The 42,399-nt window shown below is 71.1% G+C and carries 43 protein-coding genes; 24 read left to right on the top strand and 19 right to left on the bottom strand.

Annotated elements, in window-relative coordinates; genetic code table 11:
- A partial coding sequence (locus Q0C12_RS06780) for an FtsX-like permease family protein (RefSeq protein ID WP_290887995.1) occupies positions 1 to 622 on the top strand: 622 nt, incomplete at its 5' end.
- A 119-nt stretch (positions 623 to 741) separates the two neighbouring features.
- On the opposite strand, the gene Q0C12_RS06775 is transcribed toward Q0C12_RS06780, so the two are convergent.
- Positions 742 to 1,929, bottom strand: a complete 1,188-nt coding sequence (locus Q0C12_RS06775) for a S8 family peptidase (protein WP_290887992.1) — start codon at positions 1,927 to 1,929, stop codon at positions 742 to 744.
- A gap of 390 nt (positions 1,930 to 2,319) precedes the next feature.
- Here Q0C12_RS06775 and Q0C12_RS06770 point away from each other — a divergent pair, with 390 nt between their 5' ends.
- The gene (locus Q0C12_RS06770; protein ID WP_290887990.1) at positions 2,320 to 3,312 is read left to right on the top strand and encodes an isoaspartyl peptidase/L-asparaginase; all 993 of its coding nucleotides are present in this window, start codon (positions 2,320 to 2,322) and stop codon (positions 3,310 to 3,312) included.
- On the top strand, positions 3,309 to 5,366 hold the full coding sequence (locus tag Q0C12_RS06765) for a TonB-dependent receptor (RefSeq protein WP_290887988.1): 2,058 nt from the start codon (positions 3,309 to 3,311) through the stop codon (positions 5,364 to 5,366). The genes Q0C12_RS06770 and Q0C12_RS06765 overlap by 4 nt, the downstream gene beginning before the upstream one ends.
- 58 nt (positions 5,367 to 5,424) lie before the next feature.
- Here Q0C12_RS06765 and Q0C12_RS06760 read toward each other — a convergent pair whose 3' ends face one another.
- Both Q0C12_RS06760 and Q0C12_RS06755 read right to left on the bottom strand, forming a co-directional pair.
- The gene (locus Q0C12_RS06760) at positions 5,425 to 6,450 is read right to left on the bottom strand and encodes a TIGR00266 family protein (protein WP_290887986.1); all 1,026 of its coding nucleotides are present in this window, start codon (positions 6,448 to 6,450) and stop codon (positions 5,425 to 5,427) included.
- A 50-nt stretch (positions 6,451 to 6,500) separates the two neighbouring features.
- The gene (locus Q0C12_RS06755) at positions 6,501 to 7,178 is read right to left on the bottom strand and encodes a DUF533 domain-containing protein (protein ID WP_290887985.1); all 678 of its coding nucleotides are present in this window, start codon (positions 7,176 to 7,178) and stop codon (positions 6,501 to 6,503) included.
- A gap of 130 nt (positions 7,179 to 7,308) precedes the next feature.
- Here Q0C12_RS06755 and Q0C12_RS06750 point away from each other — a divergent pair, with 130 nt between their 5' ends.
- From Q0C12_RS06750 to Q0C12_RS06730, 5 genes are read left to right on the top strand one after another with little or no spacing between them, the layout of a single operon-like run.
- Positions 7,309 to 7,692, top strand: a complete 384-nt coding sequence (locus tag Q0C12_RS06750) for a diacylglycerol kinase (RefSeq protein ID WP_290887983.1) — start codon at positions 7,309 to 7,311, stop codon at positions 7,690 to 7,692.
- Between the two features lie 13 nt (positions 7,693 to 7,705).
- A complete protein-coding gene (locus Q0C12_RS06745; protein ID WP_290887981.1) occupies positions 7,706 to 8,428 on the top strand; it encodes a TerC family protein in 723 nt (240 codons plus the stop codon).
- Between the two features lie 27 nt (positions 8,429 to 8,455).
- Positions 8,456 to 9,346 (top strand): prolipoprotein diacylglyceryl transferase, encoded by an 891-nt coding sequence (lgt, locus tag Q0C12_RS06740; RefSeq protein ID WP_290887979.1) that lies wholly within the window; start codon positions 8,456 to 8,458, stop codon positions 9,344 to 9,346.
- Positions 9,346 to 10,140, top strand: a complete 795-nt coding sequence (locus Q0C12_RS06735) for a thymidylate synthase (RefSeq protein WP_290887977.1) — start codon at positions 9,346 to 9,348, stop codon at positions 10,138 to 10,140. The genes lgt and Q0C12_RS06735 overlap by 1 nt, the downstream gene beginning before the upstream one ends.
- A gap of 5 nt (positions 10,141 to 10,145) precedes the next feature.
- Positions 10,146 to 10,625 (top strand): dihydrofolate reductase, encoded by a 480-nt coding sequence (locus tag Q0C12_RS06730; protein WP_290888008.1) that lies wholly within the window; start codon positions 10,146 to 10,148, stop codon positions 10,623 to 10,625.
- 18 nt (positions 10,626 to 10,643) lie between these two features.
- Here the strand turns inward: Q0C12_RS06730 and Q0C12_RS06725 are convergent, their stop codons facing one another.
- The 7 genes from Q0C12_RS06725 to lptD all read right to left on the bottom strand — a co-directional run bounded on the left by Q0C12_RS06725 (position 10,644) and on the right by lptD (position 17,790).
- The gene (locus Q0C12_RS06725; protein ID WP_290887974.1) at positions 10,644 to 11,114 is read right to left on the bottom strand and encodes a hypothetical protein; all 471 of its coding nucleotides are present in this window, start codon (positions 11,112 to 11,114) and stop codon (positions 10,644 to 10,646) included.
- 83 nt (positions 11,115 to 11,197) lie between these two features.
- Positions 11,198 to 12,043, bottom strand: coding sequence for a symmetrical bis(5'-nucleosyl)-tetraphosphatase (locus Q0C12_RS06720; protein WP_290887971.1), 846 nt, complete (start codon positions 12,041 to 12,043; stop codon positions 11,198 to 11,200).
- Position 12,044: 1 nt separating this feature from the next.
- Complete coding sequence (gene apaG / locus Q0C12_RS06715; protein ID WP_290887968.1) at positions 12,045 to 12,425, bottom strand: Co2+/Mg2+ efflux protein ApaG; 381 nt, start codon at positions 12,423 to 12,425, stop codon at positions 12,045 to 12,047.
- Positions 12,426 to 12,434: 9 nt separating this feature from the next.
- Complete coding sequence (gene rsmA / locus Q0C12_RS06710) at positions 12,435 to 13,247, bottom strand: 16S rRNA (adenine(1518)-N(6)/adenine(1519)-N(6))-dimethyltransferase RsmA (RefSeq protein ID WP_290887965.1); 813 nt, start codon at positions 13,245 to 13,247, stop codon at positions 12,435 to 12,437.
- The gene (pdxA, locus tag Q0C12_RS06705; protein WP_290887963.1) at positions 13,244 to 14,215 is read right to left on the bottom strand and encodes a 4-hydroxythreonine-4-phosphate dehydrogenase PdxA; all 972 of its coding nucleotides are present in this window, start codon (positions 14,213 to 14,215) and stop codon (positions 13,244 to 13,246) included. Before pdxA ends, rsmA begins: the two co-directional genes overlap by 4 nt.
- Before the next feature lie 5 nt (positions 14,216 to 14,220).
- Entirely contained in the window at positions 14,221 to 15,525 is a 1,305-nt protein-coding gene (locus Q0C12_RS06700; RefSeq protein ID WP_290887961.1) for a peptidylprolyl isomerase, read from the bottom strand.
- Between the two features lie 39 nt (positions 15,526 to 15,564).
- The gene (gene lptD, locus Q0C12_RS06695; RefSeq protein ID WP_290887958.1) at positions 15,565 to 17,790 is read right to left on the bottom strand and encodes an LPS assembly protein LptD; all 2,226 of its coding nucleotides are present in this window, start codon (positions 17,788 to 17,790) and stop codon (positions 15,565 to 15,567) included.
- Between the two features lie 70 nt (positions 17,791 to 17,860).
- Here lptD and msrB point away from each other — a divergent pair, with 70 nt between their 5' ends.
- Entirely contained in the window at positions 17,861 to 18,256 is a 396-nt protein-coding gene (gene msrB, locus Q0C12_RS06690; protein WP_290887955.1) for a peptide-methionine (R)-S-oxide reductase MsrB, read from the top strand.
- Here the strand turns inward: msrB and Q0C12_RS06685 are convergent.
- Genes Q0C12_RS06685 through Q0C12_RS06675 form a run of 3 tightly spaced genes read right to left on the bottom strand, consistent with a single transcriptional unit; the run spans position 18,243 to position 20,309 of the window.
- Positions 18,243 to 19,166, bottom strand: coding sequence for a histone deacetylase family protein (locus Q0C12_RS06685; protein WP_290887952.1), 924 nt, complete (start codon positions 19,164 to 19,166; stop codon positions 18,243 to 18,245). The genes msrB and Q0C12_RS06685 overlap by 14 nt on opposite strands.
- A 2-nt stretch (positions 19,167 to 19,168) precedes the next feature.
- Positions 19,169 to 19,723, bottom strand: coding sequence for a cob(I)yrinic acid a,c-diamide adenosyltransferase (locus tag Q0C12_RS06680; protein WP_290887949.1), 555 nt, complete (start codon positions 19,721 to 19,723; stop codon positions 19,169 to 19,171).
- Positions 19,724 to 19,730: 7 nt separating this feature from the next.
- Positions 19,731 to 20,309, bottom strand: coding sequence for a hypothetical protein (locus Q0C12_RS06675; RefSeq protein ID WP_290888004.1), 579 nt, complete (start codon positions 20,307 to 20,309; stop codon positions 19,731 to 19,733).
- Positions 20,310 to 20,415: 106 nt separating this feature from the next.
- On the opposite strand from Q0C12_RS06675, the gene ubiH reads away from it, so the two are divergent.
- Positions 20,416 to 21,627 (top strand): 2-octaprenyl-6-methoxyphenyl hydroxylase, encoded by a 1,212-nt coding sequence (ubiH, locus tag Q0C12_RS06670; RefSeq protein WP_290887946.1) that lies wholly within the window; start codon positions 20,416 to 20,418, stop codon positions 21,625 to 21,627.
- The gene (locus Q0C12_RS06665; RefSeq protein WP_290887943.1) at positions 21,624 to 22,805 is read left to right on the top strand and encodes an FAD-dependent oxidoreductase; all 1,182 of its coding nucleotides are present in this window, start codon (positions 21,624 to 21,626) and stop codon (positions 22,803 to 22,805) included. The genes ubiH and Q0C12_RS06665 overlap by 4 nt, the downstream gene beginning before the upstream one ends.
- A 143-nt stretch (positions 22,806 to 22,948) precedes the next feature.
- On the opposite strand, the gene Q0C12_RS06660 is transcribed toward Q0C12_RS06665, so the two are convergent.
- Positions 22,949 to 24,451, bottom strand: coding sequence for an aminotransferase class III-fold pyridoxal phosphate-dependent enzyme (locus tag Q0C12_RS06660; protein WP_290887940.1), 1,503 nt, complete (start codon positions 24,449 to 24,451; stop codon positions 22,949 to 22,951).
- A 234-nt stretch (positions 24,452 to 24,685) separates the two neighbouring features.
- Between Q0C12_RS06660 and Q0C12_RS06655 the strand changes: the two genes are divergently transcribed.
- The 9 genes from Q0C12_RS06655 (at position 24,686) to secF (ending at position 33,783) form a co-directional block, all read left to right on the top strand.
- A complete protein-coding gene (locus Q0C12_RS06655) occupies positions 24,686 to 25,618 on the top strand; it encodes an ABC transporter ATP-binding protein (RefSeq protein WP_290887937.1) in 933 nt (310 codons plus the stop codon).
- Complete coding sequence (locus Q0C12_RS06650) at positions 25,615 to 26,388, top strand: ABC transporter permease (protein ID WP_290887935.1); 774 nt, start codon at positions 25,615 to 25,617, stop codon at positions 26,386 to 26,388. Before Q0C12_RS06655 ends, Q0C12_RS06650 begins: the two co-directional genes overlap by 4 nt.
- A gap of 40 nt (positions 26,389 to 26,428) precedes the next feature.
- On the top strand, positions 26,429 to 27,550 hold the full coding sequence (locus tag Q0C12_RS06645) for a sensor histidine kinase (protein WP_290887932.1): 1,122 nt from the start codon (positions 26,429 to 26,431) through the stop codon (positions 27,548 to 27,550).
- Positions 27,547 to 28,149, top strand: a complete 603-nt coding sequence (locus Q0C12_RS06640) for a response regulator transcription factor (protein WP_290887930.1) — start codon at positions 27,547 to 27,549, stop codon at positions 28,147 to 28,149. The genes Q0C12_RS06645 and Q0C12_RS06640 overlap by 4 nt, the downstream gene beginning before the upstream one ends.
- Before the next feature lie 141 nt (positions 28,150 to 28,290).
- Complete coding sequence (gene queA, locus Q0C12_RS06635) at positions 28,291 to 29,325, top strand: tRNA preQ1(34) S-adenosylmethionine ribosyltransferase-isomerase QueA (protein ID WP_290887927.1); 1,035 nt, start codon at positions 28,291 to 28,293, stop codon at positions 29,323 to 29,325.
- Positions 29,322 to 30,437 (top strand): tRNA guanosine(34) transglycosylase Tgt, encoded by a 1,116-nt coding sequence (gene tgt, locus Q0C12_RS06630; RefSeq protein WP_290887924.1) that lies wholly within the window; start codon positions 29,322 to 29,324, stop codon positions 30,435 to 30,437. The genes queA and tgt overlap by 4 nt, the downstream gene beginning before the upstream one ends.
- Positions 30,438 to 30,532: 95 nt before the next feature.
- Complete coding sequence (gene yajC, locus Q0C12_RS06625) at positions 30,533 to 30,877, top strand: preprotein translocase subunit YajC (RefSeq protein WP_290887921.1); 345 nt, start codon at positions 30,533 to 30,535, stop codon at positions 30,875 to 30,877.
- A gap of 56 nt (positions 30,878 to 30,933) precedes the next feature.
- Entirely contained in the window at positions 30,934 to 32,811 is a 1,878-nt protein-coding gene (secD, locus tag Q0C12_RS06620; RefSeq protein WP_290887918.1) for a protein translocase subunit SecD, read from the top strand.
- Positions 32,812 to 32,865: 54 nt separating this feature from the next.
- A complete protein-coding gene (secF, locus tag Q0C12_RS06615; RefSeq protein ID WP_290888001.1) occupies positions 32,866 to 33,783 on the top strand; it encodes a protein translocase subunit SecF in 918 nt (305 codons plus the stop codon).
- Between the two features lie 235 nt (positions 33,784 to 34,018).
- Here secF and Q0C12_RS06610 read toward each other — a convergent pair whose 3' ends face one another.
- Positions 34,019 to 34,825, bottom strand: a complete 807-nt coding sequence (locus Q0C12_RS06610; RefSeq protein WP_290887915.1) for an inositol monophosphatase family protein — start codon at positions 34,823 to 34,825, stop codon at positions 34,019 to 34,021.
- A gap of 103 nt (positions 34,826 to 34,928) precedes the next feature.
- Between Q0C12_RS06610 and Q0C12_RS06605 the strand changes: the two genes are divergently transcribed.
- The 3 genes from Q0C12_RS06605 (at position 34,929) to Q0C12_RS06595 (ending at position 38,806) form a co-directional block, all read left to right on the top strand.
- Positions 34,929 to 35,699, top strand: coding sequence for an RNA methyltransferase (locus tag Q0C12_RS06605; protein WP_290887912.1), 771 nt, complete (start codon positions 34,929 to 34,931; stop codon positions 35,697 to 35,699).
- Positions 35,700 to 35,801: 102 nt separating this feature from the next.
- Positions 35,802 to 36,689, top strand: coding sequence for a phosphate/phosphite/phosphonate ABC transporter substrate-binding protein (locus tag Q0C12_RS06600; RefSeq protein ID WP_290887998.1), 888 nt, complete (start codon positions 35,802 to 35,804; stop codon positions 36,687 to 36,689).
- Positions 36,686 to 38,806, top strand: a complete 2,121-nt coding sequence (locus Q0C12_RS06595) for an EAL domain-containing protein (RefSeq protein ID WP_290887909.1) — start codon at positions 36,686 to 36,688, stop codon at positions 38,804 to 38,806. The genes Q0C12_RS06600 and Q0C12_RS06595 overlap by 4 nt, the downstream gene beginning before the upstream one ends.
- Here the strand turns inward: Q0C12_RS06595 and Q0C12_RS06590 are convergent, their stop codons facing one another.
- The 3 genes from Q0C12_RS06590 to Q0C12_RS06580 form a co-directional block, all read right to left on the bottom strand.
- On the bottom strand, positions 38,807 to 39,409 hold the full coding sequence (locus Q0C12_RS06590) for an exopolysaccharide biosynthesis protein (protein ID WP_290887906.1): 603 nt from the start codon (positions 39,407 to 39,409) through the stop codon (positions 38,807 to 38,809).
- A gap of 36 nt (positions 39,410 to 39,445) precedes the next feature.
- Entirely contained in the window at positions 39,446 to 40,816 is a 1,371-nt protein-coding gene (locus Q0C12_RS06585; protein ID WP_290887903.1) for a hemolysin family protein, read from the bottom strand.
- Positions 40,817 to 41,061: 245 nt separating this feature from the next.
- The gene (locus Q0C12_RS06580) at positions 41,062 to 41,469 is read right to left on the bottom strand and encodes a hypothetical protein (protein ID WP_034215446.1); all 408 of its coding nucleotides are present in this window, start codon (positions 41,467 to 41,469) and stop codon (positions 41,062 to 41,064) included.
- Positions 41,470 to 41,509: 40 nt separating this feature from the next.
- On the opposite strand from Q0C12_RS06580, the gene Q0C12_RS06575 reads away from it, so the two are divergent.
- The gene (locus tag Q0C12_RS06575) at positions 41,510 to 41,878 is read left to right on the top strand and encodes an MGMT family protein (protein ID WP_290887899.1); all 369 of its coding nucleotides are present in this window, start codon (positions 41,510 to 41,512) and stop codon (positions 41,876 to 41,878) included.
- Positions 41,879 to 41,935: 57 nt separating this feature from the next.
- Here the strand turns inward: Q0C12_RS06575 and Q0C12_RS06570 are convergent.
- On the bottom strand, positions 41,936 to 42,399 hold a 464-nt coding region (locus Q0C12_RS06570), incomplete at its 5' end, for a 2OG-Fe(II) oxygenase (protein WP_290887896.1).

Raw genomic sequence — 42,399 nt, 5'->3', positions numbered from 1 at the left:
CACGCCGGCCACCGCCGCGCCCGCCGCCGGCGCCGCCGCGGCGGTGCCGCGCCAGGCCAGCACGGTGCAGCAGATCTCGGTGATGGTCGGGCGGGCCGAGGACCTGGCCTACGTCGAGGAAGAGTTGAATTCCCTGCTGCGCCAGCGCCATCGGATCGCGCCCGGCGCCGAGGATGACTTCGCCGTGCGCAACATCGCCGAGATCGTCAGCACCCGCACCCAGACCACGCGGCTGATGTCGCTGCTGCTGGGCGCGGTGGCCAGCATCTCGCTGATCGTCGGCGGCATCGGCATCATGAACATCATGCTGGTGTCGGTGACCGAGCGCATCCGCGAAATCGGCCTGCGCATGGCGGTCGGCGCGGGCCCGAAGGAAATCCAGGCGCAGTTCCTGGCCGAGGCCATGCTGATCTCGCTGGGCGGTGGCTTCATCGGCATCGCGCTGGGCGTGGGCGGCGCGCTGCTCGCGAGCAAGTTCGGCGCGCTGCCGGTGATGCTCGATGCCAAGGTGGTGCTGATGGCCACCGGGTTCTCGGTCGCCACCGGTCTGTTCTTCGGGTTCTACCCGGCGCGCAAGGCGGCCCGGCTCGACCCCATCGAGGCCCTGCGCCACCAGGGCTGAAGCACCAACCCCTGTGGGAGGGACTTCAGTCCCGATGCCTTTCGCGAGGCGCATCGGGACTGAAGTCCCTCCCACAAGGGAACGCCCGGGCCAGGCTGGCTGCCCCGGGCGGTGGTGGATCAACGCGTGTAGAGAAGGCGGTTCGGCGAGCCGGTGCCGATGCCGGTGAGGCGGTTGGTGGTCGCCTTCGAGTACAGCGCGTTGCGGACCGTCGCCGGCGAGGCCGACGGGTTGGCCGCCAGGTACAGCGCGGCCGCGCCCGCCACGTGCGGCGAGGCCATCGAGGTGCCGCTGATGGTGTTGGTGGCGGTGTTGCTGGTGTACCAGGCCGAACGGATCGAGCTGCCCGGCCCGAAGATGTTCACGCAGCTGCCGAAGTTCGAGAACGACGAGCGGGCGTCCGTGGACGTGGTCGAGCCGACGGTGATGGCGTTGGCCACGCGGGCCGGCGAGTAGTTGCAGGCGTTGGCGTTGTCATTGCCCGCGGCCACCACCACGGTGACGCCCGCGTTGATCAGGTTGTTGGTCGCGGTGTCGGTGGCCGAGGACGCGCCGCCGCCGAGGCTCATGTTCGCCACCGCCGGCTTGACGTGGTTGCTGGCCACCCAGTTGATGCCCGCGATGATCGTGGAGTTGGCGCTGCCGCCGGTGCAGCCGAACACGCGCACCGGCACCAGCCGCGCCGCCTTCGCCACGCCCCAGGTAGCGCCGCCCACCGTGCCCGCCACGTGCGTGCCGTGGCCGTTGCAGTCGCTGGTGCCGCGCCCGTCGTTGATGGCGGTGTAGCCCGACAGCACGCGGCCACCGAAGTCGGAGTGGCTGGCCAGGATGCCGCTGTCGATCACGTACACGCGAACGCTCGAGGCGGTGTAGTCGTAGATGTAGCTGCCGTTGAGCGGCCGGTCGCGCTGGTCGGAGCGGTCCAGGCCCCAGGTGGCGCCGGTCTGGGTGGCGCCGATGTAGGACATCTCGTCCTCTTCGACGTAGTCCACGCGCGGGTCCTTGAGCAGGCGCTGGATCTGCCCCTCGGTCGCCTCGACCGCGAAGCCCTGCAGGGCGACGTCGTACATCTGGTGCGGGCGCAGCGCGAAGCGGTCCGACAGGTCCACCGCGGCGTTGGCGACCGCCATGGACATGGCCTCGCGGCCGTTGCGGGCGTTGGCGGGCAGCACGAGGCTGTTGGGCTTGAGCACGACGATGTAGCTGTTCTTGATCGGATGCTCGGCACGGCGCAGCTCGGACGCGAGCGTGGACGTGGTGCCCAGCGCAAGGGCAAGGCCAAGCGCGAGCAGGTTGACGGTCTTCATGGTGTGACTCCCCGAATGTTTCGAACAGGTGGTGGATCTTCGTCGGTCCTTCCCCTGTCGGACCGGCCCGCGGCTTCCGGTCGGCTTCCCGCCGTATCCTTCGCCGCGTGGCAGGCCGTGGATAGGGGACGCACGCCGGGGCTGTCAACGCCCCCGCGCGATGCGGCGCATGCTGCGGCGCGGCCACCGCGCTGCAGCATCGCCGCAAGCCGCGCCGTAGTGGGCTCGACCCGTGAAGACCGCCGCATCGCAGCACGCGGGGGCGAGGCGCGGGGTCGCCGGAAATGCTGCCATGCGGCAGGAATTCTGCGCGGCCTGCACGGTCGTGCACAGGGCCTTCGCCGCGCCCGGCTAGACTGTGGTCCCGCGTTTCCCGAGAGCCTTACCGCCATGATCCGAAACCTGCTCGTGCTTGCCTGCCTCTTCGCCGCGCCGGCCTTCGCGGCCCCGCCCGCGCCAACCGCCCTGGTGCTCCACGGCGGCGCCGGCGTGATCGAGCGCACTGCGCTGTCGCCGCAGGACGAGCGCGAAGTGCGCGCGGCGCTCGACCGCGCGCTCGACGCCGGCCAGGCGGTGCTCGAGGACGGCGGCAGCGCGCTCGACGCCGTCACCGCGGCGATCGTGGTGCTGGAGGAATCGCCTTGGTTCAACGCCGGCAAGGGCGCCGTGTTCAACGCCGAGGGCGGGCACGAGCTCGATGCCGCGATCATGGAGGGCCACACCCGCCGCGCCGGCGCGGTGGCGGGCGTGCGCACGGTGCGCAACCCGATCAGGCTCGCGCGTGCCGTGATGGAACACTCGCCGCACGTGATGCTGGCCGCGGGCGGGGCCGAGGCCTTCGCCGACACCCGGCCCGAGATACAGCGCGTGGCGCCCGACTGGTTCGACACCGACCGCCGCCGCGAGCAGCTCGAGCGGGCGCAGGAGCGCGAGCGCGCCGCGATGCTGCCCGCGCCGGGTGCCTACTTCGGCACCGTCGGCGCGGTGGCGCTGGACGCCCGCGGCCACATCGCCGCCGCCACCTCGACCGGCGGAATGACCAACAAGCGCTGGGGCCGGGTCGGCGATGCGCCGGTGATCGGCGCCGGCACCTGGGCCGACGCCCACTGCGGCGTGTCCGGCACCGGCTGGGGCGAGTTCTACCTGCGCACCGCGGCCGCGCACGCCATCTGCGCCCGGGTCGGCCTGCGCGGCGACGCCCTGGCGACCGCCGCGCACGCGGTCATCAACGAAGATATCGTCGCGCTTGGCGGCGACGGCGGCGCCATCGCCCTCGACCGCCGCGGCAACATCGCCATGCCGTTCAACACCAGCGGCATGTACCGCGCCTGGCTCAAGCCCGACGGCACACGCGGCACCGCCATCTTCCGCGACGACAAATGAACTTGGTTCATTTGGTGTTGGTGGCTGCGGAGGTGGTGGCGTTGGAGCCGGTGACGGTGACGGCGACGCGGCGGGAGGCGAGTGTGTTCGATACGCCGGCGGCGGTGTCGGTGCGCACGGCACCGGACGCGGCTCCGGGGCTGAACCTGTCGGAGTGGCTGGGCGGCGTGCCCGGCCTGTTGGCGCGCGATCGCCAGAACTACGCACAGGACACGCAGGTGTCGATACGCGGCTTCGGCACTCGGGCCAGCTTTGGCGTCCGCGGGCTGCGGGTCATCATCGACGGCATTCCCGCGACCCAGCCCGACGGCCAGTCGCAGCTTTCCCACGCCAACCTGGCCAGCGCCGAGCGCGTCGAAGTGCTGCGCGGTCCGTTTTCGGCCCTGTACGGGAATTCCTCCGGCGGCGTGCTCCAGGTCTTCAGTGGCGACGGGATCGCGCCGGGTGAGGCGCGCCTGGCTGCCGCCGCATCGGAGGCTGGCGACTGGCGCGTGTCGGCCGGACTGCGGACGCGATGGCGCGGCGCCGGCGTGGTGGCGGGGCTGTCGCACCTGCGCGTGGACGGGTTCCGGCCGCATTCGGCCGCCGAGCGCACGTCGTTCAACGCGCGCCTGCACTGGCCGGGCGAAGGGGGCGACGGTGGCTCGGTGGTCTTCAACCACCTGGACGCGCCGGACGCGCAAGACCCGCTGGGCCTGAACCGGGCGCAGTTCCTGGACGACCCGGGGCAGACCGCCCCGCAGGCGCAGGCGTTCAACACCCGAAAGTCGGTGCGCCAGTCGCAGCTCGGTGGCACCTGGCAGCGCGCACTCGGCGCGGCGCGCCTGCAGGCGATGGCGTATGCCGGCCAGCGGCACATCGAGCAGTTCCTGGCCATTCCGGTCGGCGTGCAGGGCAATCCGCTGCAGTCCGGCGGCGTGGTGGACCTGGGCAGCGATTTCTTCGGGGGTGAACTGCGCTTGGATGGCGAGTCCGTCGTCGGCGGGCGCGCGCTGCAGTGGACCGCGGGCCTGGGCTGGGAAGGACTGGTGCAGCAGCGCCGCGGCTTCGAGAACTTCGTCGGCGCGCGGCTGGGCGTGCGCGGCCGGCTGCGGCGCGACGAGCGCAACGACGTCGCCGCTTACGACCAGTTCGCCCAGGCCGACTGGCGCTTCGCGGACGACTGGTCGCTGCTGGCCGGGTTGCGCCACAGCCAGGTGCGCTTCCGCTCGGACGACCGCTACGTCACGGCCGGCAATCCGGACGACAGCGGTGCGGTCGACTTCGAGCGCTGGACGCCGGTGCTGGCGCTGCAGTGGCGCGCGCGACCGACGCTGAACCTGCACGCGAGCGTCGGCAGCGGCTTCGAGACGCCGACGCTGGTCGAGCTGGCCTATCGCCCGGACGGCAGTTCGGGGCTGAACCTGGACCTGCGCCCGGCCCGCAGCCGCAACCTGGAGCTGGGCATGAAGTGGCGACCGCGGCCGGGCTTCAGCGCGGACCTCGCCGTGTTCCGCACCGCCACCCGCGACGAGCTGGTGGTGGCAACCAATGCCGGCGGCCGCGCCAGCTACGCCAATGCCGCGCGCACCCGTCGCCAGGGCGTGGAACTGGAGTTCGCCGCGCCGCTGGGCGAGGCGATGTCGCTGCAGCTGGCCTGGACCGGGCTCGACGCCACGATGCGCCAGGACTACCTCGCCTGCAGCGGCGCACCCTGCACCGTGCCAACCCAGCGGATCGCGCGCGGCACCCGGCTGGCGGGCGTGCCGCGTTCCCAGGGCCGGCTGCGCTGGGAAGGCTGGCGCGGCGACTGGCGCGGCTTCGTCGAGCTGCGCGGCGCCTCGGCGGTCTCGGTCAACGACGTCGGCAGCGAGCAGGCCGCCGGCCACGGCCTGGTCGACCTCGGGCTGACCTGGGCCGCCACGCGGCGGCTGGAAACCTTCCTGCGCCTGGACAATGCCTTCGACCGCCAGCACGCGGGCTCCGTGATCACCAACGACGGCAACGGCCGCTACTACGAGCCCGGCGCGCCGCGCACGCTGTGGCTGGGGGTGGGATTCCGCACCGCGAATTGAAGCGGACCCGGTTTTCCGGGCCCGCGTCGCCGACCTCGCCGTGGCGCGCGGCGTGCGGTCAGAACCCTCGGTCGCCGGAGATGATGCCGCCCAGCCCGCCGAGCACCGAGCCCTCGCCCTTGCTGCCGCCGCGCTGGTAGGCCGCGCTGAACATGCGCCCGGCCAGGCGCGAGAACGGCAGCGACTGCAGCCAGACCTTGCCCGGTCCGGTCAGCGTGGCCAGGAACACGCCCTCGCCACCGAACAGCATCGACTTCACGCCGCCGACCGGCTGGATGTCGAAGTTGACCGTGCTGGTCATCGCCACCACGCAGCCGGTGTCGACGTCCAGGCGCTCGCCGGGGCGCAGCTCGCGCTCGACGATGGTGCCGCCGGCGTGGATGAACACCAGGCCGTCACCGGTGAGCTTCTGCATGATGAAGCCCTCGCCGCCGAACAGCGCGGTCATGATCTTCTTCTGGAAGAACAACCCGATCGACACGCCGCGTGCCGCGCAAAGGAAGCTGTCCTTCTGCGCGATGATGGTGCCGCCGTAGTTGCTCAGCGTCATCGGCACGATGGTGCCGGGGTAGGGCGCCGCGAACGCGACCTTGGCCTTGCCGCTGCCGCCGGTGTGCGAGAACACCGTGGTGAACAGGCTTTCGCCGGTGATCAGGCGCTTGCCGGCGCCGACCAGCTTGTCCATGAAGCCGCCGCCGGCGGTGCTGGCCGAGCCGTCGCCGAACACGGTGTCCATGTTCACGACCGCGTCCTTGTACATCATCGAACCGGCCTCGGCGACGGCGCTCTCGCCCGGGTCGAGCTCGATCTCGACGAACTGCATGTCCTCGCCGTAGATGCGGTAGTCGATCACGTCGCTGCGCTGGCCCGCCGTGCTGGCGGCGGCCGGCGGCGGCACCGGCGCCATCATCGCGCCCGGCGCCGACTCGGCGCGCAGCTCGGTGCAAGCGGAAATCGGGATCCACTCGGGGAAGCCCTGGCGCCAGCAGTGGCCGGCCGGGTCGCGGGTGGCCTGGGCGATCGCGGCGGCGTGGTCTAGCGGACCGATTTGCTGGCCGTTGTAACTGAGGTACCACTGGTGCATGGCGTACTCCGTTGCGGGGGGAGGAATCAGGACGTCAGTCCCGAACAATGTCAGGGCATGGCGGGGATGCCGAGTTGGGCGTGGATGTCGGCCCGCGTCGCGGCATCGAGTTCCAGCTGCGCCGCCATCTTGTCGAGGAAGGCACGCTCCTCGGCGGTGTCGGCGGTGATGGCGATCAGCGCTGCGGCATAGGTCTCGGCGCGCTGGCCGGCCGGCGTGCGCACGGTGAGCTGTTCGAGCGTGAGCGGCGCGCGGATCTCGGCGTCGAGCGCCCGCAGGCTGTCGGCGTCCATGCCGGCCTGGCGGGCGCGGCCGAGGATGGCCTCGCGCTCGTCGGCGTCGATCAGGCCGTCGGCGTGGGCCGCGGTGATCATGGCGCGCAGCAGGTGCATGGCCTCCTCGACCCGGGCCGGCGACGGGTTGACGGCCGGCGGGGGCGGGGGCGGCATCGCCCCGGCGGCCGGCGGCGCGGGCGGCGGAACCGGGCCCATCACCGGCTGCGGGGCCGGGGTCGCGGCGCCGCCCTGCTGCGAGTAGTGCTGGTAGGCCGCGTAGGCCACGCCCAGCAGGCCCAGGCCGACCTTGGCCTTGGTCGCGGTGGACATCCCGCCCGAGCCGCCCAGCAGGGCGCCCAGGCCGGACTTTGAGCGCTTGCGCTTGCGGCCGCCCAGCTGGCCCGACATCGCGTCGCCCATCAGCTGGCCCAGCAGTTGCTCGGGGTTGAACATTTTCGGCTCCGTGGTCGCAGGGGTGAGTTTTCGAGAATGGGGTGGCCCGCCCCAGTGCACAAGGTCAGGGACGGACGGGCAGGGCGGATGTGTCAAAATGCGGCCCTCGCCCTTCCACCCCGGGACCCCGATGGCCGACAGCAACGGCAGCCACGCGCCGCGCAGCCCGTTCCGGGTCTGGAACGCGTTCGTGTGGTCGCTGCAGGGCCTGCGTGCCTGCTGGCAGCTCGAGTCCTCCTTCCGGCTCGAGGTCTATCTGTTCGTGGTGCTGGCGCCGCTGGGCCTCTGGCTCGGCGCCGATGGCGTCGAACGCGCCCTGCTGGTCGGCTCGCTGTTGGGCGTGCTGGTGGTCGAGGTGCTCAACTCGGCGGTCGAGGCGGTCGTGGACCGCTGGGGCGCCGAACACCACGAGCTCGCGGGCCGCGCCAAGGACATGGGCTCGGCGGCGGTGTTCCTGGCCGACATGAACGTGCTGCTGTGCTGGGGATTGATCCTCGGCCCCCGTTATCTCTAAAGGCTGCTGCGCGATGGATTGGCTTTTCAGCACTGAACTGTGGATCGCGCTGCTCACCCTGGCGACGCTCGAGATCGTGCTGGGCATCGACAACCTGGTCTTCATCTCGATCGCGGTGAGCAAGCTGCCGCCCGAGCAGCGCCCGAAGGCGCGCCGCTTCGGCCTGATGCTGGCCTGCGTCACCCGCATCCTGCTGCTACTGTCGCTGGCGTTCCTGGCCAGCATGCAGCACAACCTGTTCAGCCTGTTCGGGCAGGACTTCTCGGTGCGCGACCTGGTGCTGATCGCCGGCGGCCTGTTCCTGCTGGTCAAGGGCACGATGGAGATCCACGACTCGGTCGAGGGCCGCGAGGACGAGGAAGACATCACCACCAAGCCCTCCGCCGTGTTCGGCTACGTGATCGCGCAGATCGCGGTGATCGACATCGTGTTTTCGCTCGACTCGGTGATCACCGCGGTCGGCATGGTCGACAACCGCTGGGTGATGGTGGCGGCGATCCTGATGGCGGTGGCGGTGATGCTGTTCGCGGCCAACCCGATCGGCGACTTCATCGACCGCCATCCGACGGTGAAGATGCTGGCGCTCACCTTCATCATCCTGGTCGGCGTGGCCCTGGTGGCCGACGGCTTCGATTACCACATCGACCGCAAGTTCCTGTACTTCGCGATGGCCTTCTCGGCCGGCGTGGAGACCCTGAACATCCTCTCGCAGCGCAAGAAACGACGGCCAACCTAGCCGCCGCCACGCCCCGACGGAGCCTGCATGACCCTGCTGCACGACATCGACCCGATCGCCGTCCCGCTGCCTTTCTGGCCGCACGGCATCCACTGGTACGGCGTGATGTACCTGCTGGCCTTCCTGGGCGCCTGGTGGCTGGGCACGCGGCGCATCCGCGGCGGCCGGCTGCCCGGCATCAACGAGGAGGCCTTCGGCGACCTGCTGTTCTACGGCATGCTCGGCGTGGTGCTGGGCGGGCGCGTGGGCTACGTGCTGTTCTACGTCTTCGACGAGTTCCTGGCCAACCCGCTGATGATCCTGCGCATCAACGAGGGCGGCATGAGCTTCCACGGCGGCCTGCTGGGCGTGATGCTGGCGGCGGCGTGGTGGACGCGCAGGCACCGCCGGCACTTCTTCGACGTGATGGACTTCGTGGCGCCGCTGATCCCGCTGGGCCTGGGCTTCGGCCGGCTGGGCAACTACATCGGCGGCGAACTCTGGGGCAAGCCCACCGGCGGCGGCTGGGGCGTGGTGTTCCCGGACGCACTGCCGGCCGAGCTGGCGGTGCAGCCGGTCGAGCAGCTGCGCCAGCTGCACGCCAGCGGCGCGCTCGACGCCTACGCGCGGCATCCCTCGCAGCTCTACCAGGCTTTCCTCGAGGGCGTGCTGCTGATGGCGGCGCTGTGGCTCTACTCGCGCAAGCCGCGGCCGCGCTACGCCGTGTCGGGGCTGTTCGCGCTGCTCTACGGGTCGTTCCGGTTCCTGGTGGAGTTCGTGCGCGAGCCCGATGCCCACCTCGGCTACCTCGCCTTCGGCTGGCTGACCATGGGCCAGGTGCTGTCGCTGCCGCTGGTGCTGCTGGGCCTGTTCCTGCTCTGGAAGTCGCACACGGCGCCGACCCTGCAGCCCGATCTTTCCAACGTGAAGCCGACCTGATGCGCCAGTACCTCGAACTGCTGCGGCACGTGCTGGAACACGGCGCGGAAAAGGCCGACCGCACCGGCACCGGCACCCGCTCGGTGTTCGGCTGGCAGATGCGCTTCGACCTGTCGGAAGGCTTCCCGCTGGTCACCACCAAGAAGCTGCACCTGCGCTCGATCATCCACGAGCTGCTGTGGTTCATCCGCGGCGAGACGAACATCGCCTACCTGCGCGAGAACAAGGTCAGCATCTGGGACGAATGGGCCAACGCCGACGGCGAGCTGGGCCCGGTCTACGGCAAGCAGTGGCGGCGCTGGACCGGCACCGACGGCCGCGAGATCGACCAGCTGCGCAACGTGGTGGACGAACTGCGGCGCAATCCCGACTCGCGCCGGCTGGTGGTGAGCGCCTGGAACGTGGCCGACCTGCCGGCGATGGCGCTGCAGCCCTGCCACACGATGTTCCAGTTCTACGTCGCCAACGGCAAGCTGAGCTGCCAGCTCTACCAGCGCTCGGCCGACATCTTCCTGGGCGTGCCGTTCAACATCGCCAGCTACGCGCTGCTCACGCACATGGTGGCGCGCCATTGCGGGCTGGGCGTGGGCGACTTCGTGCACACGCTGGGCGACGCGCACCTGTACACCAACCACTTCGACCAGGCCCGCGAACAGCTGTCGCGCGAGCCGCGGCCGCTGCCGAGCCTTGTGCTGGCGCCGGAGGCCACCGACCTGTTCACGATGCGCTTCGAGGACATCGCCATCGAAGGCTACGACCCGCACCCGGCCATCAAGGCCCCGGTGGCGGTGTGACGGCGCTGGTGCTGGTGGCGGCGCTCGATCGCGCCGGCGCCATCGGCCGCGGCAACGACCTGCCCTGGCGGCTGCCCGACGACCTGAAGCACTTCAAGGCCTTGACCCTGGGAAAGCCGGTGCTGATGGGGCGAAAGACCGCGGAATCCCTGGGTCGCGCGCTGCCGGGCCGGCGCAATCTCGTGCTCACGCGCGGCAGCCGGGTGCCGTTCGACGGCATGGAGGCGGTGGATTCGCTGGCGCGCGCGCAGGCGGTTTGCGGCGCGGACGAGCTGATGGTGATCGGCGGCGGCGAGGTCTATGCGCTGGCGCTGCCGCTGGCCACGCGCATGCACCTCACGCACGTGGATACCGCCGTGGACGCCGCCGACGCGTTCTTCCCCGCATTCGACCCGGCGGACTGGCAGGTGGTGTCGCGGGAAGCGCACGGCGCGGATGCGCGCCATGCCTTCGCCTTCGCGTTCGTCGAGTACCGGCGCCGCTGAGCGGCGCCGGCGGGCGGATCAGGGCAGCTGGCTGCCCGCGATCTCGTAGCGCTGCAGGGTGGCCAGGCGAGCCTCGGCCTGCACGTAGGCCAGGGCCTTCTTCGGCGCGATGGCGCGGCTGAGCGTGCGGTAGGTGCGCTCCATCAGCTTGGCCTGGTCGACTTCGATCGCCACGGCCTCGTCGGCCAGGTCCTCGGCGTCGTCCTCATCGAGCTCGGTGCGCAGGCCGTAGGCCACCGCGGCGGCGTTGGCGCGGCGACGCTCGGCGAGCTCGGCCAGTTCCTCCTGGACCTTGTCGTAGACCGGCCAGAACGCGGCCTGCTCGGCCGGGTCCATCGCCAGCTGGCGCGAGATGTAGGCCTGCTTGCCCTGGGCCACCTCGGCCTGCAGCGCGACCATCTTCTGCGCGGCATCGGCGCCCTGCTGGGCAAAGGCCGCCGGGGCGAGCAGCGACAGGGCGAGCACGAGGGCGGGGATGGATCGGTTCATGGGTGGGTTTCTCCTTTGCAGCCTGACTCAAGACCATACTGGGCCAGTACCGAGGCCCTGCACTAAAAAAGGGGCGACGCGACTCAGTCGTCGCCGCGGGGACTGCCGTCCGGGGGGTCGCGGCCGGCAACCTGGTGCAGGCGCAGCTCGGGGCCCAGCTCCATCGCGGTGAGCTTGCCGCCCCAGACCGCGCCGGTGTCGATGGCATACACGCCCAGCCCCATGAACAAGCCCAGGGTCGACCAGTGCCCGCAGACCAGGGGCAGCTCGCGGGTGGCGTGGCCCGGCACTTCGAACCACGGGTACATGCCCGGCTTCTGGGTGCCCGGCCGGCCCTTGTCCTCGAAACCGATGCGGCCGGCCGGCGTGCAGTAGCGCAGGCGGGTGAAGACATTGATGATCGCCCGGTGCCGGTCGACGCCGGTGAGCTTGGGCGACCAGGCCGGCTTGTCGCCGTACATGTTCTTGACCAGCTTGAAGAACCCGTCGCCCTGCAGTTTTTCCTCGACCTCGCGGGCACGCGCCTCGGCCAGGCTGATGGTCCACTTCGGCGCGAGGCCGGCGTGCACCATCGCGAAGCCCAGCGTGCGGTCGACGTGGAAGAGCTTCTGCCGGCGCAGCCAGCCGATCAGCACCTCGTGGTCGTCGGCGAACAGCACGCGCTGCAGGTCCGGGTTGACCTTGCGCTGGTCGGCCTCGCGGCGGGTGGAGATGGCCAGCAGCGAGAGGTCGTGGTTGCCCAGCACGATGGTGCTGTGGATGGCCAGCGAGTGGATCAGGCGCAGCGTTTCGAGCGACTGGCCGCCGCGGTTGACCAGGTCGCCGCAGAACCACAGGCGATCGGCCGCCGGGTCGAAGCGGATCTTTTCGAGCAGGCGCTGCAGCGCGTCGTAGCAGCCCTGCACGTCGCCGATGGCGTAGGTGGCCATGTCAGTGCAGGGTCCGCGGGATGGACAGGGTGAACGGGTCGATCAACGCATCGAACGAGGTGCCGTCGTCGGCCAGCATCTGGTAGCTGCCGTGCATGGTGCCCAGCGGGGTCTCGAGCACGGCGCCCGAGGTGTACTCGAAGTGCTCGCCCGGCCGCAGCCAGGGCTGCTCGCCCACCACGCCCTCGCCGCGGACCTCCTGCACCTTGCCGTTGGCGTCGGTGATGATCCAGTGGCGGCTGAGCAGGCGGGCCGGCACCTCGCCCAGGTTCACGATGCGGATGGTGTAGGCAAAGACGTAGCGGTCGTCCTCGGGGATCGACTGGTCCTCGAGGAAGCGGGTGGCGACGATCACCTCGATGGCGTGCTGCGGGGATTCCATGCCGCCATTCTACGCAGGACGGTCGGCCGGGGGCAGCGCACCGAGGAATTGCGCCAGTCGCACGAAATCCGCAACCGCCAGCTGCTCGGCGCGGGCGTCCGGGCGCAGGCCCGCGGCCTCGATGTCGGCGCCGGTGCAAACCTGGGAGAGCGCGTTGCGCAGGGTCTTGCGGCGCTGGCCGAAGGCATCGCGCACCACCCGCTCGAACAGCGCCGGGTCGGCGATGCCGATGTCCGCCGCCGGCTTGGGCACCAGCCGCACCACCGCCGAGTCCACCTTCGGTGGCGGCCGGAACGCGCCCGGCGGCACGTCGAACAGCGAGGTGACGCTGCAGTAGGCCTGCAGCATCACGCTCAGGCGCCCGTAGACCTTGCTGCCGGGATCGGCGGCCATGCGGTCCACCACTTCCTTCTGCAGCATGAAGTGCATGTCCTGCACCGCGCCGGCGTGTTCGAGCGCGTGGAAGAGGATCGGCGAGGAGATGTTGTAGGGCAGGTTGCCGACCAGGCGCAGCGGGCCTTCGTCGCCGGCCAGCTTGCTGAAGTCCACCTGCAGCACGTCCTTGTGGATGATCGTCAGCCGGCCCACGCCCTCGGAGGCCTCCATCAGCGGCGTGATCAGGTCGCGGTCGAACTCGATCACCGTCAGCTCGCCGTGCTTGCGCAGCAGCGGGAAGGTGATCGCGCCCTGGCCCGGGCCGATCTCGACCAGGCGGTCGCCCGGCTTCAGGTTCACCGCCATCACGATGCGGTCGATGTAGCTTCGGTCGGCCAGGAAGTGCTGGCCGAGGTTCTTCTTGGGCGGTGCCTTGAAGTGGCTCATGCGGGCCTCCGGTGGCGGGCGAGCCGCGCGCACAGCGCGCTGGCGGCGAACAGGCTGGACGGATCGGCGCTGCCGCGGCCGGCGAGGTCGAGCGCCGTGCCGTGGTCCACGGCCACGCGCGGGTAGGGCAGGCCCAGCGTGATGTTCACGGCCTGCTCGAAACCCGAGTGCTTGAGCACGGGCAGCCCCTGGTCGTGGTACATCGCCAGCACCGCGTCGTAGCCGGCCAGCTTCTGCGGCAGGAAGGCGGTGTCGGCGGGCAGCGGGCCTTCGAGCTGCAGCCCCTCGGCGCGCAGCGCTTCGAGCACGGGGATGATCGTGTCGAGCTCCTCGCGGCCGAGGTGGCCGTCCTCGCCGGCGTGCGGGTTCAGGCCCAGCACGGCGATGCGCGGGGCGTCCAGGCCGAAGTCGCGGCGAAGGGCAGCGTGCAGGATGCGCAGGGTGCGTCGGATGCCGTCGCGGGTGATGGCGTCGGGCACGAGGCGCAGCGGCAGGTGGGTGGTGGCCAGGGCGACGCGGAGGCGGGGGTTGGCCAGCATCATCACCACCTCGACGCCGGCCTGCGCGGCCAGCAGCTCGGTGGTGCCGGTGTAGGCGATGCCGCCGGCGTTGATGCTGGCCTTGTGCACCGGCCCGGTGACCAGCCCGTCCAGGGTGCCGGCCAGGCAGGCGGCGCCGGCCTGGTGCAGGGCCGCGATGACGGCCGGGGCGTTGGCCGGGTCCGGCTGGCCGAAGCGGGTGGCATGGGCCTGGCGCACCGGCTGCAGGGCCAGCTCGCCCGCGCCGGCGTCGCGGTCGGGATCGAGCAGGCGCAGGGGCAGGCCCAGCGCCGCCGCGGCGGCCAGCAGGGCATCGGGGTCGGCGTAGGCGACCAGGGAGGCATCCGGCGGCCGTTGGGCCAGCCGGACGCAGAGCTCGGGCCCGATGCCGGCCGGCTCACCAGGAACCAGGGCCAGCCGGGTCCGCACGGGGCTCAGCCCGCGGCCGCGAGGCGCGTCTCGACGTAGGCCTCGGACCGCAGCTGGCGCAGGAAGCGCTCGAACTCTTCCTCGGCCTTGCGCGTGCCGATGACTTCGCGGGCCTGGTTGCGGCGGTTGAGCTCGGTGACGTCCTGCTCGCGCACGCCCAGGCGGCGGATGACGTGCCAGCCGCTGTCGCTCTGGAAGGGCGCGGACAGTTCGCCGTCGGCCAGCTGCTGGATCTGGCTGCCGATCGCGGCGCCCCAGGCGTTGATCGCGAACCAGCCCATGTCGCCGCCGTCGGCGCGGGTCAGGGTGTCGTCGGAATTCTCGCGGGCCAGGGTGGCGAAGTCCTCGCCGGCGACGAGGCGCCGGTGCAGGTCCTCGATCTTCTGGCGCGCGGCCTCCGGCGGCAGGGTCGGCGTCGGGCGCACCAGGATGCCCTGGGCGTTGTATTCGATGGCGGTCTGGCGGCCGGCTTCGCGGGTCTCGACCAGCTGCACCAGCTGGTAGCCGCTCGGGCCGCGCAGCGGCTGGCTGATCTCGCCCGGCGACATGGCCCGGATCATGCCGACGTAGTTCTGCGGCAGGGCGTCGTAGCCGCGCCAGCCGATATCGCCGCCCTCGAGGGCGTTCGAGGCGTCGGAGTAGCGGATCGCGGCGGCGCGGAAGTCGAGTTCGCCCCGCATGATCACTTCGCGGATGCCGGCGATCTTGCGCTCGGCGGTGGCGATCTGCTCCGGGGTTGCGCCATCGGGCAGGGCGACCAGGATGTTGGACAGGCGAACTTCGGGGCCGCCCATCTCGCGCACGGCGAGCAGCTGGTCCACTTCGGCCTCGCTGACCTGCACGCGCGACTGGACGTAGCTCTGGCGCAGGCGCTCGAGCATCAGCTCCTCGCGCAGGCTGTTGCGGAATTCCTCGTAGCCCAGGCCGTCCTGCAGCAGGCGGGTGCGAAGCTGGTCCTGGGTCATGCGGTTGCGGGCGGCGACGGCCTGGATGGCCTGGTTGAGCTCGCCGTCGCTGACGCGGATGCCGTTGTCGCGGGCGCGCACCAGCTGCAGGCGCATCAGCACCAGGCGGTCGAGCACCTGGCGCTCGAGGATGTCGCGCGGCGGCAGCTGGCCGGGCTGGTTGGCGTACTGGGCCAGGATGTTGCCCACGGCGCGGTCGAGTTCACTGCGCAGGATCACCTCCTCGTCGACGACGGCAACGATGCTGTCCAGCGGCGTGGTGTCCTGGGCCAGCGCCGGGGTCGGGGCGAGGGCGGAGCCCAGGGCCAGCAGGCCGGCGAGGAGGAGGGTCAGGGCGTTCTTCATGCGGGTCGTGGCTCCGGCGCCGGGGCCGGCGCCATGGGTTCAACGGGAGTAATCAAGGATAGCATCATCAAGCAAACGGGCCGTGTCGCGGCCCAGGCTGCCGACGCCGTTCAGCTCCAGCTCAAGGTAGATGCCCAGGTTGCGGTCACCGCCGAATTCACGGATGTATTCCCGCGCCAGCACGCGCACCGCCAGGCAGCAGCTCTTCCACTCGATGCCGCCCATCGCCTCGAGCGTCTCGCGGTCGCGCAGCGAGTAGTTCCAGCGGCCGAGCACGCGCCAGCGGTCGTTCACCGGCAGCACGAAGGACAGGTCGCCCTGCTCGAGCACGTCGGCGCGGTAGCGGTAGGCCGCGTTCACCAGGCCGCCCTCGCCGAAGCGCCACTGGCTGCGCACGGCCGAAAGGTTGGTGCGCTCGCGGTCCGGGTCCCACTGCTGGGCCAGGCCCAGGCTCCAGCGCTGGCCCAGCGCAAGGCTGGCCTCGGCGACCCAGGCCGAGCCGTCGTCGGACAGAGGCGGGGCGCCGGGCACGGTGACCCGGGGCGGGTCGAAGTAGTGGATGCGGCCGAGGCTGGCGCTCAGGCGCTCGCGGCCGTCGGCGGTGTCCAGGATCCGGCTGGTCACGGCCAGCGTCACCTGGTCGGCATCGCCCTGGCGGTCGGCGCCGCCGAAACGGTTGTCGCGGAACAGGCCGGGCCAGCTGAAGGTCAGCGGCTGGGTGTCGAACAGCGGCAGGTCGTCCTGGTCGCGGTAGGGCACGTTCAGATAGACGAGGCGCGGCTCGAGCGTCTGCAGCAGGCGGCCGTCGCCCCAGTTGAACTCGCGCTCGAAGAAGGCGCCGGCGTCGAAGCGGGTGATCGGCAGGCTGCGGGTGGGCGAGCGGTCGGCGCCCGGCGCCAGCAGGCCGCCGTCGAGCGACCAGCGCGTGTAGCGCCAGGAGAACTCGGGCGTGGCGTACCAGGCGGCGCCGCCGAAGGGCAGGCGCAGGGTCGGGCGCAGGTCCACGCGCTCGCCACCGGCCAGGGTTTCGTGGTCGAAACGCACGGCCTCGGCCTGCACGCCGAATTCCATCCAGGGCAACAGGGCCTTGTTCCAGCGCAGGTCGGCGGCGGGCAGTCGGCGGTAGGGCTCGGTGCCCGGCAGCACCAGCGGGTTGGCGATCTGCCAGCGCTGGGCGGAAAGGCTGGCGGTCCAGCCGTAGCCGCGGCCGTAAAGGCCGGCAGTGCTGGGCAGCAGGGTGATCGAGGTCGACGCCAGCGAGTCGTTGAAGTCGTCGAAGTAGAAGACGTCGCTGACGTGGTTGAGGTCGGCGTTGATGAACCAGTTCGGGCCCAGCGACGTGGTGTGCCGCAGCGAGGCGACGCCGCGGTCGTAGCCGCGGCCGGGTTCGTCGTCGTTGCCCAGCCAGCTGCCTTCGACCACGCCGCGGCTGTTGGCGGTGAGGTAACGGAACTGGCCGCCCAGCATCAGCCCGCGCTGCGACATGTAGCGCGGCAGCAGGGTCGCGTCGTAGTTCGGCGCGAGGTTGAGGTAGATCGGCTGCTCGTAGTCGAAGCCGTTGCGGTCGTCGAAGCCGATCTTGGGCGAGAGCAGGCCGGTGCGGCGACGGTCGTCGGTGGGGAAGCGCAGGTAGGGCAGCCACAGCACCGGCACGCCGCCCAGGCGCAGGGTGGCGTTGCGGGCGGTGCCCATCGCCTCTTCCTGGTCCACGTCGATGCGGCTGGCCGAGAACTCCCACTGGCGCTGCCCCGGCGGGCAGGTGGAGTAGGTGCCGCCCTCCATCTCGCCCAGCTCGCCGCGCATCGTGATGCGGTCGGCGCGGCCGTTGCCGGCGTCCTGGTTGAACTGGTACTGCACGCCGTCGAGCACGATCGTGTCGGCCTTCTGGTCGCCCGCGGCCTGGTCGGCGGTGAAGCGGATGCCGTCGTCCTGGAAGCGCACCGGGCCCTCGGTGACGAAGCGTTCGCTGTCGTGCGAATAGGTGAGCTTGTCGGTCCCCAGCCATTGCCCGCCGCGCCGGAGTTCGACGCCACCTTCAAACACGGTGGTGTCGCGGCCGCTGACGTCGAGGTTCTCGGCGCTGATGTCGGTGGCGAGCGTGGCCGGGTCGGTGGCCACGGCCGGATCGGCCAGCGGCTGGAACAGCGGCAGGCCCTCGGGCGAGGGGCAGAGCGCCCAGTCGGCGGCGGGTGCGGGGTCCTGTGCGCGGGCTGCGCCGGCGATGGCCAGGCAGAGCGGAAGCAGTCGAAGGGCTTGACGGCGCACGGAGGCATCCCTGGAAAAGACGTGATAGCTTGGCCCAAGGCGCCTGACGGGGCAACACGAAGGCACGGGAATGACCGCCAAGATCGAAAAGACCGACGCCCAGTGGCGGGCCGAGCTGAGCCCCGAGCAGTACGCCATCTGCCGCTGCTCGGAAACCGAGCGGGCGTTCACCGGCAAGTACTGGAACCACCACGCCACAGGCACCTATGTCTGCGCGGCCTGCCGCGCCGACCTGTTCGCGTCCGAGGACAAGTACGACTCGGGCAGCGGCTGGCCCAGCTACACGCGCCCGGTGGCCGCCGGCGCGGTGGGCGAGCACGAGGACGCCAGCCACGGCATGCGCCGGGTCGAGGTGCGCTGCGCGGCCTGCGATTCCCACCTCGGCCACGTCTTCCCCGATGGGCCGCAGCCGACCGGGCTGCGCTACTGCATCAATTCCGCCGCGCTGGACTTCAGGCCGGCGTAGTGCCGGCCAACCCGTGCAGGTGGGCCACGCTGCAGGCCCGCAGCGCCGCCAGGCTGTAGCCACCTTCGAGCATGGACACCAGCCGCCCGCCCGCGTGGCGGTCGGCGAGCGCGGCGAGTTCGGCGCTCAGCCAGCGGTAGTCGTCGGCCTCGAGCATCAGGTCGGCGAGCGGGTCGAGGCGGTGGCCGTCGAAGCCGGCCGAGACCAGCACCAGCTGCGGACGGAAAGCGTCCACCTGCGGCAGCAGGTGCTCGCGCCAGGCGTGGCGGAAGGCCTCGCCGTCGGTACCCGGCGACAGCGTTGCGTTGACCACGTTGCCGACGCCGCGCTCGTGCGCGAGGCCGGAGTTCGGGTACAGCGGATGCTGGTGCGAGCTGGCGTACATCACCCGCGCGTCGCTGGCGAAGATGTCCTGGCTGCCGTTGCCGTGGTGCACGTCGAAATCGATGATCGCGACGCGCTCGAGCCCGTGCACGTGCACGGCGTGCGCGGCGGCCACCGCGATCGAGTTGAACAGGCAGAAGCCCATCGCCACCGGTCCGGTGGCGTGGTGGCCGGGCGGGCGCACGGCGCAGAAGGCGTGGCGCGCTTCGCCGCGCATCACCGCGTCGACCGCGGCGATGCCGGCGCCGGCGGCGCGCAGGGCGGCCTCGGGCGAATCGGGCGACATCGCGGTGTCTTCGTCCAGGCGCAGGCTGGCCTCGAACGGCGTGTCGAGCACGCGCGCCACTAGCTCGCGGGTGTGTACGCGCAACAGGGCATCGCGCCCGGCCCGCGGGGCCTCGCGCCAGGGCGCCAGGGGGAAGTTGGCGCGCACCGCGTGCAGCACCGCCTCCAGCCGCGCCGGGCATTCCGGGTGGCCGGCGCCCGGATCATGCGCCAGGCAGGCGGGGTGGGTGTAAAGCAGCACGCCTAGCCTTTCCGGCGCTCGTGGTTCCAGAGCACCTCGCCGTGGCCGCTGGCGCGCGCCAGCACGCGGGCGATCACGAACAGCAGGTCGGAGAGGCGGTTGAGGTAGCGGATGGCCTCGGGCCGCACCGCGTCGTGGTGCGAGAGCGTGACCGACTCGCGCTCGGCGCGGCGGCAGATGGTGCGCGCCAGGTGGCAGTGCGCGGCGGCCAGGCCGCCGCCGGGCAGGATGAAGTCCTTGAGCGGCGGCAGGTCGGCGTTGAAGGCGTCGAGCTGGTCTTCCAGGCGCTGGATGTCGGCGTCGAAGATGGCGGCGTGGCCCGGGATGCAGAGCTCGCCGCCCAGGTCGAACAGCTGGTGCTGCACCGACACCAGCACGCTGCGGACTTCCTCCGGGATATCGCAGGCCAGCACGATGCCGATGGCCGAGTTGGCCTCGTCCACCGTGCCGTAGGCGGTGACGCGGGCGGAGTCCTTGGCCACGCGCGATCCGTCGCCCAGGCCGGTGCTGCCGTCATCGCCCGTGCGGGTGTAGATCTTCGACAGCCGGTTGCCCATGGCGGCCTCAGCGCGCGGTGGCGACGGCGGCGCGGCGGGCCAGGGCCCAGGTCGCCACGACGTGCAGCGCGGCGGCGGCCGCGACGTAGGCGCTGGCGTTGCGCAGGTAGGGCAGGAACCAGTCGGCGTAGTTCTTGGCCCAGCCGGCGACGGTGGGCTCGGCGACGGCGCTGGCCAGCCAGTAGAAGCCGCCCTGCGCGAAGAAGTGGCAGGCGGCGACCGAGGCGAACACCGACACCGCCAGCAGCGCCAGCGCGCGCGGCTCCAGGCCGCGGTAGGCGCGGCGCAGCAGGCTGCCGCCCAGCCACATCGCCGCATGCGCCGGCACCAGGAACCAGTAGCCGGGCGACATGCAGTAGTGGCTCCAGAAGCTCTGGCCGCTGCCGGTGATGACGAGGTAGTCGACCGCCACCGCCAATGCCATCAGCGCCGGGAAGGCCCAGCGCACGCTGCCGCGCAGGTAGAAACCGGCGACGAAGAACACCGCCCACGACGCGTCCGGCACCAGGCCGAAATGATTGAGCCGGGTCGCGGCCATGACGGCGGCGAGCACCAGGAACACGGCCAGTCGCGAACGGTGGGTCAGGGTCATGATGAGCGGGCTTCCGGAGGACAGGCCCGCATTTTAGACGAACTGCGCCCCGAGCGGGCCATGCATGGGCCTTCACCGGACGGGCGCGTATCATCCCGCCATGCCCGGCACCGACGGCTTCGATCACGACATCCTCATCCTTGGCGGCGGCCTGGTCGGCAGCGCGCTGGCCTGCGCGCTCGACGGCCGCGGCTGGCGCGTCGGCCAGGTCGAGGCCAGCCCGCCGCAGGCCGGCGCCCCCGGCTTCGACGAGCGCAAGCTGGCGCTGGCCCTGGCCAGCCTGAATGCGCTGTCGGCGCTGGATGTCCTGCCGCGGTTGGCGACCCCGCCGGCGCCGATCCGCCGCGTCCACGTCAGCCGCGCCGGCGATTTCGGCAGCGTGCGCCTGGCCGCGGCCGACCACGGTCGCGAGCAGTTCGGCGGCGTGGTGCTGGCGTGCGAGCTGGGCCAGGCGCTGGAATCGCGGCTGGCCGATTGCGCCGGGCTGGTGCGCCATCGCCCGGCGCGCGTGGTCGCGGTCGCGCCCGACCCCGACGGCCCGGTCGTCACGTTCGAGCAGGACGGCGCCACCCGCCGCCTGCGCACCCGGCTTCTGGTGGCCGCCGACGGCAGCCGCTCGCTGGCGCGCGCCGCCTGGGGCATCGGCGCCGAGGAACACGACTACGGCCAGACCTTGCTGGTGTGCAGCGTCGCCACCGACCGCGCGCCCGATGGCACCGCCTACGAGCGCTTCACCCCGGAAGGCCCGGTGGCCCTGCTGCCGATGGCGGGCGGCCACTACGGCGGCATCTGCGGCGTGCGCCGCGAGGCCGCGGAGGCTGCACTGGCGATGGACGACGCGGCGTATCGCGACTATCTGCAGCGGCGCTTCGGCTGGCGCGCGGGCCGCATCACGCGGGTCGGCGCCCGCAGTGCTTATCCCATCACCCGCCTGGTGGCCGAACGCCTCACCGCGCCGCGCGGCGTGGTGATGGGCAATGCCGCCCAGACCCTGCACCCGATCGGCGCGCAAGGCTTCAACCTTGGCCTGCGCGACGCACTCACGCTGGCCGAGGTGCTGTCCGGCGACGATCCCGGTGCCGCAGCCTTGCTCGATGCCTACGCCGAAGCGCGACGCGAGGATCGCGAGCGCACCCTGGCCTTCAGCGACGGCCTCGCGCGCATCACGGCGAGCGAGGGTTTCCCGCTGCACGTGTTGCGCTCGCTCGGCCTGCTGGCGCTGGGCCACGTGCCCGGGCTGGCGGATCCGCTGGTGGCCGGGGCGATGGGCTTCCGCGGACGCGTGCCTCGACTCTCCCGGGGGCGCGCATGAGCCGGCGCGACACCTTTGACCTGGTGGTGGTGGGCGCCGGCGTGGTCGGCAGCGCCACCGCGCTGGCCGCCGCGCGCGATGGACTGCGCGTGGCGCTGGTCGAGGCGCATGAGCCCGCCGCGTGGTCGCCCGGCGACGCCGACCTGCGCGTGTACGCCTTCGCGCCGGACAACGCCGCGCTGCTCGACGACCTCGGCGCCTGGCAATCGGTCCGCGCGGCGCGCGCGCATCCCTACCGGCGCATGCGGGTCTGGGATGCCGCCGGCGGCGGCGAGCTCGACTTCGACGCCGATGCCTTCGGCCGCGACCACCTGGGCCACATCGTCGAGCATTCGCTGCTGGTGGATCGCCTGTGGGCGGCCTGCGGGCGCGAGCCCTCGCTGCGCCGCGTGGTGCCGGCGACGCTGGCGACGATCGAGCAGGATGCCGATGCGGCCACCGCCGTGCTCGGCGACGGCCAGCGCCTGCGTGCGCGGCTGGTGGTCGGCGCCGATGGCGCCGCCTCGCGCGTGCGCGCAACTGTGGGCCTGGACACCGAGGCCCACGACTATGGCCAGCGCGGCCTGGTCGCTTACGTCCACACGGAATCGCCGCACGGGGACACTGCCTGGCAGCGCTTCCTGCCCACCGGTCCGCTGGCCTTCCTGCCCTGCGCCGATGGCCGCAGCTCCATCGTCTGGACGCTGCCGGAGGCCGAAGCGCAGCGTTTGCTGGCGGCCGACGACGCGAGCTTCCTGCGCGAGCTCACGCGCGCCTTCGATGCGCGCCTGGGCGAGGTCACCGCGGTGTCGGCGCGCGCGGCGTTCCCGCTGCGCCGGCAGCTGGCCCGGGACTACGTGGCAGGTCGGGTGCTGCTGGTCGGCGACGCGGCCCACGCGGTGCATCCGCTGGCGGGGCAGGGCGTGAACCTGGGCCTGCGCGACGTCGCCGCGCTGCGCGCGTCCTGGCGCCGCGCGGCGGAAGTGCACGCCGACTTCGCGGCGCCGCACCGCCTGGCCCGCTGGGAGCGTACCCGCCGCAGCGAGAACGCCGTGGCGGCGCATTCCTTCGAAACCATCAACCGCGTCTTCAGCAACGACGCCATGTGGCCGACCCTGCTGCGCGGCCACGCCCTCGGCCTCGCCAACCGCCTCACCCCGGTTACCCGCGCCCTCTGGCGCCGCGCCGCCGGGGTGTGAGGGGTCCGAATAGGTTGGTTTTTCGACGGCTGATGCAATCCGCGAAAACCCAATCCCTTCTCTGTTTTATCCGCTTTTATCCGATTTGATCCGCTCTGATCCGCGTTCGAATCAAGGCGCCCACACCGAAGCCGGACCTGTGCTTACGCCGCCTCGGCCTGGGACTTGCGCGGGCCGTGGAGGAGGGCGTGGCGGATGTGGGAGACCACGAGGTCGATCTCGCCGCTGGTGACGGCGAAGTGCGGGGTGAAGCGCAGCGAGTTGGTGCCGCCGTGAATGACGCCGATGCCGCGCTCGCGCATGTATTCCTCGGTGGAGCCGGTGCCGAAGCACTTGAACTGCGGGTGCAGCTCGCACGAGAACAGCAGGCCGGTGCCCTGGACCTGGGTGATCAGGCCGCCGCCCAGTTCGTCCTTGAGCGCGTTGATCTTGTCGAGGAACTCGCGGCCGCGCTCGACGATGTTGCGGCGCAGTTCCGGCGTCAGCAGGCCCAGCACGGTCGATGCGATGTCGAGCGCGCGCGGGTTGGCGGTCATGGTGTTGCCGTACGTGCCCTTGCGGTACAGGCCGGCGGCGCGCTCGTTCACCGCCAGCACCGACATCGGGAACTGGCCGCCGTTGAGCGCCTTGGAGTAGGTTTCCATGTCCGGCGCCTCCAGGCCTTCGAAGCCCGGGTAGTCGACGATGGAGAGCACGCCGTGCACGCGCAGGCCGGCCTGGATCGAGTCCACCAGCAGCAGCGTGCCGTGCGCCTTGGTCAGCTCGCGCGCCACCGCGTAGAACTCCGGCGGCACCGCGCGGCCCGGGTCGCCTTCGCCCATCACCGGCTCGAGGAACATGGCCTCGAAGTACCAGCCATTGGCCTCGGCGTCGGCGAAGGCCTGCTTCAGGCCCTCGATCGAGTAGGGCTCGATGGTGATGAGTTGGTCGTTGTGGTGCTTGTAGCTGGCCAGGTGCTGCAGGTAGTTCTTGCGCGAGGAGTCGGAGTACAGCGCCGGCAGCTCGGTGCGGCCGTGGAAGGCGCCCTTGACCGCGATGCGCTTGACCCGCTTGCCGGCATGGCGGCCACCGGCGTCGGTGTGGATCTTGGTGTTGACGTCGGCGATGCGGCCGGCCAGCGACACCGACTCGGAGCCGGAGTTGAGGCACAGGAACTTCGCGAACGGGCAGCCGCCGCGGGTGTGGCCGATTTCCTTGCGCAGCGCGCGCACGACGCGCAGCTGCGACAGCGACGGGGTCATGATGTTGGCCAGCACCTGCGGCTTGGCCATCGCGTCGAGCACGGCCTTCGGGGCGTGGCCGAAGCCGAGCATGCCGTAGCCGCCGGAGTCGTGGATCACCGCGCCCTTGAGCGTGACCACCCAAGGGCCGCGCGCGGCGATCGCCACGTACGGGTTCACCGCGTCATCGGGGTAGAAGTTGACGAAGCCGGCCTGCACGGCGTCGATCTGCGCCTGCTCGTCGAGGTCGAGCAGGTCGGCGAACTCGGCGGCGATGGCCGCGTGCTGCGCGACGGCGGCCTCGACGGCCTCCACCAGCTCGGGATAGCGCCCGGCGAGATCGAGCACGGTGGCGTCGTCCAGGCCGGCGGTGCGGACCTTGCCAGCGTGGCTGCGCAGGGGCTTGAGGGTGTCGATCAGGTTCATGGCGGGCTCCGGACCCAAAGCAAGACGCGAGGCGGGCCCTCGCGCGTCGGGTCTTGCGTTGAAAATCAAATACTTGCGGCGGATGTTACCACCGCGGTGAAGGGCGCGTAACCCCCAAGCGTTTGAATCCGCGGCGGCCGCGGATGACAGCTGTCAGGCGGGATCGTTGACGCCGGCCACTGCGCCGCCACCCGCGCGGTCGGGACACTGGCCCTGCCCAAGAGGAGCCCCGCCATGTCCCCTGATCCGAACCGCCCGCCCGTCCTCGCCCGGCTCGCCGCCGCCGGCAAGCGCTACGGCGCCGTCCAGGCCCTGGAGGCCGTGGACCTGGCCATCCACGCCGGCCAGGTGCTGGCCGTGCTGGGCGCCAACGGCGCCGGCAAGACCACCGCCCTCGGGCTGCTCACCGGCCGGCTCAGTCCGGACGCCGGCCGGGCCGAGTTGTTCGGCGGCGACCCGCGCGACCCGCGCCGGCGCCGCGGCATCGGCGTGATGCTGCAGGACGGCGAACTGCCCGACACCCTGCGGGTGGCCGAGCACGTGCGCCTGTTCTCGAGCTACTACCCCTCGCCGCGGCCGCTGGCTGAAACCCTGGCCCTGGCCGGCCTCGCCGACCTCGCGCGGCGTCCCTACGGCGCGCTGTCGGGCGGCCAGAAGCGGCGGGTGCAGTTCGCGCTGGCGATCTGCGGGCGGCCGCCGCTGCTGTTCGTGGACGAACCGACCGTGGGGCTGGACGTCGAGTCGCGGCGCGCCTTCTGGGCCGTGCTGCGCCAGCTGCGCGAGGAGGGCACGGGCATCGTGCTCACGACGCATTACCTCGAGGAGGCCGATGCACTGGCCGATCGCATCGTGCTGATGGCCGGCGGCCGCATCCTGGCCGACGACAGCCCGGCCGGCATCAAGGCCCGTGCCGACGGCAAGCGCCTGCGCGCCCACAGCACCGTCGCGGCCGCCGAGCTGGCGTCGTGGCCGGGCGTGCTGCGCGTGGACACCACCGCTGCCGGCACCGAGCTGGTGACCCGCGAGGCCGAACAGGTGCTGCGCCGCTGGCTGGCGGCCGACTCTGGCCTGGCCGAGCTGGAAGTGCGCCCGCTGAGCCTCGAGGAGGCCTTCGTTTCCCTGACCCGAGATCCCGCGGCCGCCGGCCGCCTGGAGCACGCCGCATGAATCCCCTGCCTTCGTCCACCCACGCCGCCCCCTCGCTGCTGCGCATCCAGGCGCTCGAAGCCTGGTACGAACTGCTCGCGGTGCTGCGCCAGCCTGCCTTCGCCCTGCCGACCCTGCTGTTCCCCGTGGTGTTCTACCTGCTGTTCGCGGTGGTGCTGCCGGGCAAGTGGGGCGGGCTCGAGCGCGCCGCCTACCTGCTCGCGACCTACGGCGTGTTCGGGGTGATCGGCCCCGCGCTGTTCGGCTTCGGCGTCGGGCTGGCGATCGAGCGCGAGAAGGGCTGGCTCGAGCTCAAGCGCGTCTCGCCCATGCCGACGCTGGTGTACTTCCTCGCCAAGATCGCGATGAGCCTGGTCGTTGGCTTCACCGTGGTGTGCCTGCTGACGATCGCCGCGGTGGTCGGTGGCGGCGTGCGGATGTCACCCGGTACCTGGGGCCTGCTGGTGGCGACGCTGCTGCTGGGCACGCTGCCGTTCTGCGCCATGGGCCTGTGGCTGGGCACGCTGGTGCGCGGGCAGGGCGCCGTGGCGGTGGTCAACCTGGTCTACCTGCCGATGTCGGTGCTGTCGGGGCTGTGGATCCCGATCTTCGCGTTCCCGGCGCTGCTGCAGAAGCTGGCGGTGGTCTGGCCGGCCTGGCACCTGGGGCGGATGGCGCTGGGCGTGGTGGGGCAGGCGCAGGACGTGCGCTGGGGACTGCACATCGCGGTGCTGCTGGGCACCACGGCGCTGTGCCTGGCCCTGGCCGCGCGCCGCCTGCGCCGTGGCTGAGGCGGCGGCCATGGCGGGAAATCCGATAGTCTGGAAAGCGATGGGCCAGCCCGCACCGCGACCGCAGGAAGACGAGACCTACGACGAGCTCATGGGGCGGCCGTGGCTGGGCCTGGTCTACCTGCCGTTCGTCTTCCTGCCGCTGGCTTTCTGGACCGACGCCCCGGCGCGGGCCTGGGTGGCCAGCGTGCTGGCGATCGCGGTGTTCCTGCCGATGTATTTCGCCTTCCGCACCTGGCGCGGCCGGCGCCAATCCGTCCTGGTCGCCGCGACGGCGATCCTGGGCCTGGCCCTGATCGCGATCCAGCCCGGCGGCAACACCTTCGTGATCTACGCCTGCGCGATGGCGGCCACGATCCTGCCGGCCCGTCGCGCCATCGCGGTGACGGTGCTGCTGGTGGCGGCGATGGTGGCGTGCTTCCTGGCGGTGATGCCGCTCCCGCTGGCGCTGGCTTATGCGGCGATGGCGACGGCGATCTGCGTGCTGGTGGTCGCCGGCGTGCTGATGACCCGCGCGCGCCTGCGCCGCGACGCCGAGTTGAGGCTTACCCGCGACGAAGTGGCGCGCCTGGCGGCCATGGCCGAGCGCGAGCGCATCGGGCGTGACCTGCACGACCTGCTGGGCCACACGCTGTCGCTGGTGGCGCTCAAGAGTGAACTGGCGGGCCGTCTGGTGGATTCGAACCCGGCCGCCGCGCGCACCCAGATCGGCGAGGTCGAGAGCGTCGCCCGGCAGGCGCTGGCCCAGGTGCGCGAGGCCGTGGTGGGCATCCGCGCCACCGGCCTGGAGGCGGAGTTGGCGGCGGCGCGGTTGGCCCTGCTTTCCGCCGACGTGAGCCTGGACCAGCGATTGGCGCAGGTGGCGCTGGATCCCGCGCTGGAATCGGCCCTGGCCCTGGCCCTGCGCGAAGCCGTCACCAACGTGCTGCGACACGCCGGGGCGCGCCGCGTCGAGGTCGAGCTGGTCGCCGATGACGGCGAACTGCGGCTGTGCATCGCCGACGACGGGCGCGGCGGCGCCGGCGCGCCGGGCAACGGCCTGGCCGGCATGCGCGAACGCCTGGCGGCGTTTGGCGCCGAACTCGAAGTCGACAGCCCGCCGGGCGGCGGCACCCGCCTGCAGGTCACGCTGCCGCGGCGCGCGCTGGAGGCCGGCGCGTGATCCGGCTGGTGCTGGCCGAGGACCAGGCGATGGTGCGCGGCGCGATCGCGGCGCTGCTGGGCCTGGAGTCCGACCTGGAGGTCGTGGCCGAGGCCGGGGACGGCGAGGCCGCGTGGGTCGCGGTGGCGAAACAGGCGCCCGACCTGCTGGTGACCGACATCGAGATGCCCGGCCTCACCGGCCTGGACCTGGCGCTGCGCGTGCGCGACGCCGGGCTGGCCACGCGCGTGGTGATCATCACCACCTTCGCGCGCGCGGGTTACCTGCGTCGCGCGCTGGATGCGGGCGTGCGCGGCTACCTGCTCAAGGACGCGCCCTCGGGCCAGCTCGCGGCGGCCCTGCGCCAGGTGCACGCCGGTGGCCGCGTCATCGACCCGCAGCTGGCCGTGGCGGCCTGGGGCGAGGAAGACCCCCTGACCGAGCGCGAGCGCCAGGTGCTGCGCCTGGCCGGCGAGGGCGCGCGCAGCGCCGACATCGCCGAGAAGCTGCACCTCTCGCACGGCACCGTGCGCAATTACTTGTCGGAGGCGATCGGCAAGCTGGGCGCGGCGAACCGGATCGAGGCGTATCGGGTGGCGCGGGCGAAGGGGTGGCTTTGAAGGCGAAGGAACTAGTGAAGAGGAACCAGGAACTAGTAAAGGCGGCGGGCCTGCGGCTTTTCACTAGATCCTAGTTCCTCTTCACTAGTTCCTGCGTTTACCGGCGATAATGCCGGCCTCGCCGACACGCCCCGTGCCCCTTTGAAAAAGTCCGACTTCCATTTCGACCTGCCGCCCGAGCTGATCGCCCAGGCGCCGCTGGCCGAGCGCTCCGCGAGCCGCATGCTGGTGGTGCCGCCGGACGCGCCGCCGTACGCCGACCGCCAGGTGCGCGACCTGCCCGACTACCTGCAGGCCGGCGACCTGCTGGTGTTCAACGACACCCGCGTGATCCCGGCGCGGCTGTTCGGCACCAAGGACAGCGGCGGCCGGGTCGAGATCCTGCTCGAGCGCCTGGTCGGCGGGCACGAGGTGCTGGCCCAGGTCGGCGCCAGCAAGTCGCCCAAGCCCGGCGGCCGCATCACGCTCGACGAGGGCACGGCGCTGGAGGTGCTGGGCCGCGAGGGCGAGTTCTACCGCCTGCGCTTCCTCACCGACGAGCCGCTGGAAAAGCTGCTGCTGCGCGCGGGCCGGATGCCGCTGCCGCCCTATATCCAGCGCGAGGCCGGCCACGACGACCTCGAGCGCTACCAGACGCTGTTCGCGCGCCACACGGGCGCGGTGGCGGCGCCGACGGCCGGCCTGCACTTCGACCAGCCGCTGCTGGCGGCGCTGCAGGCCAAGGGCGTGCAGTCCGGGCACGTCACCCTGCACGTCGGCGCGGGCACCTTCCAGCCGATGCGCGTGGAGTCGGTGCACGAGCACACGATGCACAGCGAATGGCTCAACGTCGGCGCCGAGCTGTGCCAGCAGGTGGCGCGCACCCGCGCCGCCGGCGGGCGCGTGGTGGCAGTCGGCACCACGGTGGTGCGCGCGCTGGAAACCGCGGCCCAGGACGGCGAGCTCAAGCCCTATGCGGGCGACACCAACATCTTCCTGTTCCCGGGCAAGCGCATCCGCACCGTGGATGCGCTGCTGACCAACTTCCACCTGCCCGAAAGCACGCTGATGATGCTGGTGTCGGCCTTCGCCGGCCGCGAGCGCATCCTGGCGGCGTACGCGCACGCGGTGCGGGAGAAGTACCGCTTCTTCAGCTACGGCGACGCCATGCTGCTCTACCCCGAGGCCGCGCCGTGAGCCGTATGCGTTTCGAGAAACTCGGCCAGGACGGCCAGGCCCGCCGCGGGCGCCTGCATTTCCCGCGCGGCACGGTCGAGACGCCGGCCTTCATGCCGGTCGGCACCTACGGCACGGTGAAGGCGATGCTGCCCGAATCGCTGCGGGCGATCGGCGCCGAGATCATCCTGGGCAACACCTTCCACCTGTGGCTGCGACCGGGCATGGAGGTGATCGACCTGCACGGCGGGCTGCACGGCTTCTGCCAGTGGGACGGTCCCATCCTCACCGACTCGGGTGGCTTCCAGGTCTGGTCGCTGGCCAAGCGCCGCAAGATCACCGAGGAGGGTGTCACCTTCGCCTCGCCGACCGACGGCAGCAAGGTGTTCCTGTCGCCCGAGGTGAGCATGCAGGTGCAGCGCTCGCTCGATTCGGACATCGTGATGATCTTCGACGAGTGCACGCCGTATCCGGCCACCGAAAAGGTGGCGCGCACCTCGATGGAACTGAGCCTGCGCTGGGCCGAGCGCAGCAAGCGCGCGCACGAAGGCAACGACGCGGCGCTGTTCGGCATCGTCCAGGGCGGCACCCATCCGGAGCTGCGGGCGCGCTCGGCCGAGGGCCTGAAGGCGATCGGTTTCGACGGCTACGCGGTCGGCGGCCTGGCCGTGGGCGAGCCGCCGGAGGAGCGCGACGCCACGCTGGACGCCCTGGTGCCGCTGCTTCCGGAAGACCAGCCACGCTACCTGATGGGCGTGGGCAAGCCCGAGGACATCGTCGAGGCGGTGGCGCGCGGGATCGACATGTTCGACTGCGTGATGCCCACCCGAAACGCGCGCAACGGCCACTACTTCGTCCGCGGCGGCCAGGTGCGCATCCGCAACGCGCAGTACGAGAAGGACCTGCGCCCGATCGAGGAAGGCTGCACCTGCTACACCTGCGCCAGCGGCTACACCCGCAGCTACCTGCGCCACCTCGACCGCTGCAACGAGATCCTGGCCTCGATGCTGGGCACCATCCACAACCTGCACCACTACCAGCAGCTGATGCGCGACATCCGCGCCGCCATCGACGCCGGCCGCTTCGAGGCCTGGCGCGCCGCGTTCCACGCCGCCCGCACCCCCGCGCCCTAGCCCCCTCCTACAGGGGCACGGGTGGGTGGCTACCGGGGGGTGGGGTGGGGTGTGGCATACTTGCGCGCTTGATTCCCTACGCAGACGGTAAAGCCATGTCCCTGCTCGATATTTTCGTTTCCCCGGTGGCGGCCCAGGCCGCGGGTGGTGCCGCGGGCCAGCCCAGCATGCTGGGCAGCATCCTGCCGCTGATCATCATCTTCATCGTGTTCTGGTTCCTGCTGCTGCGCCCGCAGATGAAGCGCGCCAAGGAACACCGCGAGCTGCTGGCCAAGCTGCAGAAAGGCGATGAAGTGATCACCAGCGGTGGCCTGGCTGGGCGCATCGAGGACCTGGGCGACAGCTTCGTCACCGTCGAGGTCGCCGACAAGGTCAGCATCAAGGTCCAGCGCGGCGCCGTCACCGCGGTCCTGCCCAAGGGCACGTTGAAGTCCGCCTGATCCGTCCCCATCCGAATCACCCACGGCCCTGACCGGGCCGCCAACGGTTGTCGCCCATGCTGCAGTTCCCTACCTGGAAATACGTCGTCGCCGCGCTCGTGATCGCGCTGTCGGTGTTCTATTCGCTGCCCAACCTGTACCCGCAGGACCCGGCGGTGCAGATCGCCGCCAACCGCGGCAGCGCCATCGACGACTCGCTGGCCCTCCGGGTCCGCGGCGCGCTCGAGGCCGCCAAGGTCGAGGCCAAGTCGGTCGCGGTCGAGGGCGACAACCTCGTGGTCCGCACCGCCAACCCCGACGTGCAGACCCAGGCGGCCGACCTGCTGCGCGCCGAGCTGGGGCAGGGCTACACGGTCGCGCTGAACCTCGCTTCCACCGTGCCCTCCTGGCTGACGGTGATGGGCGCCGACCCGATGTCCATGGGCCTGGACCTGCAGGGCGGCGTGCACTTCCTGCTGGAAGTGGACCAGCAGGCCGCGATCGACAAGCGCACCAATGGCTTCGCCGACGAGATCTCGGCGATCCTGCGCGACGGCAAGTTCGCCTACACCAGCGTCTCGCGCACCGCCGAGGGCATCCAGGTGCTGCTGCGCGACGGCGCCGACATGGCGCGCGTCCGCGCCGCCATCAGCCGCGACGCACCCGAACTCGAACTGATCGTCGACGAGGCCCAGCCCGAGCGCCTGCTGGCCCGGGTCACGCCGGCCCAGATCAAGGCGATCATGGACGGCGCGATCGAGCAGAACCGCACCACGCTCGACAACCGCATCAACTCGCTGGGCGTCGGCGAGCAGGTCATCCAGCGCCAGGGCGAGAGCCGCATCGTGGTGCAGCTGCCCGGCGTGCAGGACACCGCCGAGGCCCGCAAGCTGATCGGCGCCACCGCCACCCTGGAGTACCGCCACGTGGTGGACGCGGGCGCGCAGGCCATCGAAGCCGCGCGCACCGGCGCGGTGCCGGCCAATGCCCGGCTCTACTACATGCGCGAGCTGGGTGCCGACGGCAAGCCGCGACCGATCCTGCTCTCGCGCCGGGTCATCGTCTCGGGCGACCAGCTGGTCAACGCCACCTCCAACCCGGACCCGCAGGGCGGCGGCCCGGCCGTGCAGATCGAGCTCAACAACGCCGGCGGCAACCGCATGCTGGCGCACACCCGCGAGAACGTCGGCCAGCTGATGGCGGCGGTCTACATCGAGACCATCCCGGAAGTGCGCATGGTCGATGGCCAGGAAGTGCGCAGCTCCCGCGTCAGCGAGGAAGTGATCAACGCCGCCACCCTGCAGGGCGTGTTCGGCAAGAACTTCCAGACCACCGGCCTCGACAGCCAGGAAGAGGCGGCCAGCCTGGCCCGCCTGCTGCGCGCCGGTTCGCTGGCGGCGCCCATGGTGATCATCGAGGAGCGCATCATCGGCCCGAGCCTGGGCGCGGAGAACGTCGAGCGCGGCCTGTCGGCGGTGTTCTGGTCCTTCGTGTTCGTGCTGGTGTTCTTCCTCGTCTACTACAAGATGTTCGGCATCGTCACCAACCTGGCGCTGCTGCTGAACCTGCTGATGGTGGTGGCGGTGATGTCGGTGATCGGCGCCACGCTGACGCTGCCAGGCCTTGCCGGCATCGCGCTGACGGTCGGCATGTCGGTCGACGCCAACGTGCTGATCAACGAACGAATCCGCGAAGAGCTGCGCAACGGCAACACACCGCTGGCCAGCATCGCCAACGGCTACGACAAGGCCTCCGGCACCATCACCGACTCCAACACCACGGCGCTGCTGGCGGGCGTGGCGATGGCGGTGTTCGGCTCCGGCCCCATCCGTGGCTTCGGCATCACGCTGATCATCGGCATCCTGACCTCGATGTACACCGCGGTCTCGGTGTCGCGCGGCATCGCCACCCTGATCTATGGCAAGCGCAAGAAGCTTGCCAAGGTCTCGATCTAACGCATTCCTGGAGGCGGCGTGGAACTTTTCCCGTCCAATAGCAACATCAACTTCATGCGCGTCCGCTACGCCTCGCTGGCGGCGGTCGCGCTGCTCATGCTGGCGTCGCTGTTCTTCCTCGGCACCAAGGGCTTCAACTACGCGCTCGACTTCACCGGCGGCACCGCCACCGAGATCGAGTTCGCCGAGCCGGTGGACGTCGAGCAGGTACGGCAGCGGCTCGAGACCGCCGGCTACACCGGCGCGGTGGTCCAGACCTTCGGCGCCGGCAACGACATCGTCATCCGCCTGCAGCCGCAGGAACCGGGCGAGGACGCGGCCGCCACGCGGGAATACAGCGGCGCGGCGATCCTGGCGGCGGCCCAGCCCGAGGGCAACCCGGGCAAGGTGCTGCGCAGCGACTTCGTCGGCCCGCAAATCGGCAATGAGCTCGCGCTCAACGGCGTCTACGCGGCGATCTTCGTGGTGCTGGGCTTCCTGGCCTACATCTGGGCGCGCTTCGAGCTCAAGTTCGCGATCGCGGCCATCCTCACCACGCTGGTCGACTTGCTGGTGGTTTGCGGGTGGTTCGCGCTCAGCCAGCACGAGTTCGACCTGACGGTGCTGGCGGGCATCCTGTCGGTGATGGGTTTCTCGATCAACGACACCATCGTGGTCTTCGACCGCGTGCGCGAGAACTTCCGCAGCCTCAAGCTCGAGCCGAAGGAAATCCTCAACAAGTCGGTCAACCAGACGCTGTCGCGCACGATCATCACGTCGTTCGTGGCCTTCCTGACGATCCTGGCGCTGTATCTCTACGGTGGCCAGTCGCTCAAGGGCATGGCGGAGTCGCAGATGATCGGCATCGTGTTCGGCACGCTGTCCTCGATCTTCGTGGCCTGCCCGCTGCTGCTGTTGATGGGCGTCACCAAGCAGGACCTGATGCCCCGCGCCAAGGACGACATCGAAGCAGAGCTCGCACGCCGGCCCTAAGTCGGTAGCGTGTTGCTTTCGGAAAGGCCCGCTTCGGCGGGCCTTTTTCGTGCTCCTGGGTCTGGCGCCGGGGCCACCGCGGAAGCGAAGGTCACTTCCTCCTCCGTGAAGCCTTTTATGTCGGAGGAAGTGACCTCTCGCTTCGCGGTACCGGCGGCGCCAGATCCCGGCGCCAGATCCATGAGCACAAGAGGCCCGCCGAAGCGGGCCTCCCGATGCAGCAACCGCTCCCGGCTCAGACCGAGAACGCGGCCGCGTAGTTGGTGGACACGATGGCCTTCTGCAAGTGCTCGGTAATCTTGAGGTTGCCCGCAACGATCTGGCCGGACATCAGCAGCTTGTCGCCGCCGCCCCGGAAATCGCAGACCCGGCCGCCGGCCTCGCGGACCAGCAGCAGGCCGGCCGCGATGTCCCAGGGCTTCACGCCCGCCTCGAAGTAGGCATCGGCCCGGCCGCAGGCCACGTAGGCCAGGTCGAGCGCCGCCGAACCGGTGCGGCGGATGTCCTCGGCCTCGCCCAGTACCGCCTCCAGCGCCGCCAGGTGCGGCGCCAGCCGCTTGCGCTCCCGCGGCGGGAAACCGGTGATCAGCATGGCCCCGTTGAGGTCCTTGCGCTCGCCGATGCGGATCTTCTTGTCGTTGAGCACCGCGCCGGCGCCGCGCGAGGCGGTGAACAGCTCGTTGCGCAGCGGGTCGAAGATCACCCCGTGCACCGGCTCGCCGCCCTCGCACAGGGCGATGGACACGCAGAAGTGCGGGAAGCCGCGCAGGAAGTTCGAGGTGCCGTCCAGCGGATCGATGACGAAGGTGTGGCGCCCGGTGCCCATCGCGCCCGATTCCTCCGCCAGGATGGCGTAGTCCGGGAACGCGCGGCGCAGCTCGCGTATGATCTCCGCCTCGGCCTGGGCATCGACTTCGCTCGCGTAGTCCTGCTTCGACTTCTCGAAGACGCTCAGGCTGTCGAGCTTGCTCATGTGGCGCAGGATCAAGTTGCCGGCCGATCGGGCCGCCTTGACCATGACGTTGACGACAGGTTTCTGCATATGCCCGTCCAAAGGTCCGCTGGATTGTGAAGAGAACAAGGGGCCGGTCGAGCCGGCGCGGCGCAAAGGATAACAGGTTGCCCTGAACGGGGCCTCTAAAACCATGATCGACGGCCTTCCCAACCTCCGCATCGTGCTGGTCGGCACCCAGCATCCGGGCAACATCGGCTCCGCCGCGCGCGCCATGAAGACCATGGGCCTGTCGGCCCTGCACCTGGTCGCCCCCGAACGCTTCCCCGACCCCGAGGCCAACACCCTGGCCGCCGGCGCCGACGACCTGCTGGCCGGTGCCCCGGTGCACGCCGACCTGGACGGCGCCCTGGCCGGCTGCCAGCTGGTGGTGGGCACCAGCGCCCGCCGCCGGCACGTGCCCCTGCCCGAGCTGAGCCCCCGCGAAGCGGCCCAGCGGCTGGTCGAGGCGGTGGGGCAGGGGCCGGTGGCCCTGCTGTTCGGCCGCGAGCGCACCGGCCTCGAGAACGCCGAGCTGCAGCGCTGCCACTACACCGTCGGCATTCCCACCGACCCCGGTTTCAGTTCGCTCAACCTCGCGGCCGCGGTGCAGGTGCTGTCTTACGAATTGCGGCTGGCCGTGCTGGCCCGGGCTGGGGACGCCCTGGCCTCGGGTCGGCCCATGCCGCCGCCGGACGTCGAGCCGCCGGCCACCGCCGACGAGCTCGAGGGCTATTTCCGGCACCTCGACCAGGCCCTGCACGACATCGATTTCCACAAGGGCAAGCCGCCCGAGATGGTGATGTCCCGGCTGCGCCGCCTGTACTTGCGGGCCGGGCTCGATGCCCGCGAGGTCAAGATCCTGCGCGGCATCCTGGCCGAGGCCCAGCGCATGGCCCGGCTGGCCCGGGGCGGGGCCGCCTAGCGCGGTCGCCGTGGGGCGAATAGAGTAGGCCCCAGTAGTCCAGACGCCCCCGAGCCCGAAGTGACGCCCAAGCCACCCCGCGATAAATCCGGCGCCCGGCGTCTGCTGTTCCTCCTGATCGTGCTGCTGGCGGGCCCGGCCGCCGCCGCGGATGGCGTGCTGGTGCTGGGCCGCATCAGCGACGACCCCCGGCGCCACCACGAGCAGCTCAAGCCCCTGCTCGACTACGTCGTCCCGCGCATGCGCACGGTGGGCATCACCCAGGGCCGCGTGCTGATGGCCCGCGACCCGCAGCAGATGATGAGCTACCTGCGCCGCGGCAAGGTCGACTGGGTCACCGAGACCCCGGGAACCGCCCTGTTGCTGGCCGATCGCGCCGGCGCCCGCCCGCTGCTGCTGACCGAGCGCAGCGGCGCCCGCGAGTACCGCAGCGTCGTGTTCGTGCGCCGCGACAGCGGCATCACCGAACTCTCGCAGCTGCTGGGCAAGACCATCGCCTTCCAGTCGCCGTCCTCCACCAGCGCCTACCTGGTGCCGGCGCTGGCGCTGCGCGAGCGCGGGCTGCCGATGGGGCTGATGGTGTCGCCGCTCGAGGGCCGCGAGCCCGGCAGCGTCGGCTACGTGTTCGCCAATACCGACGCCAACCTGGCCGCCTGGGTGCACAAGCGCCTGGTGGACGCGGGCGGCTTCAGCGACCAGGACTGGGACCAGCTGCAGCGCGTGTCCGAGGCCTTCCGCCGCGACCTGGTGGTGATCCACACCACCGACCCGGTGCCGCGTGCGATGGAGCTGGTCAACGGCGACATGCCGCCGGAGGTCGAGGCCCGGCTGCGGGAAGTCCTGCTGGGCGCCAGCACCGACCCGCAGGCGCGCGACGCGCTGCGCCAGTTCTTCCGCACCACCGGCTTCTACCAGGCCGATGCGGCCACCCAGGTGCAGCTCGATAAGCTGCGCCGCGGCGCCCGCGAGATCCGCGAGGCGCTGGAATGAAGCTGCCCGTGAAGCTGGGCCTGCGCGGTGAACTGCTGCTGATCATGTGCGGCGTGCTGCTGGTCGTGGCCGCGCTGGTGGCCGCGCTGTGGCTGCACGAGAAGTCCAGCAGCCGCGACGCCCGCGAGCTCAGCGCCAGCGCCATGCGCGAACTCGCGCGCGAGGGCCTGCTCGGCCGCGGCCAGACGCTGTCGAGCCAGCTCGCCGATGCCGCCACCAATCCGCTTTACTACCTGGACCTGGCCAAGCTGGGCGAACTCGCCCGCGCCACGCTGCGCCAGCCCGACGTGGTGTACGTGGTCATCCACGACGCCGAGGGCCAGGTGGTGCACGACGGCTCCGGCGACATCCCGGCCTTCGGCCAGCCGATGTCCGACCCGATGGCCTACGAGGCGCTCAACGCCGAAGGCGTGCACGGCCAGTGGAGCGACAAGCTGCTCGACGTCGCCAGCCCGATCCGCATCGGCGGCGAGCGCATCGGCGGCGTCCGCGTCGGCCTGTCGCGCGAAAGCGCCAACCGCCGCGAGCAGGAAATGCTCGAGCCGTTGGCCGAGCGCCTGCAGGCCGCCAGCAACGAACACCTGGGCTGGATCCTGGCGCTGATGGCCGCGCTGGCGGCGATGGGCATCAGTGCGGTGAGCCTGCTGCAGCGGCGCATCGTGGCGCCGATCAGCGGCCTGGCCGAGGCCGCCGCGCGCATCGAGCAAGGCCGCTACGCCGACGTCAAGGTCGCCTCGGACCGCCAGGACGAGATCGGCGAGCTGGTGCGCGCCTTCGCGCGCATGAGCGAATCGGTGGCGCGCCACGACCGCGACATCCGCCGTATGGCCTACACCGACTCGCTGACCGGGCTGTCGAACCGCCTCGCCTTCCGCGAGGCGCTGGACGCTCGCCTGCTCACCCTCCAGGCCAGCAGCGGCGAGCTGGCGCTGCTGTTCGTCGACCTCGACGACTTCAAGCGCGTCAACGACACCCTGGGCCACGAGGCCGGCGACGAAGTGCTGGGCCAGCTGTCGATGCGCATCCGCATGGCGGTCGAGCGCCTGGGCGGCGTCGGTGCCGAGATCGCGCGCTTCGGCGGCGACGAGTTCATCGTGCTGTTCATGGCCGAGGACATCCGCACCAGCTCCGGCCACCTGGCCGAATCGCTGATCGAGGAGATCCAGCGGCCGCTGGTGCTGCGCGGCCGCCAGGTGTTCCTGGGCGCGTCGGTGGGCATCACGCTGTTCCCGTTCGATGCCTCCAGCGCCGGCCAGCTGCTCAAGAACGCCGACATCGCGATGTACCAGGCCAAGGTCGCGGGCAAGGGCTGCTACCGCTTCTATTCCAAGGCCATGGACCAGGCCGTCGAACGCCGCGTGCAGCTCGAGGAAGAGCTGCGCGGTGCCTGGGACCGCGGCGAGCTGAGCCTGCACTACCAGCCGATCTACCGCCTCGCCGACAAGCGCCTGATGGGCGCCGAGGCCCTGTGCCGCTGGCAGCATCCGCGCCTGGGCGTGGTGCCGCCCTCGGTCTTCATCGAAGTGGCCGAGCAGAGCGGCCTGATCGAATCGCTTGGCCGCCACGTGCTGGTGCAGGCCTGCCAGGACGCGGCCACGTGGTCGCAGCCGGGCATGGAGCCGCCCTTCGTGTCGGTGAACATCTCGCCGCGCCAGCTGCGCACCGGTGACCTGCCCGACGTCGTCGCCAGCGCGCTGGCGGCCACCGGCGTGATGCCGCGCCAGCTGCACCTCGAGCTCACCGAAACCGCCGTGCTCGGCGACGAAGTGCAGGCCAGCGCACTGCTGTCGCGCCTGCGCGCCACCGGGGTGAAGGTGTGGCTGGATGACTTCGGTACCGGTTTCTCGGGCCTGAGCCACCTGCGCCGCGTGCCCGTCGACGGCGTCAAGATCGACCGCAGCTTCGTCGCCGACGTGCTGCGCGATCCCGACGACCTGGCGTTGACCTCGGCCATCATCGCGATGGCGCATTCGCTAGGCATCACCGTGGTGGCCGAAGGAATCGAGTCCGAAGGGCAAAACGAAGTGCTGCGCGAGCGCGGCTGCGACCAGGGCCAGGGCTTCTGGCTGGGCCGGCCGATGCCGGCGGCCGAGATCCAGCGCCACTTCCGCGAGTAATCAGCGGAACAAGTCGCCCACCCACACCGCGATCTGGCCCGAGAAGAAGCCCACCACCACCAGCTCGGCGATGCCCAGCGCCCACGCGGCCAGCATCAGCCGGCCGTCGCGTTCGATCAGGGCGATGGCGAAGGCCAGCAGGATCAGGCCGAAGGGATAGTTGGTGGCCGGCAGCGGCAGCGCCAGCAGGAAGCCCAGCAGCACCAGCATCAGGCCGGTGAAGGTGCGCGCCGCGGGATGGTCGATGATCGCTTCGGTGCGCGGGCGGCTGATCTTTTCCAGCCAGCCCAGCAAGCGCGAGGTGCGGTTGCGGAACTTCTCGACGCCCTCGCGCGAGAGCTCGCGCCGCGAGAGGAAGCCCGGGATCCAGGGATGGGCCAGCTGGAACATCAGCTGCAGCCCGATCAGCGACACCAGCGGACCGCTGATCGCGCCGGCGCCGATCGGCAGCGGCACGAAGGCCGGCAGCACCGCGATCAGCAGGAACACGCCGAAGGCCCGGGCCCGGAATTGGTCGAGCAGGTCGCCCAGTGTCAGCGAATGCCCCGCGCGCCCTTCGGCCAGGGCATGCAACAGGGCGCGCGTGCTGATTTCTGGGCTCATTGGGCCGGAGTCTGTGGGGGGCCGGCTTTATCGGCCCTAAATCGCAGGGGAATCGTCGGCGTCCGGCAGCCTTGAAATCAGCAGCTTGTCGATGCGGGCGCCGTCCAGGTCCACCACTTCGAAGCGCCAGCCTTCCCAGTCGAACAGTTCGCCGGCGTGGGGGATGCGTCCGAAGCGTGCGATCACCATGCCAGCCACGGTGTGATAGTCGTGTTCTTCCTCGCCCGGCAGGGCGTTGACCGACAGCACCTCGCGCAGCTCCTCGGTCGAGAGGCGGCCGTCGACCAGCAGCGAGCCATCGGCGCGGGTGACCACCAGGGCCTCGTCGTCCTCGGTCTCGGTGGCCTGCACGCGGCCCAGCACGGCGCCCAGCAGGTCGTTGGCCGACACCATGCCCTGGATGTCGCCGTATTCATCCACGACCAGGGCCATGGTTTGCTGTTCCTCGCGGAAGATCTCCAGCAGCTTCAGGGCGTGGGTGGACTCGGACACGAACAGCGCCGGGCGCAGTTCGCGGAACAGGTCGGGGGTGGTGGTGGCGCCGGCGCCCAGCAGGCCGGTCAGCGACTTCACTTCCAGGATGCCCAGCACGTCGGCGTCGCTGCCGCGGTAGACCGGGTAGCGCGCGAACGGCGTCTCGCGCATGGTTGCCAAGTTTTCCTCGGTGCTGGCGGCGGCATCCAGCCAGACGATGCGGGTACGCGGCGTCATCAGGCCGGCGCTGCTGCGGTCGCCCAGGCGCAGCACGCGGTTGATCATGTTGCGCTCGTCGGCGTCGATCACGCCCTGTTCGTGGCTTTCGGCCACCAGCAGGCGGATCTCCTCTTCGGTCACCTGGTTGTCGCTGCCGGTATCGAGGCGCAGCAGGCGCAGGATGGTGCGGGTGCTCAGCGACAGCAGCCAGACGAAGGGCATGGCGATCTTCGAGACCCAGGACATCGGCAGCGACACGCCGGCGGCGAACTTCTCCGGCGCCAGCAGGGCGATGCGCTTGGGCACCAGCTCGCCCAGGATGATCGAGAAGTAGGTGATCAGGACCACCGCCATCGCGGTGCCGATGGCCTGGTTCACGTCCAGGTCCATGCCCAGCCAGGCCAGCACCGGGCCCAGCCAGCCGCCGATCAGCGGCTCCAGGCCCAGCGGGGTGATGGCGGCGGCGATGCCGTCGCCCAGCGCGTCGCCGCCGAACATGCCGGTGAGGATGCCGATCGAGGTGATGCCCACCTGCACCGTCGAGAGGAAGCGCTCGGGGTGCTCGGCCAGGGCCAGGGCGGCTTCGGCCCGGCGGCTGTCCTGCGCCATCTGGCGCAGCTTGGGCTTGCGGGAGGCGACTACGGACATCTCCGACAGGGCGAAGAAGCCGTTGCAGATGATCAGGAACAGGACGATGGCAAGGGCGAGTGTCATGGGCTGCCGGGACGGGCCGGCACGGGGTTCCGTTCAGGGAGGGGTGGGTGGAGGGTGAACTATGCCACAGCGCCCCGGCCCGGCTGGCCTTCGGGTGCCCGTGGGAGGCCATTCCGGCAGCGCCGCGGCGGGCGCCCCGTTTTCATGGGGCGGTAACATTCACCGCGCGCCCATGAAGCCTTGGCTTAATCCATCTTCATCAGTGTCCGTCGGCGGCCAAACCGCCAAAACCGCCCAAACCGCACTTACAGAAGGTCGCCGCCGGCGGAGAGCATGCGCTCCATCTGGTCGCCGAGGCCGCCGATCTCGAGCACGAGGCGGTCGATCTCGGCCGCGGTGAGGGTGTCGTAGGGGCGGTTTTCGCACAGCTGCAGGTAGGGCACCGAGTCGAGCTCGCCGATGGCGAGGTAGCCCACGCGCGACTGCCAGTTGAACTGCAGCATGCGGCGGGCGTCGATGCCGGTCATCGGCGCGATCACGGTGCTGACCCGCAGGTAGGGGCGCTCGTCCTCGCCCACCATCTCCGACAGGAAGATGCTCTGGTGACGCTTGCCCTTGTCGAGCGAGAGCTGCACGCAGGCCAGGTAGGGCTCGCTGGCGGTGAGCTTGTACTTGCCCTGGAGGTGGCTGCGGATCTGTTCGAAGTTCTGCATGGCGTGGTGGAAATCTGGGGGAGGGGTATCCTAAACCCGCATGCCCCCAAAGCCCAATGCCAGCCCTCCGGCCGACGCCGCCCGCCAGCGCATCCTGGCGGCGGTGCGGGCCATTCCCGCCGGCGAAGTCGCCGGTTACGGCGAGGTGGCGCGGCGCGCGGGCCTGCCGGGGCGGGCGCGGCTGGTGGCCCGGATACTTTCCGCGGGCGACGTGCCGGGGCTGCCCTGGCATCGCGTGCTGCGCTCGGACGGGCGCATCGCCTTCCCCGAGGGTTCGGAAGGCTTCGACGCGCAGGTGCAGCGGCTGCGCGCGGAGGGCGTGCGGGTCGAGTCCGGCCGGGTGCGCGGGCAGCGTGCGGCGCCGACGCTGGACGAAATGCTGTGGGCGCCGCCGGCCGCGAAGCGTTGACGGATGGCCTGCAGCGCCCGTTGACGCTGGGCCGGCGGTCGACGCCCGGCGGGTGCTTCAGGTCCGGGGGCGCTGGCGGAACCAGGCCGCGACGCTGTAGCGGGGCTGCGTCGCCGGCAGCACCTCGTGGTCCACGTCGGCGCTGAGGAAGATCGCCACGGTGCCCATCCGCGGCGCGATGTCCACCGCGCCATCGGGAAGGTGCAGCCGAAGCTGGCCGCCGGCGTCGTCGGGCCAGTCGGGGTTGAGGTAGACGACCAGCGAGAGCACGCGCGCATCGTCGCTGCGGAAGCGATCGCGGTGGCGGGCGTAGCCGGCGCCGGGCGGGTAGTGCGCGAAGTGCGCCTCGACGTCCTCCAGGCCCAGCAGCAGCCGGCGGTTCAGGCCGCTGCGCAGCGCATCCAGCGAGTCGAGCAGCTCGCGCGCCGCTTGCCCGCAGGCAGGCTCGTCGAGCCAGAGCGTGGCGTCGCCGCGCAGGCCGGCGAACTGGCGGCCGTCGGCGCGGCCGGTCGCGGCCGGCG

It is taken from the genome of Arenimonas sp. (assembly GCF_022842045.1).
Classification (GTDB): Bacteria; Pseudomonadota; Gammaproteobacteria; order Xanthomonadales; family Xanthomonadaceae; genus Arenimonas.
The sequence above is the reverse complement of the archived record's forward strand: the minus strand, read 5'-3'. Positions and strand labels throughout refer to the sequence as shown.

Excerpts from the sequence above, each read along its gene's own strand:
- Q0C12_RS06775 (WP_290887992.1), bottom strand. The coding sequence starts at position 1,929 with ATGAAGACCGTCAACCTGCTCGCGCTTGGCCTTGCCCTTGCGCTGGGC.
- Q0C12_RS06770 (WP_290887990.1), top strand. The coding sequence starts at position 2,320 with ATGATCCGAAACCTGCTCGTGCTTGCCTGCCTCTTCGCCGCGCCGGCC.
- Q0C12_RS06765 (WP_290887988.1), top strand. The coding sequence starts at position 3,309 with ATGAACTTGGTTCATTTGGTGTTGGTGGCTGCGGAGGTGGTGGCGTTG.
- Q0C12_RS06760 (WP_290887986.1), bottom strand. The coding sequence starts at position 6,450 with ATGCACCAGTGGTACCTCAGTTACAACGGCCAGCAAATCGGTCCGCTA.
- Q0C12_RS06755 (WP_290887985.1), bottom strand. The coding sequence starts at position 7,178 with ATGTTCAACCCCGAGCAACTGCTGGGCCAGCTGATGGGCGACGCGATG.
- Q0C12_RS06750 (WP_290887983.1), top strand. The coding sequence starts at position 7,309 with ATGGCCGACAGCAACGGCAGCCACGCGCCGCGCAGCCCGTTCCGGGTC.
- Q0C12_RS06745 (WP_290887981.1), top strand. The coding sequence starts at position 7,706 with ATGGATTGGCTTTTCAGCACTGAACTGTGGATCGCGCTGCTCACCCTG.
- lgt (WP_290887979.1), top strand. The coding sequence starts at position 8,456 with ATGACCCTGCTGCACGACATCGACCCGATCGCCGTCCCGCTGCCTTTC.
- Q0C12_RS06735 (WP_290887977.1), top strand. The coding sequence starts at position 9,346 with ATGCGCCAGTACCTCGAACTGCTGCGGCACGTGCTGGAACACGGCGCG.
- Q0C12_RS06725 (WP_290887974.1), bottom strand. The coding sequence starts at position 11,114 with ATGAACCGATCCATCCCCGCCCTCGTGCTCGCCCTGTCGCTGCTCGCC.
- Q0C12_RS06720 (WP_290887971.1), bottom strand. The coding sequence starts at position 12,043 with ATGGCCACCTACGCCATCGGCGACGTGCAGGGCTGCTACGACGCGCTG.
- apaG (WP_290887968.1), bottom strand. The coding sequence starts at position 12,425 with ATGGAATCCCCGCAGCACGCCATCGAGGTGATCGTCGCCACCCGCTTC.
- rsmA (WP_290887965.1), bottom strand. The coding sequence starts at position 13,247 with ATGAGCCACTTCAAGGCACCGCCCAAGAAGAACCTCGGCCAGCACTTC.
- Q0C12_RS06700 (WP_290887961.1), bottom strand. The coding sequence starts at position 15,525 with ATGAAGAACGCCCTGACCCTCCTCCTCGCCGGCCTGCTGGCCCTGGGC.
- msrB (WP_290887955.1), top strand. The coding sequence starts at position 17,861 with ATGACCGCCAAGATCGAAAAGACCGACGCCCAGTGGCGGGCCGAGCTG.
- Q0C12_RS06680 (WP_290887949.1), bottom strand. The coding sequence starts at position 19,723 with ATGGGCAACCGGCTGTCGAAGATCTACACCCGCACGGGCGATGACGGC.
- ubiH (WP_290887946.1), top strand. The coding sequence starts at position 20,416 with ATGCCCGGCACCGACGGCTTCGATCACGACATCCTCATCCTTGGCGGC.
- Q0C12_RS06665 (WP_290887943.1), top strand. The coding sequence starts at position 21,624 with ATGAGCCGGCGCGACACCTTTGACCTGGTGGTGGTGGGCGCCGGCGTG.
- Q0C12_RS06660 (WP_290887940.1), bottom strand. The coding sequence starts at position 24,451 with ATGAACCTGATCGACACCCTCAAGCCCCTGCGCAGCCACGCTGGCAAG.
- Q0C12_RS06655 (WP_290887937.1), top strand. The coding sequence starts at position 24,686 with ATGTCCCCTGATCCGAACCGCCCGCCCGTCCTCGCCCGGCTCGCCGCC.
- Q0C12_RS06650 (WP_290887935.1), top strand. The coding sequence starts at position 25,615 with ATGAATCCCCTGCCTTCGTCCACCCACGCCGCCCCCTCGCTGCTGCGC.
- Q0C12_RS06645 (WP_290887932.1), top strand. The coding sequence starts at position 26,429 with ATGGGCCAGCCCGCACCGCGACCGCAGGAAGACGAGACCTACGACGAG.
- yajC (WP_290887921.1), top strand. The coding sequence starts at position 30,533 with ATGTCCCTGCTCGATATTTTCGTTTCCCCGGTGGCGGCCCAGGCCGCG.
- secD (WP_290887918.1), top strand. The coding sequence starts at position 30,934 with ATGCTGCAGTTCCCTACCTGGAAATACGTCGTCGCCGCGCTCGTGATC.
- secF (WP_290888001.1), top strand. The coding sequence starts at position 32,866 with ATGCGCGTCCGCTACGCCTCGCTGGCGGCGGTCGCGCTGCTCATGCTG.
- Q0C12_RS06610 (WP_290887915.1), bottom strand. The coding sequence starts at position 34,825 with ATGCAGAAACCTGTCGTCAACGTCATGGTCAAGGCGGCCCGATCGGCC.
- Q0C12_RS06605 (WP_290887912.1), top strand. The coding sequence starts at position 34,929 with ATGATCGACGGCCTTCCCAACCTCCGCATCGTGCTGGTCGGCACCCAG.
- Q0C12_RS06595 (WP_290887909.1), top strand. The coding sequence starts at position 36,686 with ATGAAGCTGCCCGTGAAGCTGGGCCTGCGCGGTGAACTGCTGCTGATC.
- Q0C12_RS06590 (WP_290887906.1), bottom strand. The coding sequence starts at position 39,409 with ATGAGCCCAGAAATCAGCACGCGCGCCCTGTTGCATGCCCTGGCCGAA.
- Q0C12_RS06585 (WP_290887903.1), bottom strand. The coding sequence starts at position 40,816 with ATGACACTCGCCCTTGCCATCGTCCTGTTCCTGATCATCTGCAACGGC.
- Q0C12_RS06580 (WP_034215446.1), bottom strand. The coding sequence starts at position 41,469 with ATGCAGAACTTCGAACAGATCCGCAGCCACCTCCAGGGCAAGTACAAG.
- Q0C12_RS06575 (WP_290887899.1), top strand. The coding sequence starts at position 41,510 with ATGCCCCCAAAGCCCAATGCCAGCCCTCCGGCCGACGCCGCCCGCCAG.